Raw genomic sequence first — 57671 nt, forward strand, 5'->3', positions numbered from 1 at the left:
ATCGCCGATGGTACCTGGCCCTCGGGTCCGGGAGAGTAGGTCGCCGCTGGATTCACGCCCCCTTGGTCGAACAAACGACCGAGGGGGCTTTTTTATTTTGTCCTAAATGAACTTTCTGAAAAACATCTTTGTTTTAGCAATTTCTAGCGACTAATAACCAATAACCACTAACTAAAATTGCTATTCTTTGTCGCATGAATCCTAGAATATCCTTTGTATTGCAGATGTCGCCATCGACCTCGTATGAAAACCTTGAGGCGGTCGCGCGTAACTTGCTCGAAGGATTGAATGTTCTTCTGAACTCGGAACAGGTAAAGTGCTCCATTTTCTTGGATGGGCCTGTGATCGAGGCGCTTTACAATGTGGCAAAGCCCTTGATGTTCGGCAAAATCCAGAATGCGATTCGCAATGGGGTTCTTGAATTTTTAGGCGGTGGCTATTACGATCCGATGCTGCCGCTTTTCCCGGAAGATTTGCAGATGATGCAGCTGGAACTGCATCGCAACTACTTGAAGAAGGTTCTTGACGCAGAACCGCAGGGGTATTTCAACTCCTCGCTGGTGTGGGAGCCGGGCATGGCCGATGTGCTGGAGCGTTCTCGTTTTGACTATGCGCTGGTGACGGAATCTGCTGTGCAAGATGCACTTGGTCGATCGACGCCCGTTTCGGGATGGTTTACGCTTGAAGATCGCGGTGCGCTTATCCGCATTGTCCCTGTGTCCGAGACGCTTTCGAAAGCGATTGCCGAAGATAATCTTTCTTGGCGCTCTGTCGCAGAACAGTATTGCCGCGATGGTAAGTCTGCCATTGCGCTTTTAGATATTCCTTCTGAACCGGCTGAGATTATTGATTTCTTTGGACGCTTTGTAGATTTTGTCGAGACAAATGAGGTTCAGACTAGAACCGTCGGTTTTGCGGTTGACCAGCTTGAAACTTGCGGTACGATTAGCTTCCTTGTTTCGGCGGGGCGCAAAATTGGTTTGCCTTCGACTGCACGGACTTGCCGCGAACTATTGATTCGTCGTCCAGAAATCAATATGCACCACAAGACTTTCCTGAATTTGTACAGGAGAGCCCGCTGTGTGCTTTCGGGCAAGAAGTGGCTTGAATTTTGCCATGCGCTTTTGCCGGCAATGGCCCCCCTTTATTTTAGGGACATGTTCAATCGCTCGGGCATGCGTTCCATGATGGTCCGTAAGCGCTCGAACAAGCTTTTGATTGCGGCATCGCAGATTCTCGACGACCTGACTGGTTTCTCGGGGCTTCGCGTGGATGTGTGCGACTTTTTGCTACGTGGCAAAAAAGTTCTCTTTTGCGAAAATCCAGAATCGTCTTACTTGCTTGATTGCGGCATCGGCGGAGCGCTCCGGGCTTGGAATTATAAAGGGGCAAAGATTAACTTAGTGAATTCCTGGCGTGACGACGGCGAACCTTCGTTTGCGTTTTTGGATTGCCTCCTCCCGAATATGGACTTTACACCGGTCAAGCTGGAGCAGATGCTCTATGACCGCAAGCACTTGCTTGCCGACCTGTATGACTACCGCATTCTCCGTTCGGAATCCGGCACGGAGATTATGCTTGACGAGGAACAGGGCTTTGTAAATGAAGAACGCAAGGCTTTGTTCAAAATCAAAAAGGTCTTTACGTTCCAGGGCGACGCTGCCAAGTTTACGGTCTCGTATGCTATCGATAACCTTGCATACGTGAACACGAAGGGATATTTCGGGACGATTCTTGAGCTTGGACTTCTGTCTCGGGGTGATGTTAACAAAGTCTGGATTGATGGCAAGAATGTCAAGTGGAACATGGTCGAGCCGCTTTTGTACCCGGATGGACGGTTGCTGGAAATTCGCGACGAAAAGGGCGGCTGTGTTTTCCGCATGGGCTTTGACCGACCGACATCTATTTTTGTAGGCTCCATCTTTGGGGCGACATCGTCGGCTGCGCCGCAGGCTTTTCAAGGTATTCGCGTGTTCCCGTTCTGGAACGCTCCGTTCAAGGTGCTTGACCGCAAATCGTTCAAGATTTCAGTGTCAGTGACCAAGAGGTAAATTGTGCGGGCTGACTTGATTGACATCCAGGTAGAAGATCGCGGCGAAGAAGTTGAAATTTCGCTGTTTGGCATTCTTGGCGAATACCAGCTTTCGGCTGTTCGTGAAAAGCTAGAAATGCTAGTGCGTGGGCCGGGCGTGTTCTTTTTTGTGAATCTCCAGAATGTGCGTTTTACGACCGAAGCTTATCGCAGCCTGTTCCTTGAAATTCTGAACTTGATCAAGCAGCAGAAGGCAACTCTCATCTTGCTGTTCGAGAGTGAAGAGCTGAAAGCTTATTTTGAACGGTACCGCAACATTTTTGAAATTTACAGGAACCGTGAGGATTACCGTAAGTCGGGGATTTCCAAGCAAGTTCACTTGGTGGGTTTCCACTATGAAAAAAGGTCCATTAGCCTATCTCCTGGCTTTGCGATTTCTGTGGCGCTTTTCCTGATTGGCTGGGCTGTTACGTTGTTTGTCATCGTCGTTGGGCAAGGGCGTGAGATTTCTGATAAGCAGGCGCAGATAACGGCGCTTGAAAGCCAGAAAGCCCGTTACATCCGCGAAATAGACCGACTGGAATCGGCGATTGGCCCGATGCGTAAGCTTGGTGTTGTTCAGGATACGACTTTGCTCAGTTCTTTTGGCGCGATTCAGGACTGGGTCTCGTATCTAGAATATTTGGAGAAAGATCGGCGTGAAAAGTAGCGTTCGTCTCTCTTCGATGAGCGTTAGCGTTCTGTTTATCATTGGCTTTGCAGTTTTATTCTTTTTTGCGAGCGAATGGTATTCAAACCGTGTTAAGCTTGAAAAGATGGCTTATCAGGAGCGCGTCCTTCACAATGACCTAGAACACTTGGAGGTCGTGGGCAAGTGGACGCTTGATTACGTGAAAATCGAAAAGGCGCTCACGTACATGCTTGGTGACCGCCTGTCCGAAGTGAGCTTTCGCATTTTGGCGGAGCACTTGTGGAAGATTTCGCAGTCGTATTCGCTCGATCCTTTGATCATCCTTGCTGTCGTGGCGCAAGAAAGCCGCGGCAACCCGTATGCGCGTGGACGTTTCCAGACTGGTAAATTCTCGGGCGCACTAGGACTCATGCAGATAAAGCTAGAAACGGCTAAGTCTATAGGTCGTAGATTTGGACTTGTTATCGAAAGCGAGGCTGACTTGTTGCGCCCTGAAGTAAATGTGGTTGTGGGGTCGGCGTACTTGATTCGCCTTATCGGAAAGTATGGCAATTGGAGGGATGCCCTGGTCGCGTATAATCTCGGTCATACGGCCGTTGACAAGCTTCTGGAAAAGAATCTTCCGCTTCCGACTTTTTATTATGAGGGCGTTGTTGCGAAATACAAGGATCTGGTAAAGCACTGCTCCTTTTAAATAGCCTTTTGGGAATCAAAAGATAAATCTGAGGCTGTAGGGGCTTAAATCTTTTTTCTAAATTCTAGGCGTGATAAGGAATGTCTTTTTTATACTGGCGTTGGCGGGGGTTGCCTTAGCGGGCGATGTCCGTTATGATTGCCTGCGCTTTGTTGAACAGGGGCTTGCGAAAGATCCGCAGGTAGCCGAGACGAAGTTCGGCTTGGAAAGCAAGACCGATAAAATGCGTTCGCTCAAGGCCGAAGCTATTTTGCCGACTTTGAATGTCTCAATGATGGTCGGGCCTGCGCCCGGTCTAAAGGAGACCGTAGATAACTGGGGCGATACTGTAGATACGTATGATTTTTCTCGAATGGGGCCTTTTTGGGCTGTTCAGGCAAAATTTATCCAGCCGTTAAATTTAGGTCAATACCAGACGGGTAAAAAGGCGCTGGAAGCGGATTTGCAGCAAAAGACGTTCGAGATCGAAAATAAAGTTCTCAAGAAAGAAGTCGAACTCCAGACTTACTATTACAATTACCTTCTTGCGCTTGAAATGAAGCGCGTTGCAGGCGATGCCCAGAAACAGGTTGACAAGGCGTACGATCAGCTCGAAGAAGCTTTAGATGAGGATGAACCGACGGTCTCGCAGACGGACCTGTTGAATCTCAAGGCTAAAATGCATACCGTCAAGGAAGGCGTGATTGAAGCGGACCTTGGGATGAAGCGTGTCATGCTCATGATTCGGTTTGTGCTTGGCTTGTCGGAAGAGGATCCGTTTGTGACGGAAGATTCTGTGCTTGCAATGAGAAAAGAACCGTTGCCGACGGAAGAACAGGTTCGCGAACTCACGATCAAGCATAATCCTGAGCTGAAGCAGCTGGATGCTGGACTAAGGGCCAGAAAGCTACAGATGGATTTGGCGGAAGCAAGGCTTGCTCCGGAATTCTTTGTCATGGGCGAGTTCGAGTATGTCAAGAGCTGGGCCGGAAACCGCAATGTATTGCAGAAAAGCGCTTTTGCCCAGGATGCCGTTAACAAAATTTCAGGGCTTATTGGTATTGGCCTGAGATACCGTTTGAATTTCTGGAAAACATGGGAAGAATTCCGCCAGGCGAGAACAGACTATCGCGGTCTTCGCTTGAAAGAAAGCTATGCTACGGATGGGCTTGTTTCGAAGGCTATAGAACAGTATTACCAGGTTGTTGCCGCCAAGGGAAAGCTCGATGCCTTGCGTGAAAGCTTACGTGCAACGGAAGCGCTTTTGAAAGATGCCGCCATGAAATACGACCTTGATAAATCCCAGACGGGTGCTCTTGTATCGGCCTATACGCAGAACATAACCATGCAAAAAGATTATTATTTCGCAGTTTGCCGATATAATGTCGAATTTGCCGGATTAGTGGCAAAGATGGGTTTGTCAATTCGGGAGTATAATTCGTATTTTAATAAGTAAATGAGGAGTATCAAGATGTTTAAGAAAATACTTATTGCCATTGCTTGCGCGTCTCTTTTAGCTTTTGCTGCGGACGATCCGGTTTCTGTTGTAAAAAGCAAGGACGCAGAATTGCAGAACATCATCAAGAAGTCTAAACGTACCGCGAAAGAAACGGAACGCGTTAAGAGCTTGTTGAATGATTCCTTTGACTTTGCCCTCTTGGCCAAGAAGTCCTTGGCTGCAAGCGACTGGAAGGCCCAGGACGAAGCATCCCAGCAGAAGTTCGTGACGGAATTCCAGCGCATGGTCCGCAACTCCAGTGCAAACCGCCTTGAACTTTATCGCGCCGATTCCACGATTTACGAACCGGCCAAGATGAAGGGAACGGACGATGCTCGCGTTGTGGCTCACTTGTGGAACAAGGGCAAGGAATCGGTGCTCGAATACAAGATGACACTTGTGAATGGCAAGTGGAAGGCTTGGGACTTGGTCATCGACGACCTTTCTACGGCCCGCAACTACAAGGAACAGTTCAGCAAGATTCTGAAAGACAAGAGCTTTGCCGAATTGATCGACATTATCAGCAAGAAGGCTGACGAAGCCGAAAAGTAATGGGCTTTTTTTCCTGGCTTTTTTGTGCAATTCTCGTTGTAGCGCTTGTGCTACTGCTTTTCCCGTTTTCGTTTCGGATTGATTTCGAGGCCGGGGAGCGCGGTGTGCGGGCGCTTTTCTTTTTTTTCAAGAAGAAAATTTACGAGTACGAGAAGAAGTGGAAGGAAGAAGTCGGCAGTAAGGAGCTGGCGGTTGAAGGAGACGACAAATGCGTAGATCGAGAGTCGCGACCAAGCTCGCTTGGGCATGACCGAGATCAGCATTTGGGACAAGAGCGAAGCGATTGTCCAAAGACGAGAGACGAGAAACTAGATGCGCCGCCGACTGAAGCGGTTGCGAAAAAGCCTACTGAAACACCTAAGACGGAACCGATGGATGCTCCGGCAGGGACTGAATTAGGAATTAAAAATCCTCAGGATTCGTCATTGCGAGCCGAAGACACCCCCGAAAAGCGAGAGTCGCGACCAAGCGAGCTTGGGCATGACCGAGCCCAAGGGGGTGGGGCTGTGACCCATCCAGTAAAGTCTAGCGCAAGCAGCGAGAGTGCGCATCCTGTGGAAGTAAAATCTTCGCCTGTAGTTGAAGTTTCTTCTGATGCAAAAGCTGCGGAATCCGAGAAGCCCGATGATGAAAAAAACGCCGAAGATAAAAAGCCGAAAAAGGAAAAGCGCAAGCTTTCGGACCGTGAATTTTGGACCATCATTTTGACGCCGGATCTTGATGCTAGGGCGTTCAAGTACATTCTGAAAATTTTGAAGTCGGCGCTTACGCTCTTCCGTGTGCGCTTTAGCGATTGCTTTGTCGAGGGCATCCGCACGGATTACCAGACCATGGGCTATATTGCTGCGGTGAACGGATTCTTGAAGGCGTACCCGTACGTTGGCGATTGGGACTTGAGAATGGACTGGTGTAACGAAAAGGAACTCCGCGCAGTTGGCTCGGTTCGCTTGAACATTACGTTGCTCCGCATTTTCTGCTTTACTTTGGAAACGCTTGTGCTGGCTGGAATTTTGGCGTTTAGCTTTTGGCGCCGTCGTGCACATGTGATTAAAACAAATGAACTCCCGCAACTCGGATTTATCCGCAGGCGGATTCTTGAATTTATTTTGGAGGACTGATGGCTGTTTTGACTTTGGAACGATTGCTTGCTTCGATGGGCTTTGGCAGCCGCAAGGATGCGCGTGGGTTAGTGCGCATGGGCCTTGTGGAACTGGATGGCAAGGTTCTCGATGACCCGTTCATGGAATTCAAGACGCGTCCGGAATTCATCACGGTGAATGGCGAAGAAACGCCAACGGTCGAAAAATTGTACGTGATGCTTTACAAGCCGACGGATGTGGAATGCAGCCACAACGCCCGTGACCACAAGCCTGTGTATGATTTATTGCCAGAACGCTTCACGGCAATGGGCATCCAGTCCGTCGGGCGTTTGGATGCGGATTCTTCGGGACTCTTGCTGCTTTCGAATCAAGGTGACTTTATCCACAAGGTCGAAAGCCCGAAGAAGGGACTCTGGAAAAAGTATCGCGTGACGCTTGCACGCCCGTTTACAGATGCACAGAAGGCGGAACTCTTGGCGGGTGTGATGCTCAAGGACGAAAGACGTCCGGTGCTGGCTCGCGAGATTGAAGTGAACGGAGATGCCGTGGACATCTCGATTGGCGAGGGACTGTACCACCAGGTTCGCCGCATGTTCGCTGCGGTCGGCAATCACGTCGAGACGCTTGAACGCATTGCGATTGGACCGGTTGTTCTGGATCGCACATTGGGTGAGGGCGGTTGGCGATTCCTCACCGAAGAAGAAGTCGCTGCACTGTCGTAATAAAGGAGATGCCCGCTCAGTGGCGGGCATGACAAAGAAAAAGAAAAGCCGGCGTTCAAGCCGGCTCTTTCGTATCAGGCGTTTGCGTTGCCTGAGCTAATAGGTTCAAAGTTCATTTAGATGGAATCGTCGTCGCTACCGACGTGTACGATTTCGTCTTCGGTTTCAAGTTCCGGCTGTACAGAGGCTTCGCCGAGGATGCCTTCGAGCGAATTGATCTTGTCCTTAATGTCGTTGCTGAACTTGAATGTCGGGACCAGGCGTTCGTCGATGAGGACTGTTTCGCCAGTGCGGGGGTTGCGTGCCGGGCGAGCCTTGCGGGGCTTGCAGGCGAACGTGCCGAAACCGCGAATTTCAATAGTATTGCCTTCGATAAGCTTCTCGCCGAGGAGGTCGAGGAACTGTTCGACAACAATTTTAATATCATTGCGCACAAATCCTGTGGATTTGGCGATTTCCTGAATAAGAGATTGTTTAGTTATATTAGCCACACACTAAATATAAGTTTAACATAGACTTAGAGTGATGGTTGAAGCGAAATTAAATATCTTTTTCGGGTTCACATTGCGGAATATTTGTGAATAGTTGTGACTTAAATGTTGAAGATTGATAATTTGCCTAAAAAGGTCCGTTTTAATCTCCGAAACAAGGAGATTTTCCCCAATACGATTCTCAGTCCGATGGATGGAGTGACCGATGCTCCGTTTCGGCGGCTTTGCAGGGTGCTTTCGGGCGACCGCATGGGACTTTTGGTTTCTGAGTTTGTTCCGACGGATGGCGATGCCGTGTTCAACCCGGATGGACATAAGCAGCTGAAGTTTTTTCCGGAAGAGCGCCCGTTTGGTGTGCAGATTTTTGGGCGTTTCCCGGACCGTATGGCGGCAGCAGCTGGCAAGATTGCCGAGCGTTATCACCCGGAATTCATCGAAGTGAATGCGGGGTGTCCGGCGCCGAAGGTGGCGGGCAAGGGGAGCGGTTCTGGACTTTTGCGGGACTTGCCGCGTTTGCAAGAGATTCTGCACGATGTGAAGGCGGTTTTGGACGCAAAGACGCCGGAGATTCCGCTCACGCTTAAGTGCCGTATTGGCTGGGACGACGATAGCATTAACGTGATGGAAACGCTCAAGATCGCCGAGGGCGAGGGCGTTGAAATGCTCACGGTTCACGGTCGTACGCGTTTGCAGGGGTATAACGGCCTTGCAAACTGGGACTGGATTGGCAAAGTAGCCGCTGCGGCGAAGATTCCTGTGATTGGAAATGGCGATGTGAATAGCGTCGAATGCGCACGCGAACGCATCAACACTTACGGCGTTTCGGGCGTGAGCATTGGGCGCGGGGCGATGCATAACCCGTGGATTTTCGGGCAAATTGCAGATGCATGGGAAGGTCGCGAAAAGCATGTGATAACCGCGCAAGAAGCACTTGATGTGTTCCCGCTCTATTACAAGTTTAAGATTGAGGATGGGGCGACGGAAATGAATGCGATGGGCCGTATGAAACAGCTCGCCGCGAGACTGTGCAAAGGTTTTTGTTTAGAAGAGAGACGAGAGACGAGAGACGAGAGAGAAAACCGTTCCGTCATCCTGAACGGAGTGAAGGATCCAGTGCGTTTTGACGGTGTTCAAGAGAGCGATAATGTCGCGATGTCGGTGCGGCAGGCGCTTTTGACGTGCCAATCGGCTGCGGAAATGCTCGATCAGGTTGAAAAGCTCAAGGACGGGATTGCCCGTGAAATGGTCTTTGAGCCGGAACGCCTCGTGAACCTCAACGGCGCCAAAGAAACTGAACTCAAGTTCGGTGATCAATTCAAAGGAAGATAATAGCTCAGGTACGAGAGGGTGGTGCCCGCTCGGTGGCGGGCATGACAAAGTACGGCTTAACAAGTACTCAAAAAAAATCTCAAAAATTTGCGTTAGTCTATTGACTTTGAGTCAAAAATTGAGTACATTTGGAGTATGGACAAGTTTATTGACATATTCCAGTTTACTCATTTCCGCAAGTACTTGGATGAATACCAGGCGGCACGAATGCAGACGGACCCTGAATTTACCAGGGCTGGTGCCTGCGCTTTGCTTGGCCTCCCAAAGACTCGCAGTTACTACAACGATATCGTCAAAGGAAAAAAGCTTACCGGGCGCATGATTCCCAAGTTTGTGGAAGTTCTTGGACTCAACAAGAAAGAGGCCAGATACTTTGAAACGATGGTGAATTTCGATCAGGCGAAAACGACGACGGAACGCAATGCGTTTTTTGATGAACTCATCAAGCAGCATCCGGATCCGCACCACATCTTGAACGAAGATGCCTACGAGTATTACAACCACTGGTATAATAGTGTGTTGTTTACGGCGTTGGATGTGATGGATGTTTCGGATGATCTTGAACCGATCCAGAAGCGCATTTTCCCGAAGGTCTCCGTGGGAACTTTGAAACGTTCGCTTGAATTGCTGGAACGCATTGGCTTTGTGCGCAAGAACGAAGACGGCTTTTGGAAAAGCTCTCGCGATTCGGTGAGTAGCGGTGCCTACAACAATAGCGACTTGGTGCGCCAATACCAGTTGCAGTGCTTTGAGCTTTCGAAGCAGGCGCTGCTTGCCGATGACGATAATCCGTCGGACATGGGTACGTTCACGTTCAGCGTTTCGGACGATGCGTATAAAGAAATTGCCTTGGAAATTCAGAACTTGAAAGCTAAGGTGCGCAAGATTATTACGCAAGATAAAAAAGAAGCGACTGGGGTTCACCAGTTGAATATTCACTTGTTCACAAATTTAAAAAAATAAATCGAGGAGGAATAGTTATGATTTCTGATAAAGTTGCAAAGTTGGGCGTTGCTATGGCGATGCTTGGTCTTGTTGTACTTACGTCCTGTAGTGAAAATGATAACGGTATGGCTTCGTCATATAGCGAAACGCAGACGGGCAAGCCTGTGATTCGCTCAGGAATGCCCATTGCTGAATTGGATACGACTTATCTCCGCAAAGTTGTTAACGAAGGTCATGGTTGTGGTTCTCTAGCCAAGAGCGCTGTTAATGTGGAATCGGAAGGTGTTGCTGAAGTTGATAGTGCTGAGACTGAGGTTGTCCAATATTTCCGCATTTCCTGTTCGGCTCATGATGATATCTATCTCTATATAAAGACAAGAGGTCAGATCGTTGATTCAGAAGGCCAGCCTGTAGTGGGGGCGGTTATTTATGAAAATTATTGTTCTTTTGATGATGAGCGTTGCCAGCATGTTACCGATAAGGATGGCTATTTCTACATAGATAGTGTGCATTTCCTTACGTATTTGCAAATGGATGATCCTAAGGGTAAATATCTTCCTGATTATGAATTGATCCAGTTGCGGGCACTTTCTGCGGACTTTAGTCTAGGTGCGAATGTATTTATGGAATTTTCGAAAGCCACGGTTGCAGTCGTTGATGATGATCCTGTGGCCGATTTGGGAAAAATTGTTGTGGAACCAGTGTACACGGCAAAATTTTATTTGGATTCTCTTTTTGCGACTGAAGTGGATAGTACTTTGGAATATGATGAACGCGATAATGAAAGATGGAATGAAACAATGACGAAAAATATTGGGAAAGATGGTGATGGTATTTGCGTCGCCCTGAATGAAGTTGTTGTTCCCTCAGGTGTTCGGTTTGTTCCATCTTTATTCTATCCTTGCTATAAGGTGACGGAAGAAGACTATAAGAATGGGTATGTCATCTTTTTTGGTCTGCCTGAAGGCAATTATAGAATTGACATCAATGGATTTGGAAATAGGCATGTTCCTGATTTTATAATTACTGGAGATGGAAGTGTTAAATAAATCACGCTTTTTTTTGCAATTGTTAAAAAAATATTCTATATACAGAATGTGAAAACATTCGTTTCTGCCCATAAGCTCGTCCAGATTATTATTCTGATTGTCATCGGCATTGTTGTCAACCGACTGCTTGCCGATTTAGCCATCTATTTCAAATTGCCGCTGTACCTGGATAGCGTGGGTACGATTGTCGTGGCTGTGATTGGTGGGTTTAGCCCGGGCGCGATTGTCGGGTTCTTGACGAACTTCATTGGCGGTTTTGTCGATTCTTCGACGTATTATTACGGCACGATCAATGTGATGATTGCCGTGTGCGCGGGAATTGCGGCAAGGCGTGGGGCATTCCACCATGTTTCCCGTTTGCCGATGCTGCTTGGGATGCTGATGATTTTGAGCATCCCCTGCTCGGTGCTTTCGTATTTCCTTTTTGACTTCAAGATTGCCGAGAATGTGGTGACGCCGATTGCGACGGCTTTGCACGAGGGCGGGCTTCCAGTTTTGTTGTCGCAGATTTTGGCGGATTTCTGTACGGAAATCCCGGACAAGTCGATTTCGATTCTTGTGGCTTATGTGCTGATTCACTTGACGCCGCGTTGGTTTGTCAAGGCGTTTGATTCTGTTTCGGGCCGCTCGCACGAAGACCGTTACCGTTCCAAAAACGAAATCCATACGCTCAAGGCGCAGGTGACGGCGCTCTTGTTTGTGTCGAGCTTTGCGCTTGCGGTGGTGGCTACGGCGGTCGCTTACAAGACGTATTCCGAAGCTGAAATCCATGAGACGACGCTTTTGGCGGAGTCTGTGAACCGTCTTGTTTCGGACGCTATCCAGAATGCGGATTCGACGACGCTTCACGAGTACATTCATGAACTCAAGGGAAAGCACCCGCGCATTTTGACGATTACGCCTGGCATGCACGAGACGGGCAAGTGGGATGTCTCGATTGTCTGTACCGAAGCTCCGAATCCGGTCTGTACCAAGTTCAGTCTTGCGGCAATTCGAATTAGCGTGGTGCTGTTTTGCACGAAGATTTTCTCGACGCTGTTTGGACTTTTGCTTGCGATTGTGTTTACGGCCATCTTGATTGCAAACCGCAGGGTGGTTTACCCGATTCACGAAATGACGCTTGAAATGGACCATTTTGCCTACGATAGCAGCGAAGGGCGTCGGACGTCGATTGACCAGATCAAGGGCCTTGAAGTGGTTACGGGCAATGAAATTGAGAATCTGCATTCGGCGATTATCAAGGCGGTCGAAGAAATTGATTTGTACATCAACAAGTCCGAGTACCAGGCGGCCTCGATTGCGGCTCTCCAGACGAACATCATTACAGTGCTTGGCGACATGGTGGAAAATCGCGACGAGACGACGGGTGGCCATGTGCGCCGTACGGCGGCTTATGCCGAGCTGATTGCGCGACAGTTGCAGCGCGATGGCAAGGAACCTGAAATTGACGATGCGTTTGTTTCGACGATCGCTGTGGCGGCTCCGCTCCATGACATCGGCAAAATCAACATTTCTGATGTGATTTTGAATAAGCCGGGCAAGCTGACGGACGAAGAATTTGCAGAAATGAAGAAGCACACGGTTTATGGCCGCGATATGCTCGTGCGTGCATCGAAGAACTTGGGCGAGACGGCTTACCTCAAGATGGCGAAGGAAATTGCCTACAGCCACCACGAATGGTGGGATGGCTCGCGAGGCTATCCGGAGCGCTTGAAGGGGAAGGATATTCCGCTTTCGGCTCGCATTATGGCGGTCGCGGATGTGTATGACGCGCTCGTTTCGGAACGCCCGTACAAGAAGGCGTTCTCGGTGGATGAGGCTTTCCGCATCATTACCGAGGATAGCGGTACGCATTTTGACCCGGAAGTGGTCGATGCTTTCGTGAAAAACCGCGAAACCGTCGAACAGATCATGAAAACCAAGTTCGAAGATTGATTTGTTACAATAATTGTAAAGGTTGATTGCGTCATTCTGAGGGCATTGCCCGAAGAAACGAGTGCAAGGCGAATAAAGCAGGGCTGCTTGCAGGCCTATTTTTGAGCCGAAGCCTCGGACGGAGTTGCCGTCAATCCAGTAATATCTAGTTGTAAAAAATGACTGGATCCTTCACTGTCGTTCAGGATGACGAAGAATCTTTCATTAACCGCTTTTTTGATGTCCTTTTAATCTTGCGGGAGGACTCTAAATTTTCTAAATTGCCCCGCGGAAATTTCAAAACAGGACATTGAGAATGAACTACAATCCTCTCGCTCAAGCTTTGAATGCAGAACTCTCCGCTAACGGTTGCTGCGTTCTTGACATGCTCTCTGAACAGGGCAAGGCCATTTTCTTCCCGCGCAAGGGTATTCTTGGCCAGGGTGCCGAAGCCAAGGGCTCCGACATCAATGCGACTATCGGTACAGCTCTCGAAGATGACGGCTCTCCGCTCGTTCTGGATTGCGTTCTCAAGTCTCTGAACCTCCCGAAGCAGGCTTTCCTCTATGCACCGAGTTTTGGTAATCCGGACCTCCGCAAGGAATGGAAGGCCCAGGTCGTGAAGAAGAACCCGACGCTTGCATCCAAGAACTTCAGCAACCCGGTCGTGACGGCCGCTTTGACGCACGCTATCAGCTGCGCCGGTTACATGTTCCTTGACAAGGGTGACGAAGTCATTATCCCGGACCTCTACTGGGACAACTACGAACTCGTGTTCGAAAACGCCCGTGGCGCAAAGATCAAGACTTTCAACACCTTCAAGAACGGTGGTTTTGATACGGAAGCCTTGAAGGCCGCCCTCGCCGAAAGCAAGAGCAACAAGAAAGTCGTTCTCCTCAACTTCCCGAACAACCCGACTGGTTACACCGCTACCGAAAAGGAAGCTGTCGAAATCGCAAAGATCCTCACGGAATGCGCCGCTGCCGGTAACAAGGTTGTTGCTCTCCTCGACGATGCTTACTTTGGACTCGTCTATGAAGATGGCGTGACGAAGGAATCCCTCTTCGTGAAGCTCGTGGATGCTCACGAAAACCTCCTCGCCGTGAAGCTCGATGGCCCGACCAAGGAAGACTATGTTTGGGGCTTCCGCGTTGGCTTTATGTCCTTCGGTTTCAAGGGCGCCACTGAAGCTCAGCTCAAGGCTCTCGAAGACAAGGCTGCCGGTACGGTTCGTGGCAACATCTCTAATGCACCGTCTATTAGCCAGAAGATTTTGCTCGCTGCTTACCAGAGCGCCGAATACGCTCAGCAGAAGGCTGAAAAGTATGCAACGCTCAAGAAGCGTTACGACATTATCAAGCAGGTGTTCGCCGCTCATCCGGAATATAACGACGCCTTTGAACAGATGCCGTGCAACAGCGGTTACTTTATGTGCATCAAGCCGAAGGGCGTTGACGCCGAAGAACTCCGCCAGAAGCTCATCAAGGATTACAGCACGGGCACGATCATGCTCTCCGGCCTTATCCGCATTGCATTCAGCGCTGTCCCGACCGAAAAGCTCGGCAAGCTCTTTGAAAATATCTATAATTGCATCATGAAGATGAAGTAGGCATGGGCAATGAGCTATGAGGTCGTGCCTTCGGCACTTTGGGCTAAAGTATGGCACCCATAGGGTGCGATTATAAAACCCGAAGCAACGGAGTTGCGCCTCAAAGCGAGCCTTGCGAGCGACCTCACAACCCCATACCTCATACCCCTTGGAGATTCCATGTCCAATAACGCGACCTTAAACTACAACGGAAAAAGCTTTGAACTCCCCGTCGTTGATGGCACTGAAGGCGAGCACGGTCTCGATATTAGCGCACTCCGCAAGAGTTCAGGCCTTGTCACGCTGGATTACGGTTACTTGAACACCGGTAGCACCAAAAGCTCTATCACGTTCGTCGATGGCGAACATGGTGTGCTGCGCTACCGAGGATACTCCATTGAAGATCTTGCAGAAAAGGCGACTTTCCCGGAAACCGCTTGGCTCCTGATTTACGGTGAACTCCCGAACCAGGAACAGTTGAGCCATTTCCGTACGCTCTTGACGGAAAACGCCTTGTTGCACGAGAACTTGCTGCACTTCTTCCGTGAAATGCCGCCGGGAGCCCACCCGATGGGTATCCTCTCGTCCGTGGTGAATGCCGTGGGTCTTTTCACGCCGCGTTTCTACGACGACGAAAACATCGCAAGTGCATTTGAACTCACGACCGCTGGTCTCATTTCCAAGATCCGCACGATTGCCGCATTTGCCTACAAGGCAAGTATCGGTGAACCGTTCGTGTACCCGGAAGCGGAACGTAGCTACTGCAGCAACTTCCTCAACATGATGTTCAGCAGTAAGGCTCGCCCGTACCACCCGGATCCGATCATGGAAAAGGCGCTCAACACGCTTCTCATTGTCCATGCGGACCACGAACAAAACTGCTCCACTTCGACCGTTCGTATGGTGGGCAGCTCTCAGGCTAACCTTTACGCTAGCATTTGCGCCGGCATTTGTGCTTTGTGGGGACCGCTCCACGGTGGTGCAAACCAGGCTGTGCTTGAAACGCTCCTCCGCATCCAGCAGAGCGGCATGACGATTGAACAGGTAATGGCAAAGGCTAAGGACAAGAACGATCCGTTCCGTCTTTCTGGCTTTGGTCACCGTGTTTACAAGAGCTATGACCCGCGCGCCAAGGTGCTTAAGAAGCTCATGTACCAGGTCTTTGAACGCGAACATGTGCACGATCCGCTTTTGGATGTGGCTATCAAGCTCGAAGAAGCCGCCCTCAAGGACGATTACTTCGTTGAACGTAAGCTGTACCCGAATGTGGACTTCTACTCTGGCATTCTCTACCGCGCAATGGGCATCCCGACGAACATGCTTACGGTGATGTTCGCGATTGGCCGCTTGCCGGGCTGGATTGCCCACTGGAAGGAAATGCACGACGATCCGCAGAGCAAGATCAACCGTCCGCGCCAGATTTACATTGGCAAGAACGAACGCCCGTGGATTGATAGAGATAAACGATAATTTGAAAAAAAGCTCTCGGGATTGACCGAGAGCTTTTTGCTATTTAAATCACTTTGGGACGGCCGGTACGCATGTTCATTAATGTATCGACAATCTCGTTCCAGTGTTCGAGTGTGACTTTGCCGATGGCGGGGTCGTACATTATGCCCAGATTCTTTTCGATTTCATTGCGGCAGTAATTGAGCGACATGGCGTCACGGTAAATTCGCTTGCTCGTCATGGCGTCTATCGAGTCTGCAATGGCTACTATGCGGGCGCCTATCGGGATGCTTTCGCCCTTGAGACCTTCCGGGTAGCCGCGACCGTCATAGCGTTCATGGTGGTGTAAGACGATCTGCACCAGTTCTTGTGTATAGTTTGATTGCAGTAGAATCTTTGCGCCAATGACCGGATGCTGCTTGATGATTTCGAACTCTTCGTCGGTGAGCTTTTCAGGCTTTTCAAGGATGTAGTCGCTGATTCCCATTTTACCAATATCGTGCAATTGCGCCGCATGCGTAATCAACGATATGGAACTTTCCGAAAGCCCTAAGGAACGGGCGATCAGTTCCGAGAACGCCTTCACTCGTTCGGAGTGGTCTGCCGTAAAGGGATCCTTTGCTTCCACGATTGAAATCAGGCAAGAAACTAGATCCCTGAGGCTCTGATTGTCGCTGTTTTTTACGGGCTTGTGGTAACGCACTTTGTCGCGGTACATGTTCAAGTCGGCTTCCATTTTCCAGTCACTAATGGACTTGCGCGTTCCGGAATCGTTATGCAGGCGACTTTTGCCGACCGCTATCGACAAATGGTACAGCGCCTTTTTGTTGTATTCCTTGATATTGTTCTGTAAAGCGGAATACAGGTGGAAATGCAAGTCCAGCGGAGCATGTGTGATTACTGCAAATTCATCGCCTCCGATTCTAAAACAGTTACCGCTCGCGCCGTATGCTTTTTTGATGGCGTTGGCCGCAGCTTTGATCAGTTCGTCGCCTGCTTGGTGGCCAAAAGTGTCATTTGCGTATTTGAGACCGTTCACGTCCATCAAGAACATGGTCCATAAGTTCTTTTGGGTGTTTTCCTGGCTAATCGTTGATAAAAGCGAATCGAATGCGAGTCTGTTTTCAAGACCTGTCAAGCTGTCTGTCGTAGCGACATCTTGCAGGTGCTCGTTCATTATGCGTAACCTGCTGTTTATCTGTTCCAGTTCAAACGAGGTCTCGCGAATGAACGTGGCCATGCGGGCGGCAAGTGGCAAACGTGTGGTTCTTTTTGTGGAAATGATTTCGCTTTTGGCGTGTTCTCGTTTCGTGATCGGGCCTTCGCGCATCGATGCTATGACGAGCGTGATGTTATGCTGGTTCAAATGCCCTTTTTCGCGCAAAAATTCTCCATGCGAGAAAAATCCTGTGTTAGAGGCGATTCCCTTAAACGATGCTAGTTCAAAAGTTGGATCGTGTTGCGACCAGAAAGCCTTTCTTGCGGCGCAGGAAAATATGTGTAGGACTTCAGGGGCGAAATGTTCTGCGTTTTCGCTTTCTGCCTTGATTTTTTCAATGATCAACTGCGGCTCGCCATACGACAGGCGGACAATCGAGCCTTCGTCAATATCCGAAGACATGGTGAGCGATCCGTCCGGATTGCTTGCTCCTGCGGAACGCACGATAGAAATTCCGTTATGTTCATAGAGCATCGGGAACTCAAGCGCATTGTAGATGAAGTTCTTGTCGTTTTGGATGTTCAGGTACTTGTTGTACACTTCGTAGGCGGGGATGCCGCTCAACTCGTAGAGGACGTTTCCTTGGGAACGGGTGACGTGGAAGTTGCGGCCGATAGGCTTCCAACCGCTGATCTTGCGAGATTCAACATGAAAATCCTTACCGCCGTAGAACACGACTAAAAGGCCTGTCTTGCTATATCCACCTACTGAGGAAAATATACAGGAATTGGGGCTTGTGATGTCGGGGGAGCAGACGATGCCTCCAAAAATCTGGATGTCCGGAGCCAAGGCGTCAAGACCTTCACAGAGAAGCGTCGTCGAAAACGGCGGTATGCAGTGGTAGATTTCGATGGCTTTTACCCAGGGGGTTCGCAGTGTCTCTTCTGCAATTTCGTGGGCGATGTCGCTAATTGATTTTTTGGAAAAGTCGTACTGATAAATTTGGAATTTTGTAGTCGGTCTTTCGATTATGATGGCGGATATTGAAATTTCACTGGCTTTTTCGCAATCTACTATGTTTCCGCTAGTGGAGCCTCCAAACCATGGCGCATTTGGGAAAACGCGTTCCAGGATATTCCAGATGGGTTTCAGTTTTTCGGGATTCTGCTCTTCGGAATGAATCTGGAAAAATACGGTTGGTGAACCGTTTTCTTTGCTCCAGTTGCTAAACTGGGCTAGCTCCCTTTCAAAAGAGACAGCGTCGTTAAACGCGAAAATCCTATTTTTCATTTCGCTTTTCCCCTTCTTGTTACGCCTATGTGTAAACTGTCTTTAATAATATATCATTATCTAGACAGAATGTGACTGGGAAAAATTGAAATATGTGGATTTTGGGGGTTAGTTCTTATTTGACATTCGCTCGTACACCCACATTTGTGCTTCTAACGCTCCGATTGATTCCGCTGTTTTAGCGATGATGTCAATTATGTGGGCTGCGTTTAAATCGATATGTGCTGAAAGAATTGTATCTATTAGGTTGTCGATGGATGTAACTCCGACATACATTCCTTTATCGGCGTATTTTTTACGGGCGTTGTCAAAGTAAGTTGGAGGTTGAGATGCGAATGACGATTGTCGCCCGGCAACAAACATTAGACTCTTTGCATGTGCCTTGTAAGCGGTTTCTGCGGCATGGTCAACATCGGAGGATGAAAACGGTTTGTCTTTCAATTCTGTTGCTATAAAAGGCAAATCATTTCGGAATACGTCAAGATCGCTAAATTGTCTTTTGGATGATCCCGATTGGTTTACGGGATGGGCTGAAATTTTGTATTCGTCATCCGAATATTGCAAATGGTATAGAGCTGTCGTTACAATGACAAGAGCGGCTCCGCCAAATCCCTTATCCAGTAATTCGCTCATGAATTCACGAACGCGGAAAACGCTCATGTTTCTAGAATTTTCTTGAATTAAAGATTGCTGTATGTCGCGAGCTGCTTTTGCATCAAGCAACATTGAAACGATGTAATCGATACATTTGCGAGCTTCAAGGCTATCTTGAACTTTGGGTAAATTGTCACATAGTTGTTCTAGCGCTTTTGTTGGATCTCCACCAGCGGCGGCGTTAGATTTGTCCAATCGTAAAAAGCGTCCTGGTTTATTTACTAAAGGATCGCTATTTGCTCCGTCTAGTACATTTCCCAAAATATTTTTCTGAAAAGGATAAACAACTTTTGATGCTAGAGATCTAGCGTCATATGCGCCAATTGATGTATCGCCAGCTTGTAAAGACAAAATGTCAATTTGGGGATCAATGGCCTTGGCAAGCAAAGCGGTAAACATAATATAACGGTATGTCAAACAGTTCTTACCGTTCATTACGAAATCAATAGTATCCTTGATGGGACAATTTACTATAGGCATGTTTGAACATGCTTTATATGATTCGTGAAGTAATTTTGTCGCTACAGATTTATCTATGTCAATGGCCATTAGCGTTCTCCCCAATACGCATCATACACGGATTTTGCTACAGCTTCTGCAAAACGGCATGGGACCGCGTTTCCTATCTGTTTGTATTGCTTGGTTTTTCGGCCACTGAATTTATAGCCGATGGGGAATGTTTGTATTGCCGCACATTCTTTTATTGTTAATCTGCGGATCGTAGCCGGGATTTTGATTTTCGAGGGTTCTGCTTTTCCGTTGATTAAATCTGTATGGTATTGCTTGAACCAGTTGGGAATACTTGCGTTATGTAATGCGATTTCATCAACAATAGGTGTCTTGTTCCCGCCCATAGATGCTGGAAGTGTTGGGGCTATGTCGTCCAGGTCAATTGGGCGACCCGCACCATTGACTAACATTCCTGCGTAAGGAGAACGTCGCATAACAGGATTTTTTGCAAGAGATACATTTGCCGTACATGTTTGTGGATTATCTTTTTCTCCAAATATTCCAGCGGATAAGATAACTTCACGAGCTGTTTGTGGTTTTGCTTTGTATGCGGTTAATTTTTTATAGAACTGATCTACGGCCCCGACATCTTTCCGGACGCCGATAAAGATAACTCGATCTCGTTTTTCTGGAACACCGTATTCTGAAGTATGGTGAACTCTAAATGATACCTCGTAACCGAGATTTTCCCCTTTCTTTACAATACCTTTACGAACATTTTCCCATTTGTCTAGCAAGCCAAGTGCGGCTACGTTTTCCATAACGAATACTTTAGGGCGCGTTTTCCCTACGGCTTCCATAAATAGCCAGACCATTTGGGATCGTTCGTCGTTAGGATCCATTTTACCTGCGACAGAAAAACCTTGACAAGGGGGACCGCCGAAAAGAACATCAATATCTTTGAATTTGTCTAAATCAGTAATGTGGTCTTTAATATCCCCTTCCACCATTACATGAGATTTTGAAGGACGGTTAAGCCGCCATGCTTCTGCTGCGTCATGGTCAAATTCGTTTGCAAAAACGGAGTTGAATCCGGCTAATTCAAAGCCGACATCTAAGCCTCCTGCTCCCGAAAACAAGCTGATTGCGGTCAATTCTTTGTCAATCTTTTGACTTTTTTTCATACCTTTTCAAATATAAAAAATAGAAATGTCAGTGAGTGTCATTTCTATTTTTTGTTCAGATTCTCAATAAATAGGTCTCTTGCTATTGATGCTTTGGAGCGGGTGCTTGAAGCCGGGCGTTGCGGGCTGGCGCCTGAAGCCCGCTCGAAGGGGTAGCGTAAGACTTGGCGAGTGATGTGTTTGTGTTGTTTTAGAGGGAGGTGCCCGCTCGGTGGCGGGCATGACATGTTTAGAGCCAAGGCTGGAGCGAGGGGGAGTCGTCCCCCGTCTTATACCGAGACTTGACTGGATCCTGCTCCTTCGAACCTAAGAATTGTAAGGTAATAAATTACCAACAATTCTATATCGTCGCTGGCTCCTCAGGATGACGGGTGGCTAATGACCATTGACCGATGACTAAAAACTAGCGGTCATTTTTTCACTTTTTTTTGTACAAGGGATGCCAAAAGGGCGTTTATAATTGTATTTTTCAAGCGGTACCGAATGATACCTTTAAATATGCACATTTGCAAAAAAGGTTAATACTATGCAAGTTGATTTGAAAAATGTCGATTGGAAGACGCTCCCCTTCGGTTATTACGATACCGATTACAATGTCCGCTGCTACTACCGCAATGGTGAATGGGGCAAGATTGAAGTATCTTCTTCCAAGGACATCAGCATCCATATGGCCGCTACTTGCTTGCATTACGGCCAGGAAGGTTTTGAAGGCCTCAAGGCTTACACGGGCAAGGATGGTAAGGTCCGTATTTTCCGCGTCGAAGAAAATGCTAAGCGTATGCAGAATACGGCCAACCGCATTTTGATGGCTGTTCCGCCGGTTGAACTTTTCCGCGAAATGGTCCACACTGTGGTGAAATTGAACAAGCGCTTTGTTCCGCCTTATGGTTATGGCGCAACGCTCTACATCCGTCCGCTCCTGATTGGTATGAGTCCGGAAGTGGGTGTGAAGCCTGCTGATGAATATTTGCTTATGATGTTTGTGACTCCGGTGGGTCCGTACTTCAAGGACGGGTTCAAGCCGGTGGATATGATGATCAGCCGCAACTACGACCGCGCTGCTCCGCAGGGTACGGGTACGGTGAAGGTCGGCGGTAACTACGCTGCAAGCCTTCAGTCCCTTGCTGAAGCCAAGAAGCTCGGTTACTCCAGCACGATTTATCTCGATGCAAAGGAAAAGAAGTATATCGACGAATGCGGTCCGGCAAACTTCTTCGGCATCAAGGGCAAGACCTACGTGACCCCGAAGTCCGAATCCATCTTGCCGTCTATTACGAACAAGAGCTTGCAGCAGTTGGCTGAATACCTCGGCTACACTGTGGAACGTCGCCAGGTTCCGTTTGAAGAACTTGCTGAATTCAGCGAAACGGCTGAATGCGGTACGGCTGCCGTGATCACCCCGATCAAGAAGATTGTGGATCCGGTCGCAGGCAAGGAATTCACTTACGGTGACGGCAAGAATCCGGGTCCGGTCTGCACGGAACTTTTCAACAAGTACACGGCTATCCAGTTCGGTGAAGCTGAAGATCCGTTCGGCTGGACTGAAGTTGTTGATCTTTAATTGATCGAATCTTTTCGAGAATCCCGTGGCGTGTGCTGCGGGATTTTTTTTGTACATTATAGATCCATTTTTAAAGGAGAAAATTATGCGTTTTTTCAAATCGACGAACGTCTTGCTTCTGTTGCTTTCGGTACTGTTGTTGGTGTCTACTGCAAATGCCGGTAAGAAAGGCCTTGGAACTCTTATCGGTGCTGGCGTTGGTGCTGTTACGGGTGCTGTTGCCGAAAAGAAAATTAAAGAAGCTATGGAAAAGGACACCTATACCGGAGATGGCTTTGTTCTTACGGAACAGGGGATTCTCTTAAAGCTCGATGAGGGTGACGTTTTCTTGAATATAAAGAAAATGACTGATTTGGAAATTCTGAAAGAAGTCATTAAAACGACAAACCGCGTTGACGTGACCAAAAAGGCGGAATGGGGCGATCTTCAAGGTCGTGTTCCTGTTTGTGCAGATGATTCGTCTTGCGCAACGATTATAGTTGATGTTGCTAAGGAAAAGATTCTTTCTGTTCGCTTGGCATTTAGCGATGATCCTTCTGATACGTTTGATTTGATTGCCTATCAAGCAACAGAACCGGGAGTTGGAGCTTATGTTTGGAATTTTATCATAAACAACCCTATTCTTGTTGGCATTATCTTGTTTGGCCTGATTGGCTTTATTTGGGATCATAGACCAAGTAAAAAGAAGAAAGCGGCTGAACAAAACGAAGCTGTTGCAGAAGCCTCTGCTGAGGTGGAAAATAAGGATAATAACGAACAGGTTTAAAATCGCTTTTTAGAATAACAAAAAGCCCGAGTTTATCTCGGGCTTTTTGCTTAGATGCGCAGGTGCGTGACAAGTGTGTGGATTGCCGCGCTGCGCTCGCAATGACGATTCTAATGACTATTGACCAATAGCTGTCGACTATTTGAACGTGAGGAACTTGTAGAGCATTTTCGCGGAGAGAACGGGCGTTTGCAAGAAGGCGCGCTTTTTGCAGCCGTGCTTTGCGAAGTTCTGGAGGACCTTGTAGAGTTCTGTCTGTTCTTCCTTGTTGACGTTCAGGAGGAATCTGCGGAACTTGTATTCAAAGTCGTGCATGCGACCAAAGTAATCGTAGCAGCGCTTTTCGTACGTCTTGAGGAATTCCTTGCTCAAGTTGCCGCATTCGAGGCCCTCGTGGACGGTCTGGGCACAGAACCGTCCGGCGCGCATGGCGGCCGCGATGCCGCCACCTGTAAGCGGGTTCGTGTGATGGGCGGCGTCGCCAACGAGGGCAAAGCGGTCGAGTGTGTAATCCTTGAGAACGCTCGAAACGGGGATCGCACCTCCGACAACATGATTGATTTTTGCACCCGGGAAGAGCTTGTACAGCCATTCCATCGTGATGTCCAAGACGTTTGATCCGTGATTGCTCGAAATCAAAAATCCGGCGCCGAAGTTCGTGACGTTGGATTTGACTTTCGGGAAACTCCAGATGTAACCGTCGTTGATAAAGTCGTGGCCTTGCCAGAATGTGAGGTAGTCCGGCTTGGTGAGGATGCCTTGCACTTGGATATCGACGCCGGTGCAGGTGAATCCGGGCTTTTGGAGGCAATCGAGTCCGACTTGGCGCCCGATGCGGCTTTCGACGCCGTCTGCGGCAATGACCATCTTGGCGCGGACTTCTTCAGTCGAATCGCCGGCGCCATCGCCGAGCTTCACGCGCACGAGGCGGGTTCCGCTTTCGACATCTCCGACAAATTCTGCACGGGCGCGAGTGACGAGTTCAACGCCGTCGTTTGCGGCGAGGTGGGCGAGCCACGGGTCGAACTTTTCGCGGTTGAGCATGATGCCCGTGCCTTTCTGCGAAAGGTCGATGTTCACGCCGTTCGGGCCGTAAATATAAAGTCCGTTGATAATTGTTTCGATGCAATCTTCGTCAATCGGGCCGTAAGTCTGCAAGTCCGAAAGCTTGGTACTTGCTTCGCCGCAGCGCACAGGGTAACCAATCTTCTCGCGTTTTTCGAGAAGGAGAACCTTGTGGCCTGCACGGGAAAGATTTCTGGCGGCAACGCTTCCGCCGGGACCTGCGCCAATGACGACGACATCGTATTCGTTATTACAGAACATCGTTCAACTCCTGAATTTTGAGGGCGCCTGCGGGGCATGCTTTTGCGCAGAGACCGCACTTGATGCATTTTTCCTGATCAATTTGCAAATCTAGACCGTACATGTCTAGCGCCATCTTGGGGCAAACGCCGACGCAGCCGGCGCATTCCAGGCAAACACCTCTATCGTGAACGAGAACTTTCATAAGCGAGAATATATAAAAATAGTTATTAGTTATTAGTTACTAGTTGCTAGAAAAAATCGTATTTCGTTAGAAAAGGAGATGCCCCGCCGGAGCGGGGCATGACATCTTTCGTCTGTAGCCACATCGTGGCGTTCTTTCGTCTCTCGTCTGCTATTACTTCTGCATTATGTAGAATGCGGAGAGCCAGGCGTGGAGGCGTTCCCAGCCCTCGTCATCTGCTTGCGCGATGGAGTTCGGGCCGAGCGAGAAAACGGTCAAGTCTTCGAGCTTGTGTTTTCCGACGGTGAATCCTGGAAAGTTGATGAAGGCATTTTGCATGTTGCTATCTTCGACAATCTTTCCGTCTACGGCGATGACGAGGTGGTTCAGCTTGACAAACATCGCAATATGGTGGCGCTTGCCGTCTAGAACCTTATGGCAGGACGAATCCTTGATAACAAAAAAGCCATTTTTGTACGTCGTGTCGGTAGAGTATCTCTTGTAGAAGTTGGCGCAGAGCTCTTCGTAATCATCACCGGTTCTCATACGGTAGATGACATCGTTCTTTTCTTGGGACTTGAGGAAAATGGAGTCGATGTTTTCGATCGTGCTTCCATCTTTTTGAATCCAGAAACTGATGCCAAAACTGTTGCTGTAACCGTTGATGTTGTCGTTGTAGCCGTTTTCGGAGACGCTCAAGTCCGCTTCTGTCTCGGCGTAAGCCTTGGCAACTTGCATCGGGGGGAGGCTTGAATCGCTGGATGCAACTGTGAACTTGTATGTGCCGACATCGAAATTCGGGATGACGGTCAGGTAACCGTCATCGTTGCCAGAAACCTTGTAGAGCGCAAGCGTGTCGCCGTCCTTGTTCAAGAGAACCGGGTTCTTGAGGTCTGTGCTGAGCGAAACCGGAACGATCACAGAATCGAGAGTCTTTTTGCCATTGAGCTTTTTAGCTGCGGTCAGGGCTTCTTCCGGCACGGTGACTGTGACTATAGTCGAAGAGACTTCGAGCTTTTCGCCGGGAACAAAGTCCCACTTGACGTTTCGCGTCGAGGTGTCGCAACCGGCGCCTCGGATGAGGATGATGTTCGTGAATTCTGCAGGCGGAATTTCATCGAGCTTGACGATTCCCGACTTGAGGTCGCTTTCGCTGACTGCGGTGCAGTTGAGCGTACCTGTGATGCAGAGCGTGTCGCCTTTGTCGAGGTCATACGTGTTGAGATCGAGTTCAAGGCTTGCATTCTCTTCGAGCTTTGCTTCGGGGACGTTGAGCGTCTGCAGGTCGGTCTTGGAGTCTTCGACGGTGAGCGTGATGTAGGCGGACTGCGTGTGTTCCGTGTTGCTGATCTGCAAGGCGTAGTCGCCAGCGGGGATGCTGTCAATCGTGTACTTGCCGTCTTCGTCTGTCGTGTCGGTCTTGATGGGGGCCATGCGGGCGGCAATGTGCGTTGCCGAAATCAGGTCCACCCTTGCGCTTGTAGCGGGCGTTCCGTTTTCGTTGATGATGATGCCTGCGATGGTCGTGCCGGATTCAGTTTCTGTGAGTACGCCGGCGTGGTTTTCGTCGGAGCAAGCCGAGAAAATCGATGCGAGGGCAAAAACCCCTGCTATATTAATAATCTTAAAGTTCATCATGCTTTAACCTCCGGATCGAGGTTAGAGAACAGGTGCAAGTTCATCTGGTAAACACCGCTTGCTTTTTCGTTATCTTCGCTGATGATGCGTCTTGCCTTGGCCTTGAATTCCTGGAGTTCGGATTCAAGTTTCTTGTAGGCGTTGTTCGAGATGCTGAAGGTGAGCGTGCTCATGACGGTCGGCATCTTGGGGCGCGTGATGAGCGCCTGCTTCGAAAGCTCAAAACATTGCAACTGGTACTGCTTGATGAGTTCTGCGTTGTTGTATGGACCACTGGAAATGGATTCCTTGGTCGGCTTCCAAAAACCCGCTTCGTTCTTGCGGGCGAGTCCCAGCTTTTCCAAAAGGGATAGCGAGTCCTTGAGCTTCCCTAGTGGAATTTTCGGGAAGATTCTCTTTTGTACGGGGGTCAAGTCGTCTGTAACGTCCATAGCATCAAGAATAGCAAACATAGCGCTATGGTACCAGTGGTTATAGTATTCGTAGGTGTTCGAATCGAGGATATGCTGCGGATTGGGGTGCAGGTGCAAAAGTTCTTCCATGGCTGCGCTGCGGGCGGTTTCGGTTTTTGCCTGGTCGAGCTTCACCATGGTCTCGAAGTACTTTGCGGCTTTCTTGTTGAGGCCGAGGACTTCGATGAACTTGGCTGTCATGCGGGGGCTGACCTTTTTCCCTCTGAGAACATCGGCAAAGTAGCTGCGCGTCTTGGGGAGGCCGAGCATATTGCAGATTCCGGTACGGGTGAATTCCGGGTCGGACTGGACTCTGGCCGCCTGGTATTCTTCCAAGTACTTGCGGAAGTGCGTAAACTGGTAAATGTCGATATAGTTTTCCACGAGTCTAATATAATATTTATGAGAACTAAGGTGAGAACATTTTTTGAGAAATAGCATTAAAATGTGATGTATGTCTGCTTGATAGTTTCTTACTTTTTTGTTACGATAAAGCCGGGCGTTGCGGGCTGGCGTCTGAAGCCCGCTCAAAGGGGGAGCAAAAGACGAGGCTTTTGCGAGGGGGACGCTTCCCCCAACTACCCACCAACTACTATCTACTGCCTACTTGTAAATTCGCTACGCTCATTTACCAAATACTAGGCTCGGAAATGTCGGTGCGAGCACCGCCGCTTCTCTCGCCTTACGTATTTGTCCTACTTCCAGCTTCCTGCTGTCTACCTCCTATTGCTTACTTCCTACCGCCTACTTCTTACTTTTTTATTGCATTTTAAAAATGGGCGTGTCCGGTGCGAAAAAACAGCTTTTTCCTAAAGCTTCAACCGCTTACTTCTTACTTCCTACTTCCTACTTTCTACTATTAAATTTCTATCTTTAGGCGCGAATTTTATGAGGTAACTCCTATGGGTAATGAGGCAGAAAAGCCGAATATCATTACGTCCTCGCTTGATTTTTTGGTCAACTGGGGGCGTTCTAATTCACTGTGGCCGTTCCCTTACGGTACGGCTTGTTGTGCAATCGAATTCATGAGTACGGAAGTGGGTCGTTATGACCTTTCACGTATCGGTTCTGAATACGTGCGTTTTACGCCGCGTCAGTCCGATGTGCTGCTTGTTGCAGGTACGATCACTTACAAGCAGGCTCCGATCTTAAAGCGCATCTATGAGCAGATGGCTGAACCTCGCTGGGTCATTGCCATGGGTGCATGCGCAAGCTCTGGCGGTTTCTATGACTGCTACTGCACGGTCCCTGGTATCGACCACATTATCCCGGTGGATGTGTATATCGGTGGTTGCCCTCCGCGTCCGGAAGCTTTCTTCGATGCCATGTTTGACTTGCAGAAGAAAGTCAAGGATGAATCCTTCATGAAACAGCGCGCCGAAAGCATCAAGGACCAGCTTGAAATGATCAAGGCAAAGACTGCCGAAGCAAAGCGCGACATTGCCGCTTGCGCCCACGAAAAAATCGTGGACATCAAGGACTTCATGAAAGAAAAGCAAGAAAATCTTGTAAAGAAAGCCCAGTTCTGGAAGGAGTAGAAGAATGACTGTTGAAGAAATCTTCGCCGCCCTTGAAGGAAAGTTTGACGTCAAGCGCGAACCGCTCGACAAGTGGGGTATCACGGCAGTCGTTGCTGCTCCCTATCTGCATAACGTAGTCCAGTTCCTCAAGGAAGAAGCCGGCATCAAGTTCGATATGCTCGTGGACATTGCCGGTATCGACTACTTGACTTACCCGAATCACGAAGGCCCTCGCTTTGCGGTCTCTTATGCTTTCAAGAGCATGAAGAATCCGGGTGCCCGCATCCGTCTTAAGGTGCTGGTGTCCGAAGAAAGCCTCAAGGTCCCGACGATTAGCGACCTCTATGCCAATGCCAACTGGTACGAACGCGAAGTCTATGACCAGTTCGGTGTGATTTTCGAAGGTCATCCGGACCTCCGCCGCCTGTTGAACCACGTTGAATTTGTTGGCCATCCGCTCCGCAAGGATTACCCGGCCCAGAAGCGCCAGTGGCTCTCGACAAACGACTACCTGCTTCCGGAACTCGAAAAGCGTCTCGAAGAACTTGGCTACAAGGTCATCCAGCGCTCTAAGGAAGTGGAAACGAACGACAATGAATTTTTGGAAGGGAGTATCAAGGCATGATCGTATTAGATCCGAATGGCGAAAAGCTGAATTTGATGCCCTTGAACGTTGGGCCTAGCCACCCGGCAACTCACGGTTGCTTGCGATTCTTGACCGCTATGGATGGTGAAACCATCGTGGCATCCGTCGAAGAAATCGGCTACCTGCACCGCGGGTTCGAAAAAATGGTCGAACGCGGCACTTGGCAGCAAGTTGTCCCGTACACGGACCGCTTGAACTACTGCTCTGCTATCATGAACAACATTGCGTTCTGCCGTGCAGTCGAAAACATGTTCGGTGTTGAAATCCCGGAACGTTCCAAGGTCCTCCGCGTGATCGTGAACGAACTTTCCCGTATCAATGACCACTTTGTGTGCGTCGCTGCTGCGTTCCAGGACTTGGGCGGTACGACTCCGTTCATGTACGCCTTCAACCCGCGTGAAGAAATCATGTGCATCTGGGAAAAGCTCACAGGTGCACGCCTTACGAACAGCTTTGCTCGCATTGGCGGTCTCTACCGCGATAGCTACGAAGGTTTTGAACAGGACGTTCTCGCAGCCCTCAATTCTACCGAAAAGGCTTTGAAGGACTTGCACGCCTGCTTGGACAGAAACCGCATCTTCCTCGACCGTACGGTGGGCATCGGCAAGATTTCTGCCGAAAAGGCCATTAGCTACGGCTGGACCGGTCCGTGCCTCCGCGCATCCGGTGTTGCTTCTGACCTCCGCAAGGACGAACCGTATTACGATTACGAAACCTACGACTGGGAAGTCGTGGTCGGCACTCAGGGCGACTGCAACGACCGTCTGCAGGTTCGTTTGGCTGAAATTGAAGAATCCGTGAAGATTGTGCGCCAGGCTTTGAAGCGCCTCGCTCCGGGTCCGGTCGATATCGTCGATCCGCGTATCCGCGTACCGGCTCACAAGCTCGCTTACCAGGATATGGAAGGCCTTATCGGTCGCTTCAAGAGCGTTTACGAAGGCATCCGCGTTCCGGAAGGCGAATACTACTGCGGGAGCGAATGCGCTAACGGTGAACTTGGCTTCACGATTATTTCTGACGGCTCTGGCCATCCGTACCGCATCAAGGTGCGTCCGCCTTGCCTTACGCAGTTTGCTGCATTCCATGAACTCGTCGAAGGCGGTCTCTTGGCTGACTCCATGGCCGTGCTTTCGGGTCTCAACATTATTGCTGGAGAACTTGACCGATGAGAGAACATATTACTGGCGCTGTCCAATTTGTCTCGAACAATCATTTGAAGTTCGACCGTCCGGCGCAGCCGATTGATGCTTTGCCGGATCCGGGCCAGAAGTTTGGCTATGTGAACAAGCCTGTGCCGCAGCCGCCTACGGCTGAAGTGCTCGCCAAGCTCAATACGCCTGAAATCAAGGAACGCTGCGCTGATTTGCTCAGCCGCTATCCGGTCGGTCAGGCAGCACTTCTCGAAGTGCTTTGGCTCGTGCAGGGCGTGTTTGGCTGGGTGCCGCGTGAAGGTATCCGCTGGGCTGCTAATGTCTGCGGTTGCGCTCCGGCTCATGCTCTTGGCGTTGCTACGTTCTACACGATGTACAACCACGCTCCGAAGGGCAAGTTCCTCTTGCAGTTCTGCCGTAACATCAGCTGCACGATCAAGGGCGCTCCGAGCCTTATCGCTTATGTGGAACATGCTTTGAACATCAAGACGGGCGAAACGACTCCGGATGGTCTCTTTACGATCCTCCAGGTGGAATGCCTCGGTTCTTGCGGCAACGGCCCGATGATGCTCGTGAACGACGACTTCGCTACAGACGCTGATGGCGACGTGCTCACGATGAAGCCGGGTACAAAGCTTACGACCGACAGCATCGACCGCATCCTCAAGTGGTGCTATGCTCATGAAAATAACATCCCGAAGCACGATGTGCTCGGCGGTACGGTGAAGGGCCACTGCGGTCATCCGGGCGCTCCGGGTGCTATTGCAAAGCCGCAGGTAGCTGACTACGCTCCTCCTTCTCCGGTTTTGAATGTCAAGTCCGAAGCTGACGAAACGGGTGCTACCCTCACTTGGAAGGGCGCTCCGGAATTCACGAAGATTGTCGTCGAAAAGAAGAATGGCAATGACTGGGTCGCTGTGGGCGAGCCGGGCGTGAAGGACAAGGCTTTTGTGGACCCGAACGGAAAGGTCGGCGACGAATACCGTATGATTGCGACCTCCGGTGAACGTGTTGCTAAACCCTCGGCTGTTGCTGTGACCAAGCAGAAGCCCGCACCGGAACAAAAGGCGGTTTAATTATGGCTGAATGTGTAAAAGTTTGTACGCAGAATTTTGGCAAGGGCGCCCAGGACATCGAAGTCTATAAGAAGCTGGGTGGCTACTCCAACATTTCTGAACGCTTGTTCAACATGAGCCAGTTTGAGCTCATCGATTACGTGCAACGTTCTAACCTCCGCGGACGCGGTGGTGCAGGCTTCCCGACTGGCATGAAGTGGAGCTTTGTGCCGCGTGGTACGGGCAAGCCGGTTTACATTGTCGTAAACGCTGACGAAGGCGAAGGCGGTACCTTTAAGGACCACTTCCTCATGCTCGAAGATCCGCACCGCTTGATCGAAGGCCTTATCATTGCCGCTTGGGCTCTTGGCTCTCGCGCAGCCTACATCTACTGCCGTGGCGAATTCCTCCCGTGCATCGAAGCCTTGAACAAGGCTTTGAACCAGGCTTACGCTGCTGGCTACCTCGGCGAAAACATTTGCGGCACGAAGTTCAGCTTTGATATCTTTGTGCATCGCGGTGCTGGCGCCTACATTTGCGGTGAAGAAACTGCTCTTATTAACTCTCTTGAAGGCCAGAAGGGCCAGCCGCGCTTGAAGCCGCCGTTCCCGGCTGTTTGCGGTGCCTGGAAGTCCCCGACTTGCGTGAACAACGTCGAAACCATCATGTCGCTTCCGTGGATTTTGAGCCACGACCCGAGCGACTACGCCAAGATGGGTACGCCGCGCGCCGGTGGTACGAAGGTGTTCTGCATTTCCGGTGACGTGAAGAACCCGGGCGTGTACGAAGCTCCTCTCGGCACTCCGATGATGACTATGATTAACGATTACGCCGGTGGCGTTGTGGGTGGCAAGCTCAAGGCTGTGCTCCCGGGCGGTTCCTCTTGCGCTCCCTTGACTGCAGAAGAAGCTGCAGTCGCCACGATGGACTACGAATGCCTCGCCTCGATGAAGACGATGTTCGGTTCTGGCGCTATGATCGTGATTAACGATACGCACAACATGGCAGACCTCTTGAATTGCCTCGGCAACTTCTACAGCCATGAATCTTGCGGCCAGTGCACGCCGTGCCGTGAAGGTACAGGTCTCTTGCACCGCATCTTGAACCAGATGGTGGCCGGCAACGGTCATGATGGCGATGTGGAACTCATGCAGAGCCTTTCTAGCGGATTTGGTGGCGTGACTATTTGCCCGCTCTCCATTTCTTTGGGTGGCCCGGTCTCGAGCTACACTGCAAAGTTCCGTGCGGACTTTGACGAATATATCGCTAAGAACCCCGAACACGCAAAACCGCGTATTCAAGAAACAAGTCGTCCTGGAATTTTCTGGTAATAATATGAGTAACTACTACAATATGCCGAAACTCCCGACCGAAGCAAGCCCGAAGGTGGAAATCTTCGTGGATGACAAGGCCGTGATGGTTCCTGGCGATACCAACCTCCTCGAAGCCCTGAAGGCTGTCGGGATTGAAACTCCTCACGTATGTTATCATCCGTATTTGCCGGTGTCGGGTAACTGCCGTCAGTGCCTGGTAGAGCAGGAAGGCCCGCGTGGTCGTATGCTCGTGATTTCGTGCTATACTCCTGTGACTCCGGGTATGAAGATTTATACCCCGGCATCCAGCGCCCGCGTGAAGAACGCCCGCAAGGCCACACAGGAATTCATGCTGGTGAACCACCCGCTCGATTGCCCGATTTGCGACAAGGCCGGTGAATGCACCTTGCAGGAAAACTACATGGAAGCAGGCCAGAACGAAGGCCGCCTCCGTCCGGAATACGGCAAGAATTACCACGGCAATCCGGAACATCAGTTCATTGATGCGAAGGGTCAGCTCCGTGGCGGTAAGCATGTGGACATCGGTCCGCGCATTTTGCTCGACGAAGAACGTTGCGTGCAGTGCGACCGTTGCGTACGCTTTATGCGTAGCATCGCGAAGGACGAACAGCTCCAGCTTGCTGGCCGTGCCGACCATACTTACATTACTACCTTCCCGGGCGAAAAGCTCGACCACGAATACGACCTCTGTGTCACGGACGTATGCCCGACGGGCGCCATGACGGCAAAGTACTTCCGCTTCCAGAAGCGCGTTTGGCTCCTTGCCCACACGCCGACGATTTCGATGGACGACTCCCTCGGTGCAAACATCTGGCTTGATCATGCTGATGGCCGCATCTATCGCGTGATGCCGCGTTGCAACCCGGAAGTGAACCGCAGCTGGCTCTCCAATACGAGCCGTCTCGCTTTCCAGCAGTTCGACAAGAACCGCTTGCCGGCAATCGACGCTTCTGCACTCCAGCTGGTTGGCGGTAAGGTCGCCCTCGTTGCTGGTGGCGCTTGCACGAACGAAGACCTCGCCGCTCTCAAGATGCTTAAGGAAGCTCTCGGTGACCGCGCTGAACTCTTCGGTGGTTCCCTCCTCAAGGTGAACGCTCCGGACGGTATCGCCAAGAGCGGTGACCCGGTGGCAAACCGCGCAGGCATGCAGCTCATGGGCTTTGCAGACGTTGCAGAACTCATCAAGCGCGCAGGCGAATTCAGCAACCTCATCACGGTGAACGCAGACCTCTACGGCGAAGACGCTGCTGCTAAGGCTCTCGACAAGATTTCGAACCGCATCGCCCTTTCTGCCTTTGATGACGCTACCGCCAAGAAGGCCAAGGTCGCTTTCGGTATCCGTCACTGGAGCGAAGTCCAGGGCACGATGGTCAACAGCCTGAACATCTTGCAGAAGCTCTCTGCTGCTCCGACTTGCCCGGATGAAAAGCTTGCCCCGGCTTACGAAGTGATTTCCGCACTTGCCGGTAACAAGTTCAATTCGGCTTGCGAAGCTTTCAAGAAGGCTCGTGAATACGTGCCGGCCTTTGCCGACATTACCTATGATGCCATCAAGAGCACAGGAAAGCTCCTGGGAGGTAACGCATAATGGATATTATCGAATCCAAAACCTGGATTGAATGGGCAATCACGATTGCGAAGTTCGCATTCTGCTTCGTGCCTGTCCTTTACATCCTTCTTTTAATCCCGATGGAACGTCGTGGCGCTGGCTTTATGCAAGACCGTCAGGGCCCGAACCGCTCCTATATCAAGATCCCGTACTTCGGCAAGATCCGTTTGCTCGGTTACGTGCAGAACATGTGCGACGGTACGAAGCTCTTCTTCAAGGAAATGTTCGCTCCGGCTGGCGTGAACAAGCTTCTGTACTACGTGGCTCCGGCCATCCCGTTCGCCATCGTGTTCCTCTCCCCGTGCGTGATCCCGTGGTTTGGACCGATGATCTTTGACTGGGGTGGCGAAACGGTGCGCATTGCAGGTTCCATCATCGATTCCGATGTGGGCGTGCTCTTGCTCTTCGGTTTCTCCTCGATCTCGGCTTACGGTGCCATGCTCGCTGGTTGGGCTTCCAAGTCCAAGTACAGCTTCTTGGGCGCTCTCCGTACGAGCTCCATGACCATCAGCTACGAAGTCTGCCTCGGACTTTCGCTCATGGGCATTTTGCTCCTCGCCGGTTCTTTCAACCTCACGGACATTGTGCAGTGGCAGGAAAATCACGTGTGGGGCATCGTTGCCCAGCCGGTCGCATTCTTCTGCTTCCTCATTGCAAGCATTGCTGAAACGGGCCGTGCTCCGTTCGACGTCGCTGAAGGTGAACCTGAACTCGTCGCCGGTTACCATACGGAATATGGCGCTATGCAGTTCGGTCTCTTCTACATGGGCGAATACTCGCACATCTGCATCAACAGCTTCCTCATTGCAACACTGTTCCTCGGCGGTTATGCAGTTCCGTTCGTGACGACCGAAACGATGCAGGAACACATGGGTGGCTCCCTTGCCATTCTCTGTGGCGTGCTCGCCTTTATCGCTCTCGCTTTCCTCCACATGATTTACCGCTATTCCAGAAAGCTCAAGGCTACAAACCTTACGCACCGCTTTGAAGTCCTTAAGGAATACAAGCTTTACAAGATTGTGGCTTGGGTCGCTGCCGCTGCATTTATTGCTCTCGGTGTTGCCGCCTGGTTCTTCTACAATCCTGAAAACTTCGTGGTGAATGGCCTCGCTGTCGGTAGCTTTGCAACCGCAGTCGGTACGGCGCTCATCCACTTGCTCGTTCTTGTGGCAAAGAGCCTCATCTTCTGCTGGGTCTGGATTTGGGTCCGCTGGACGCTCCCGCGCTTCCGCTATGACCACGTGATGCACCTCGGCTGGAAGATTATCTTGAATATCGCCCTCATCAACCTCGTGGTGACTGCGGTCATTGCAAAACTTTTAGGGGGTAACTAATGCGCGTTATTAAGCAAAAACCGATGACCGTCATTGAACGCCTTTACATTTTCGAGGCGATTCGCGGTCTGTGGACAACCCTTAAGCATGCGGCTCGTGGCTTGTTCCGCTATGAAGAACTTCCGACGATTTCTTATCCGGAAGGTCAGCCCGAAATCCGCAATACCTACCGTGCCAAGCACCGCTTGATGCTTCGCCCGGATGGTACGCCTCGCTGTGTCGCCTGCGGCATGTGCGCTGCGGCTTGCCCTGCCCACTGCATCTTCATCGAAGCAACGCAGAGCGATGACCCGCGTATCGAAAAGCGCGTGATGCGCTTTGACATCGACCACTTGACTTGCGTGTTCTGCGGCCTTTGCGCAGAAGCTTGCCCGGTCGATGCCCTCCGCATGGATACGAAGCAAATCATTTTCGAACACCGTTCCCGCGAAGACTTCGTGGCACACCTTTACGATCTCACCAACTGGGATCCGAAGGATTACCCGAATGACGAACAGAGCCAGATGGCTCCGGGCGGTACAAAGAATGCCGAGGCCCGCAAGGTCTGGGGCATGGAGGTAAAATAATGCTCGCTTTGATTTATTTCATTGTCCTCGCAATTATCGCAGTCGGCAGTGCCGTTTGCGTGCTCCTCTCTAGGCATCCGCTCTATGGCGCCCTTTCGTTGGTCGTCTCGATGGTGTCTCTTGCCGGTATTTACGGCCTTCTCGGAAGCCCGTTCCTCGGCGTGGTCCAGATTATGGTCTATGCCGGAGCCATCATGATGCTCCTGACGTTTGTCATCATGGTCTTGAACGGCGCTCGCGATTCCCATACGCCGATGTTCGACAAGGTTTCGCTCTTTGTGATTCCTGCCGTCATCGTGCTTGCCGGTCTCGTGGGCTTTGCACTTGTCCGCTCTCCGATTGCATTCGATGCAGCGACGATTTGCGGTTCTGTGGCAATCACTTCCAAGACTCTCTTTGATGTAGCTCAGAGCGGCCCTGGTTACTTCGTGCTTTTCGAAGTCCTCGGTGTGCTTCTGCTTTCTGCCATGGGTGCCGCAGTGCTTCTCGCCAAGAAGCGCCTTGGTTCTGTGGAATCCGAAAAAACGGAGGATAAACACTAATGGAACTCCAAGCTATATATGTTCAGATCTTGGCCCTGGTCATTTTCGCCATCGGCCTCATGGTCGCGGTCTCTCGCCGCAATGTGTTCTTTGTGCTGATGGGCGTTGAACTTGCCCTGAACGCCGTGAACCTCTCCTTCGTGGGCTTTGCAAAGACGCTCCCTGCGGAGGCAAGCATTGTGGGCCAGGTGGTTCCGCTGTTTTCCATCGCAGTCGCTGCCGCTGAAGCTTGCGTCGGCCTTGCCATGGTCATTCTCATTTTCCGCAACCGTGAAAGCGTTGACGCCGACACGTATTCTAACATGAAGGGGTAATAAGCAATGATTTCTCTTGGTTTGATACCTCTCTTCCCGCTGTTGGGATGCATTATTCTCGGTGCTATCGCCGTCATTTCTTCGGACAGCAAGAAGGGCCCTGCTGAAGGTTTCGTTGGAGCACTCGCAGTCCTCTTCCCGGCGCTCTCCTTTGCTGGTGTTGCCCTCCTTTCGCTCAACATGCCGGAAGGTGGCGTACGTGAAACGCTCTGCAACTGGATCGACATTCCGATGTTCCGCGTGGATATCGGATTCCTGTTCGATGGTCTTTCCCGCATCATGCTCCTGTTCGTGACGGGCATCGGCTCCCTCATCGCTCTCTACTCGATCGGTTACATGCACGGCGACCGCGGCTTTGCCCGTTACTTCGCCTACATCAACCTCTTCTTGTTCAGCATGATCGTGCTCGTGCTCTCGGACAACTTGCTCCTCACGTTCCTCGGTTGGGAAGGCGTGGGCCTCTGCTCCTACCTCCTCATCGGTTTCTGGAACAAGGACCTGAACAACTGCAAGGCTGCTAACAAGGCCTTCATCGTGAACCGCGTGGGCGATATCGGCTTCTTGCTCGGTATGCTCTGCCTCGTGACGATCGGTGGCTCTGCTATCCTCAACTACGATGTGCTCTCGAACTTCATCAGCATGGTCATCAGCGGTAATCACGTTGAATTGGTCATCCCGGTTCTCTCTATTGCTGGAATCCTCTTCTTCATCGGTTGCACGGGTAAGTCTGCTCAGATTCCGCTCCTTACCTGGCTCCCGGATGCTATGGCGGGTCCGACTCCGGTTTCTGCCTTGATCCATGCCGCAACGATGGTGACCTCCGGTGTCTATTTGCTCGCCCGTCTCGGCAGCATGTTTGCCCTCCTCCCGGTTGTGCTCGACATTATCGTGGTGGTCGGTATGCTCACTGCTTTCTGGGCTGCTGTTGCTGGCCTTTTCCAGAACGACATCAAGAAGGTGCTTGCTTACTCTACCATTAGCCAGCTCGGTTACATGTTCATGGCTTCTGGTGTTTGCGCCTTTGATGCTTCTATCTTCCACGTGTTTACGCACGCCTTCTTCAAGGCGGCTCTCTTCCTTGGCGCTGGTGCCGTGATTCACGCTCTCTCGGGCGAACAGGACATGCGCAAGATGGGTGGCCTTTTGAAGAAGACTCCGGTGACTGCCTGCGTGATGATCTTTGCGTTCCTCGCGATTGTCGGCTTCCCGGGCTTCTCCGGTTTCTGGTCCAAGGACTTGATTCTTGAACGCCTGTTCATGAACTGCTCGATGTTCATTCCGGGCTTCACCATCTTTGGTGCCGAAGTGCCTAACATTCCGCTGAACGGTGTTGTTTACGGTGTTGGCCTTGCAACGGCTGTGATTACGGCTGTCTACATGGGTCGCCTCATTATCCTTACGTTCTTCGGTAGCTACCGTGGATCCAAGGAAAGTGAAGAACACATCCACGAAGCTCCGGCTGTCATGCTTATCCCGATGGTGATTCTCGCTTTCGGTGCCGTGTTTGCCGGTTACCTCTGGGCCGATTCCATCGGCATCAAGTTCTTTGCCGAAACGCTCGCTCCGGTCGTTGGCGCCGCCCAGGCTTACAACACCCCGGCAGTCCTGGCCCACGTGAACCCGGTTGTCTTTGCCGCTCTCGGTACGGTGGCGGCTCTTCTCGGTATGTTCATCGCTTACAAGATTTACGCCAATGCCCGTATCCCGGCTGCCAAGGGTAGCTCCGCTCCTGAAGGTGGCAAGGCTACGTGGACATTCCTGTTCGATTACATCCACAAGTACGTGGGTATCATCCCGGTTAACGTGCTTGCATGGATCTGCGATGTCGTTGTCGACAAGATTCTTGCTGCTGCCCAGTGGACGATTGGTGCAATCGCAACGATTCTCGGTGACGGTGCCGCCTCGTTCCAGGTGCGCAAGGTCCGCGTCCAGATCGCCCTTAGCATTGTGGGCTTGGTCGCGCTTGTGGCTATTGTTCTTTTGACTGGAGGTTCTCTCTAATGCTGTTACATCTCCTTGTCCTCGCCCCGTTCGTTGCCGCCATCCTCATGGTGATGACGTCCAAGGAAGACTCCAAGTCTTCTTCCCGCCTTGCCATTCTGATGGGCATTGGCTTTACCGCCATGTCTGTCGCCTTGATTGCAGGCGGTAGCGTTTCGACGGAAGCTATTGAATGGTTCCAGATTCCTGGTTGCAAGGGACCTGTCTACTACTACCTGACGAGTCACGGACTGGCCTCCTGGATGGTGTTCCTCTCCAGCGGTCTTTCTCTCGTGTCCTTGATTTCTGCTCGTGGAATCACTTGCAGAAGCTATCGCAACTTCGCTATTGGCATCTTCTCCTTGATGGGCGCCATGAACGGCACCTTCCTTGCTGCTGATGCTGTGCTCTTCTTCTTCTTCTTCGAAGCCATGGTGATTCCGGCTGCGGTTCTCATCGCTGGTTTCGGTGGCAAGGACAGAATGAAGGCTGCGATGACGTTTGCAATCTACACGCTGGTCGGTTCTGCTCCGATGATGGTCGCTCTCTGGTACATCTTGACGGTTGCCGATAACTCGACGCTCATCTCGCTTGCTATTGCTGTCCAGGGCCTCCCGGAAGCAACCCAGAACGTGCTTCTCGTGTGCTTCCTCCTCGCATTCCTCGTGAAGACTCCGATTTTCCCGTTCCACGGCTGGCAGGCGATCACTTACGCCGAAGCTCCGGCTCCGCTCTCTGCAATCCTCACGGGTGCAATGAGTAAGGCTGGCGTGTTTGGCTTTATCGTCTGGATCCTCCCGATTTTCCCGCTTTCGATGAGCGCTGTTTCCTGCATGATGTGGCTTGGCCTCTTCACGGCTGTTTATGGCGCTCTCATGGCTCTCCGCGCAACGGATGGCAAGAAGCTCCTCGCTTTCAGCTCCATGGGCCATTTGGGCCTCGCTGTGGCTGGCGTGTTCAGCCTCTCCGAAGCAATGCTCCCGGCTGTGCTTGTGTTGCTCGTCGCTCACGGCATTTCGGCTGGCGCTCAGTTCTACCTCATGGGTATTGCAGAACGCATGGTGGGTACGCGCGAACTTGATAAGCTTGGCGGTCTTTCTTCCAAGAATCCGGTGTTCAGTACGCTCTTCGGCTTTGCTGGCGTGATGGCTCTTGCGGTTCCTGGTACGGCTGGCTTCGTCGGTGAATTCTCCGTGCTCCTCACTCTGTGGGACATGGGGCCGCTCCCGGCTCTCGTGGCTGGTTTCACCTTGATCCTCTCCGCTGCATACATGCTCCGCTTCATCCAGAAGGTCATCTTCGGGAAGGCTGCCCGTGAATACGAAGAAGGCCGTCGCACGATGCCGCTCGAAGGCGTAAGCATCGCTGTGATGCTCTTGCTCCTCCTCGTGTTCGGTTTCCACCCGGCTTACGTGACGGATTCCCTCAACGAAGCTGACGTGAACGAAGACCCGGCTGCAGCCCAGGTGCTGAACAGTGCCGCTCTCAATAACGGCGAAGCTCCGATGACGGCCGAAGAAATCCACCAGCTGGATTCGACGCTTGCCGCTGCCGGCTTCAAGGATGACGAACGCGCTTCGATCATCGCTCAGATGAAGGGCGAAAACGCTTCCGGTGATGCAAAATCTGAAAATTCTGTGAAGGAGGCTTCCGATGCTAAGTAATCTTGTTTATCTCTTGCCGGTGATCTTCGTGGTCTTGGGCGGCATGGTGGCTCTCGCTGCTGAACCGTTCTTGCGCGACGAAAACAAGCACAAGGTTCTTCCTTGGGTGGCCGCTTTCTTTATTGCTCTTGGCGTTGTTGCTTTGTACTACGCAAAGACCGAAGCTCTCTTGAACCTTTACGCGATGGATCCGGTTCGCCGCGTGCTCTGCATGGCTATCCTCCTCTGCGGTTTCCTCGGCATTTCGGGCCTCCAGTGGACTCTTGGTCGTGAACAGTTCAAGGGCGGTGAAGCTTATGGCCTCATGATGCTTGCTACTAGCGGTGCCATGCTCATGACTCAGGCTATCGACTTTGTTGCCTTGTTCATTGCCATGGAACTCACGAGCTTCCCGATTTACGCTCTCGTGGGCATCCGCCGTAAGGACGTGAATGCAAACGAAGGCGTGTTCAAGTACTTCGTCTCTGGTGCTGTTTTCAGCGCTATCTTCCTCTACGGTGTTTCGCTGATTTACGGTGCAACGGGTTCGACGCATTTCTGCGGTCACGTGCTCGAAGGCCGCATGCCCATTTACAGTGTCGGTATGCTCTTTGTGATTGCTGGCCTCCTTTTCAAGGCTGGTGCTGCTCCGCTCCACTTCTGGGTGGCTGACGTCTATACGGGCGCCTCTGTCGCCGTGACGGGCTTTATGGCTGCAGTTGTGAAGGTCGGTGCTCTTGCTGCTCTCGGCTCTGTCTGGGTTGGCGTTCTCGTGACACGCTCCGGTGCCGAAGCTGTTTGGAACCTCGCCGAAAAGGTGACTGTCGCAAATCCGTCCAAGTCGCTTTTCTACGTGGTCTTGGTCGTGGCTCTCCTCTCCATGGTGATTGGTGCATTTAGCGGCCTTGCTCAGAAGTCTGTGCGTCGCATCTTGGCTTTCTCTGCCGTGATGAACGCAGGCTTTATTGTGATTGGCCTCTTGGTCCCGAATTACCTCGGCAAGGGCGAAATCCAGATGGGCCCGATGTTCTACTTCCTCATCACTTACGCCATTGCCTCTGCGGGCGCCTTGACGGGCATTGCCTACATGTCGGGCAAGGATGATTGCAAGGAAAATCTCGAAGACCTCCAGGGTGCAGGCCGTCGCCGTCCGTTTGTGGCTCTTGGCGTTGCCGTGTGCCTTGCTTCTCTCGCTGGCCTTCCGCCGGTTGCTGGTTTCCTCGCCAAGTTCACGCTGTTCACCGAAGCCTTCAATGCTGACCTCGGCTGGCTTGCCGCTGTTGGCTTTGGCCTCTCCTTGGTGGCTGCAGTTTACTACCTCCGCATTGCCTACGTGCTCTTTGCCCCGGCAAAGGACGACAAGTGCTGCGGTGGTGACCATATCTGCTGCAAGGCAAACTACGCATACGTTTACTTGCTCCGCTTTGCTGTTGCCGTGTCCGCTATCGCTCTCCTCGTGATTAGCGTCCGCCCGGCTCTTGCTTTGATCGGCTAGTAAATCACCATTACCAAATTGAAAAACGTCCCGGCTGAAAAAGTCGGGATTTTTTTTTGTGGCTTTATTTGGTACACCGATTAGTGGACCACCGAATGGTGAACTATTTGGTACACTAAGTGGTGAACTTTTAAAAAATTATATATATTATAGCTAGAGGTTTACTATGGCTGATGCTTTTATATATGGAGCCTCCGTAGAGGGAGATAACTTTACGGATCGTGAAGAGGAAACAAAAAGGCTTAAGGCTAATTTTGAGCATGGCGTTAATACCTTGCTTATTTCGAACCGACGGATTGGCAAGACGTCCTTGGTTCGTCATGTCAAAAATTTGGTCAATAAGAAAAAGGTATCTGTTGTTTACCTCGATATTTTTGATTGTCGTAGTGAATACGACTTCTATAATAAACTTGCGGCTGCAGTACTTCAGCAGACTTCGTCTAAACTGGATTTGTTCTTGCAAAATGTCAAGACTTTTCTTGGACGTGTATCTCCAAGAATTACCCTTAGTCCAGACCCTACAGCGGATTTTTCCGTTTCGTTAGGGATTACGCCAAAGGAATATGCACCCGAACAGATTTTGCAATTGGCTGAAATTATTGCAAAAAAACAAGAAAAGCATATTGTTGTTTGCATAGATGAATTCCAACAAATAGGTGAATTTCCTGAGTCTGTGACTGTTCAAAAAAGACTTCGTAGCGTGTGGCAGTTGCAGCAAAATGTTTCTTACTGCTTATTTGGTAGCAAAAAACATTTAATGACCAACATCTTTCAGAATAAAAGCATGCCTTTTTTTCAGTTTGGTGATGCTATCTATCTTGGCGTTATTCCAGTAAAGAAATGGGTGCCGTTTATTTGTAAAAAGTTTAAACAGCAAGGGCTTGTCATTAATGAAGAATTAGCGGCTCGTATATGTAATGAAGTTGAAGGATATTCCTCTTATGTACAGCAACTGGCGTGGCTTGTGATGCTAAAAACAGAAAAGGAAGTAACTTCTAAAATTGTAGATATCGCTGTTACGGAGCTTATTTCTCAAAACGCGGCTTTGTTTATGCAGCAGACTGAGGGATTGACAAGCTATCAAATGAATATGCTTCGAGCTCTTGCAAGCGGAGTCCATAAGGAATTTACATCAAAGAATGTTATGGATGAATTTCGCTTGGGAACAAAATCAAACATTACTAAAGTAAAGAAAATTCTCATTGATCGAGATTTGATTGAAATGCGGGAATCTGGATTATTTATAAGCGATCCTGTATTTCAAATGTGGTTTAAAAGGTTCTGCTTGTGATTTCTTTTTGAATTTTTGGCTTGCAAAATTTTTTCAAACAGCATTCCCGTCCAATCCAATGCTTGGCTTTTTTGGAGCGGCATTACTATCTATTGCTCTTTGGTTAATTATAGTATTAGTTAGGAAAATTTCAAATATGGTTTAAATGGTTTTGCTTGTATTTTTCTACTTTTCCAAGCGTAGATAAAAAAAGGAATTATTATGGACAAAATTTATCGTTCTGGTATTGGTTTTGACGTTCACAAGCTGGTGGAAGGCCGCAAGTGCATTATCGGCGGCGTGGACATCCCGTACGAAAAGGGCTTGCTCGGCCACAGCGATGCTGACGTGCTTTTGCATGCGATTAGCGATGCTTTGCTCGGCGCTGCAGGCCTCGGCGACATCGGCACGTACTTCCCGGATACGGACCCGGCATTCAAGGGCGCTGACAGCTTGGAACTTTTGCGCAAGGTCGGCGAAGAAGTTAAGAAGGCTGGCTACGAAATCATCAACATCGATAGCATTGTGATGTGCGAACGCCCGAAGGTGAACCCGCACAAGGAACAAATGAAGGCAAACATTGCCCGTGTGCTCGGCCTCGACGTAAAGCAGATTGGCATCAAGGGCACGACGACCGAAAAACTCGGCTTTACTGGCCGCGGCGAAGGTATCGCAAGCCAGGCCGTTGCGATGGTTGCAACGAAGGCTCAGTAGTAGTCCGCTGGTGTCAAACTAAATTTCCTACTAAAAATGTAAGCTTCCCCCCTTTGACGAATCAGAGGGGGATTTCTATTTTTTACATAGTTCTAAAAAACAGAAACAACTACGTCTCGAATCCGGACTAGCTGAAAGGCAGCGACGATGACCCCGGTAAGAGGCGCTTTTATAGGATTGACCTATGACTCTTATGATTCTCAAGATGATCGGTTGCCTCGCTCTCCTTATGTTTGGCATGAAGACGATGAGTGAAGGCTTGCAGAAACTTACTGGTGGACACCTCCGTACTGTTCTTGGAACTATGACCAAGCATAGGCTTGGTGGACTTCTTACGGGTACTGCCGTTACTGCTGCTGTGCAGTCTTCGACTGCGACTACCGTCATGACTGTTAGTTTTGTGAACGCTGGCTTGCTTACTCTTAGGCAGGCCATTCCTGTTATTATGGGCGCAAATATCGGTACGACGGCAACGGCGTGGCTCATGTCCATCTTCGGATTCCAGTTCAACATGAGCAGCGTGGTGTGGCCCTTCTTTGCGCTTGGCATTGTGCTTACTTACGTCCGCAAGAATAGTGTCAAGAGCTTTGGCGAATTTGTGTTCGGCTTCTCGTTTATGTTCCTCGGGCTTACGACACTCCGTGAAAACGCTGTGGCGATGGACCTCTCGCATAACCAGACGATTATTGATTTCTTTGCCTCGACGGGCGGCTACGGCATCTGGAGCACGCTTTTGTTCTTGCTTTTGGGCGGCATCCTTACGATGTGTGTGCAGTCTTCGGCGGCCATCATGGCGATTACGCTTATCCTCTGCTCTAGCGGCGTGCTCCCGATTTACCAGGGCATTGCGCTTGTGATGGGCGAAAACATCGGTACGACGGTCACTTCGAACTTGGCTGCACTTTCGGCAAGTACGCAGGCTAGGCGCGCGGCTTTGGCGCACATGCTCTTCAACATTTTCGGTGTGGTGTGGGTGCTGATTTTGTTCCACCCGTTTGTGAACATGGTTTGCCATTTTGTTGGCTTTGACCCGAATTTTGTGCCTCAGACACAAGAAGAAATCGCTCAGGCAGGCATTCGCGTGACATACGCACTTTCCGGATTCCATACCGCATTCAACCTTTGCAACGTGCTGCTCCTCATCTGGTTCATTAAGCCGATGGAGACGCTCATCTGCAAGATCATCAAGGAAAAGGAAGATGGCGAAGACTTCCGCATCAAGTTTATCAGCGGTGGCCTCATGAGTACGGCAGAACTTTCTCTCTTTGAAGCTCGCAAGGAAATCAACGTCTTTGCAGAACGCACTCTCAAGATGTTCCGATTCTTGCCGGACCTCCTCAAGATGAAAAATGAAGAGGACTTTGTAAAGCTGTTTGCCCGCATCGAAAAGTACGAAGGTATCAGCGACAGGTTTGAAATTGAAATTGGTGAATACTTGAACAAGGTCAGCGGCGGTCGCTTGAGTATCGAAAGTAAGACGATGTTGCAATGCATGCAGAAGGAGATATCTGAAATCGAAAGTATCGGCGATGCTTGCTACAACATGGCTCGCGCCATCAACCGCAAGTTCCATCTTGAGGAAGATTTTACCGAGGAACAGTACAGCCGCATAGAAAACATGATGAAACTTTGCGACCAGGCGCTAGTGCAGATGGTGGATGTTATCGAGGACAAGCCGCATACGAAGGCTTCGAATACGATGACGCTTGAATTTGAAATCAACGATTACCGCAAGATGCTCAAGGACTTGAATATCGAAGATATCAATGCGCAGCGCTACAGCTACCAGATTGGCGTGCATTACATGGATGTGGTGAACGACTGCGAAAAGCTGGGGGACTACGTGGTGAACGTCGTCGAAGCGCACGTGAATCACAGATTGCTCGGAAAGTAATCGGAATGGAGCCGCAGGGAATGCGGCTCTTTCAATATTTTTATATTTGTAATTTAGTAGGTGACCTTGGCCTTTTTAGGGGCGAAAAAAGGAGGGCTATATGAAAAAAATCATGGCGTTGGCTTTTGCCTTGTTCTTTGCGGTAGCAAATGCCGCTGAAACTTACGTAGCTTCGGAAAAGATCACGCAACAGGTTCTGTCAGGGGAACTTTCCCAGACCGTGTATGCTGGCGATGAAATTAAGCCGGTTACGATTCTATATGAAAATACTGGCCTTGGCGAAGATGCTGTACCAGAATATTCATCGACGAACTTTTTGGAAAATTTTGGATTGTCGAAAAGGTGGGTGGGCTCTAGATGTGAAATTGCGGGAGAGATGAGAGATGATATTCCCGCTGGTAAGTACAATGCATTTATCGTCGTCCAGGACAATGAAGGCAAGTTCGCTGAGACTGAGTTCGAGTTCACTGTGCTGGAAAAAGAAGAAACGTTGTCTTTAAAATGGAATAAAAGTAGCGGTGACGTGAATCAGGAAGTCACTGCGGGTAAGTCTATTACACCTATCGTTTTCGATTACGAGGGATTAACAAGTTATAGCGTGAGTGGACTCCCGTCTGGACTTGTAAAGAATATTGATGAAAAAAAACATAAAATCATGATTGTCGGCTCTGTAAATAGCGATGTAATGTCTGGTGATTATGAATACAAAGTCACTGTTAAGAACGACCAAGGCGATGAAAAGAGCATGTCGGGAACGATTGTTGTGAAAAGTGGCAAGGCTCGCACATCAATAAAACTTCTTAGTGAAAAAGCAAGACAGGAAGTCCTGGCGGGCAATGAGATTGAGCCTGTCGTGTTCGAGTTTGCAAATGTTCATGTCGATGAAAGTTTATCTTCATTTAAGTTCGAAGGATCGTTAAAAGGATCGTTTGCGTATAGTGTAGAAGGAAATAAGCTCACGTGCAGTGGAACTGTCGATGAGAATTTGAAGGGTGGATTATACACGATAAGAATTATTGCAATTGGTGAAAATAACAATGATACCGCTTTTGCAAACGTTGATGTGATTCATAAGTCTGTAGAGACGAAGGTATATGTCATTGAAAATGAAACGCAGTCGCTGACTGCCGGCGATTCTATCAAGCCGATTGTTTTCAAGGTAGAACATGGCTCTAATTGTGAGCTTACGAATTTTCCGGGTGGTTACGGGCTTAAAAAAGATGGTAATACGGTGACTATTACAGGGTTGGTTGAAGAAAATGCTAAGGGCCCGTATGAAGTTGTGCTTACAGTCACTGGTGCCGACAACAATGCGAGTGCAAAGGCGACGATTAATGTAGCAGCTGGGGTTATGTCGTTCGATGTTATTGAAGGTAGCGATAATCAAACGGTTGTTGCTGGCCAAGAGATTGTTCCGATAGTTTATCAGTACAACCATGTGCAAAACATTGATGGTAAGGGTATCCCCCAAAATTTGAAGGTGGAACAAGATAAAGAAAAGAAGCAAGTTAAGATTTATGGTGCTGTGGATTCTAAATCGGCAACCCATGAATATACTTATTCGTTTGAATTGACGGATTATTATGGAGAAACAAAGACAGTAACGGGCAAGATTAATGTTGTGCGTGAATTGAGCAGCTCTAGCGTTGCGGCATCTTCGAGCTCAGAGGCGACATCTTCAAGTTCCGCGAAGTCTTCGTCTAGCTCTGCAAAGCAGTCCAGCTCTAGCGAAAAGGCCGAATCCTCTTCGAGCGAAAAGACTACTAAGATTGTGACTGTGGCGATGAACAGCGTGAAGTTTGGCTATGCAAACAATGCGCTGACGGTTGCGGTGCCCACATCTTCGATGGTGCATGTGCAAGTGTTCGACTTGACCGGTCATCTGGTCGAAACGTTTGCGGAATCTGTGAATGGCACAAAGAGCATTAGTCTCGCTCATTTGAACCGTGGCAATTACCTTGTACGAGTCGAAAGCGATAGCCAAATGCGTACGGCAAAGATTGCTGTGAAGTAAAAAAAGCTTGAGTATGTGTAAAAAGGCTCCGCAGTAGCGGAGTCTTTTTACATGCGAGACTTGGACTGGATTCTTCGCGGCTATTCGCCACTCAGAATGACGTAGAAGCCGAGAGTAGCGAGAATGCTTGCATTCTCATTACCGAGGCGCCCCAGTCAAGCCTTGAAAAGGAATGACGTAGAAGCCGAGAGTAGCGAGAATGCTTGCATAATAGTCGAAGTTAGAAGCGAGTATAGCAAGGCCGCAGACCCCGAAGCCGTATATAAATACGGCGAGTGGGTCGAGAACGTCGCTAGACGACGCTTCTAACGAGACTATGCTCTTGCGGCGAGTTCCTCGGGCGACCTCATGAGAATATCCCAGTCGCCACGCTTGATGATTTTGTAGGCATAGCCCTGTTCCGTGAGGAACAGCTGGCGGTTCATGGCGAATTCCTGTTCCTTGGAGTCCTGCGTCACGATGCTGTAGAAGTGGGCGGCGCCGCCGTCGCTCTTCGGGCGCAACACGCGGCCGAGGCGCTGGGCTTCTTCCTGGCGGCTTCCGAACGTACCCGAAATCTGGATAAGCACGTTGGCGTCCGGCAAGTCGATAGCGAAGTTACCGACCTTAGAGACCATGAGGTTCTTCTGTGCGCCCGAACGGAATGCACCGTAAAGCTTTTCGCGTTCCTTGTTCGGAGTCTTGCCCGTAATCAGCGGAATCTGGAGGTCTTCGGAGAGCGCTTCGAGCTGGTCGATGTACTGGCCGATGATGAGTACGCGGTCGTCCGGCTTGCTGAAGTACTTGAGCAGGCGTTCGACGATGTCTGTCTTTTCGGGGTTCGTGCTCGCAAGCGTAATTTTGTCGCGCACCGGAGCAAGAGCGTACTTCATCTTGAGTTCCGGATCCATCGGGATGCGGATTTCGTTACAGTCGGCAGTTGCAATCCAGCCCTGGGCTTCCAAGATGCGCCACGGGATATCGAACTTCTTGGGGCCAATCAAGCTGAACACTTCGGTTTCCTTGTGGTCTTCACGGACGAGCGTTGCCGTAAGGCCCAGGCGGCGGGTGGCCTGCATTTCGGTACTCAGGCGGAACACCGGAGCCGGGAGCAAGTGCACTTCGTCGTAAATCATGAGGCCCCACTTTTCCTGGCTGAAAAGCGGGAAGTTTGCAAGTTCCTTCTTGACCTCTTCTTCGGTCATTTCCGGTTCCTTGCCTTCCTTGTTTTCGTCGCCCTTCTTGGCGCGCTTGCGTTGCGTCAAGATCTGGTAGGTGGCAACCGTCACCGGGCCGATTTCTTTCACTTCGCCAGAGTATTCCTTGACCTGGTCGAGCGTGAGATTCGTCTTGTCGCAGATTTCGCGGATCCACTGGCGGGATGACGAGATGTTCGGTGTCAAAATCAACGTCTTAGTTTGTACTAAGGCCATTGTGGCAAGGCCAATCACAGTCTTACCGGAACCGCAAGGTAGAACGATCACGCCGGAACCGCCCTTTTCGCTACCGCTGGCGTAGAACACCTGTGCGGCATCCTTCTGGTAATCGCGGAGCTTGAACGGTTTGCCTGAAACGGTTGTTTCGCGGAGCTGGATGGGGAGCGGGTCGCCAACGGTGTAACCGGCCAAGTCTTCGACCGGGAAACCTGCGTTGGTGAGGACCATCTTCAGGTGGCCGCGGCGTTCGGGGTCAACAACAACATGCGTATCGTCGATGTATTCGATGATGAACGGTTCCACGTCCTTCAACTTGCAAATTTCGAGGAACATTAATTTGTCATCAGATTCCATCGTCAAGCGTCCGTCTTCTTTTTTGAGACGAAGCAAGCCGTAACGAGCCATGTAGTCTTCGATTTCCGTGACGACCGTCGGCGGAATGGGGTAGCGGCTCTGGCTCTCGAGTCTTTCGAGGACTTCGGGTGCGCGGAGGCCTGTTGCGGCAGCGTTCCACAAGCTCAAATGAGAAATCTTGTAAGTGTGCAGGTGCTCTGGGCTTTTGACAAGCTCTGTAAAAGGAGCGATTGCATCACGTGCGGTAGTGTAATTAGGATTATCGACCTCGACCATAATTTCGAGGTTACTTTGTACAATAATTGCGCCATTCGGATTCATAGAGTGCCAAATTTAGTTATTTAGGGCGGGTTTCGCAAGTCGTACGTTTTTGCTGAAAATCTTACAAAAAAACTCCCCGGACTTGTATCCGAGGAGTCTTTCGAGCCGCCCAGCAGATTTGAACTGCCGACCTGCTGATTACGAATCAGCTGCTCTACCAGCTGAGCTAGAGCGGCGAGCGAAGACAAAGATAGTAAAACAATGATTTCTTGTCAAGATTTACTGACAACCTTTATTTTTTTTTCTATGATTGGTTTACGAGAAAATTTTAAACATGGAAGCTTAACATATGGCTAACGAATCTAATAACAATAATTCTGAACTTAAAGCATTCTTTATCCAGCACGGTACGAAGATCGTTGTGGCGTTCGTCGTTCTCTTTGCTGTTATCGCTGGCATCGTCCAGTATAAGGAAGCTCGCAAGGTTGCCGCTGCCGAACAGAGCGAACTCATCGGTATGGGCCTTACTTACCTCTATGCAGGTGAAAAGGATAGCGCCCTTGTTGAATTCGAAAGCAAGATCGCTTCTGGCAAGCTCGAAGGCCTTGCCCTTGCAAAGGCTTCGCTCCTCGCTGGTAACATCAAGTTCGAAAAGAAGGACTTTGATGGCGCTGCACTTCTCTTCCAGACGTCTTTGGACAATGCCGGTTCTGTGGCTCTCGTGCGTTCCGCTGCCATGCATGGTCTTGCCGCTGTGAAGATGGAAAAGGGTGACTTCTCCGCTGCTGCAAACTTCCTCGAAAAGTACATTGCTGAATTCGGTAAGCGTTCTGGCGACAAGGAAGACCGCTACCAGAAGGACGAACCGGCTGACGAGGTCCCGATGGTTGCAGATGCCATGTGGAAGCTCACGCTCGTGTACCAGCAGCTCGGTGCAAGCGACAAGGCTAAGACTACTGCAGAACGTCTTCTCCAGATTTATGGCGACAACCGCGCCTTTGCTGACAAGGCCCGCAAGTTCCTCGCCGCTCTCTAATCGCTCATTTTTCCAGAATTTAAGTCCGTCTCCTTATTGGGGACGGATTTTTTTTATGGAGGTGTTTGTAGAAAATTTCTTTTAGTTAAGGCGAGAATTATTCTTTAATAAGAGAAAAAAAGAAATCGTTTAGAGAATAAAGCGTCGGCCAAGGTATTGTCTTCGCAGTAGCGTGCAAAACGAGAGTCGCGGGCGACTGCTTGCAGGCGCACATGACCGAGTGAAGCCGCTGACGCCGTAGGCGTCAACTCCGAGCTGGGGCCCCGCCCGCATGAAGTTCTTCTTAAAAATCTATTTACAATCAATGACTTTTTAAAAAAGTATATTGATTTTATACACAACCTAAAATGGGAGGGTGAGCCATGAAAAAACTTTTCTTGGTAATCTTAATGGCTTTGCCATTTTCTTTAACCGCATGCGGAGATTCCGTGGATAAGATCACGAACGATATGGTGCGTGATGCCATTAAGTGCGAAACGAAGGAATATGACAAGGCTAAATGCGACCAGCTTACAATTGTGTACAAGGAACGCAAGGGCAAGTTCACTGCGGAAGAGCAAAAAGAAGTTGAAAAAAGAGTCTTCACGAAGTTCTTTGAAGAGATGGCTCTTGTGAAAGACAAGGCCAAAAAGAAGAAATAGTCTAGCGGCTTAAAGGGCTAATGCCCAGCCGGTTATAAACAAGGCGTAGTAGGCGACAATCCAGAAAATGTCTGCTGCGACAGTTGGCGCTCCCCAGCGGAGCGTCTTCTTTTTTGGGATGAATCCGCAAAGGATGCCTGCGATAAAGCCGTACAGGTGGCCGAGGATGTCGGCGTTTTCGCCGAGACCGAGGAACACGGCGAGCGAGGCCGCGCCGCAGAGCGGCGCAAAGCGACGGAGCAGGCCGTGCGTTTCGCGCGGCATGAGACGGAACTCGATGACGGCGAGGCAACCGATGGTTGCAAATACGAAGCCGGAAAAGCCGAGCGAACGGAAGCTTGTCTGCACTGTGAGCGCAACGAAGAAGTTGGCAACAGCGCTTGCGACTGCTAGGAACGGTACAAGCTTTGCAAGCGGAATGCGGTAGTGCAAAAGGCTCAGCGCCAAGAATCCCGAGACGAGGTTGCTGGCGAGGTGTCGGCTGTCGGCGTGGAGCGTCATGGCGGTAATCGTGCGCCACCATTCTCCACGCAGAATCTTGGAGGCGTCGGCAATGCCTGCGTTGTGCATCTGGATTGCGATGTCGGAGAAGTCCAACAGCGTACAGGCTATGGGAACGGCTAGCACCCAGAGCGGGTGTAGCGTGAACTTTAGCGGGAGCGGCGGGTTTTCGTCACGGGGCGGATTTTCACGATGGTAAAGGCGAATTTGAAATTGCGCCACGCGGCGCTTTTCGGGTTCTACAAAAATCTGGAACGGGCCTTCTTCGGAGTGCTCGATGCGGTGCGAGATCCCCTGCGACAAGAGCACGAGACTCTCGTCGCGGATTTGCCTAAAACCGCCTTCGCTGATGCGGACGTCGGGCGGGATTTGTTGCTGTTCTTCGGACGGCGCGGATGGCATGGCGCTTTGTTCAATTGCGGGTTGCTCTGTGCTTTGTGCCGTCGGGAATGGTGCGGACTCTTGATTTGCGGAAGCTGTATGCAATTCTTCGGCGGATGGCCGGCGGCGAATCATGGGCGACATAAAACGGGGCATGATGATTCTCCGTGTTACTGGATGCGGGCCGCAGAGGTAAGCGCAAATTTGCGGGTTGCCGTTTCGCATTCGGCGCGGACGTAGGCGAAACCGAGCGTTGCAACGGGGATGTCGGCGTGGTCGGGAGCCGCAACGAGACTTCCAATCATGACTTCTTCTTCGGGGGCGAGCTTGCCGTTTGGCTGTATGCGGCGCCCGTAAATGCGGATGTAGCGGAAACCGCCGCCAGTCTCTTTGTTGCTGCGGGCATGGAACGTGATACCGTTATCGTCGCGCTCCCACCAGAGGGCGGGACCGTCTGTGATGTAACAGTTGTCAGCGGCGAAAGCTGCGTTTATGTCGGCAAGGGTGAGCGGGAATTCTTGTTTTGCGTTACTTCCGACTTGGATTGATCCCAAATGCTGATCTCGGTCATATCCATGCAAGCATGGATGCGACTCTCGATCTTCGCATTTGTCCGACTTCCGACTTCCTACTTTAATTACCGTGCGGACATTTCCGAATGTATGCGCGCGGGTGTGCTTGAGCGAGATGAGCGGCAGGTTTACGGCGGTCATGCTGTTCAAGTCGCCGTGGGCATCGTTTCCGCCGATGGGGAGTAGATAATTGCCTTTGCTTAATTCATTTATCCAAAATTCCCGGCCGAGCTTGAAACCTTCGTCGCGGATGCCGTTCCAGAATTGCAGCCCGCGAATCGAGTGCTTGTTTTTCAGTTGCAGATCTTCGGGCTTCCAGTAACCGCGGCGGAATACGAACTTTTCCAGGAGTCCCATTTGCTGGAACGGGTGTGCGGCAAAGCAGTGCGCTTCGGTCATGTTCAAAATTTGCTTGATGCTGCGCGTCGGTCTGTTTTCGAGCCAGTAGCGGCCGCAGTCGCCGAGTCCCGGGAGGTAACCTTCGGGGGCGAGGACAGTCATGTGCACGTTTTCGCCTTTGCTGTTCCCGGCAGATACTTCTTCGCCGGCGAGCATGAGCGGCATGTCGCCTCCGTTTTCGTCTTTCTTTGGAAGTGCCGCAATCTCTTCGCGAAGCTTTTGGAATCTAGGCACTGGCGAGTCGGCTTCTTTGGTGTAGTCCTCTTGTGTGAATGCAAAATCGTAAGCGTGGTCAGTGCAGTTCACAAAGTCGAGTCCGACAGCCTTGGCGGCAAGCTGCAACACTTCGGGCGTGGCGCCGTATTCCACATGGTCAGCGGAGTAGTGCGTGTGGCAGTGCATTTCGCCTGCGGCGTATCCGGGGGCGATAGGCGGCATCTCGTTCAAGATCTTGAAACGGAGCGGGACGGGTTTAAGTCTCGGCAGGTTCCAGCGCTCAAAAGTCTGTGTCTTGCCGTTGCGTTCTACGGTCAGCTTGCAGTGCGCTTCATATGCACCTGCCGGGATTTTTCCGAGCGCAATCGGAATGAATTTCATCTGCTCGCGGACCTCAATATTCAAGTCTTTGCAAATGACGATGTCCGGCTGTGGCACGTCTTGTGTTTGCTGCGCATCTTGTACCCGCGCTTTTAAAACGATTTCCGCATTTTTAATCGTTGTCGGGAAACGGTCGGCATCGCGCACGACAATCCAGAGGTAGGGTTCTACCCTTGGCACGAACTGGAATGGCGCATCGAAAATGATTTCGGGCCACGGCTTGTAAAGGAGCGACCAGGGTAGCTTGAACTTAAAATGCGTTTCGGCATAACGCAATTTTTCCCCCGGCCAAAAACTCATCAGTCACCTTTTGATTTTACGTTTGCTGGATCCGCGCTCTTTTGAGGCGCGTCTTGAGGTGCGGGCGCATTTTCTGGCGCACTCGAAGCTGCATTTTCCAGCTGTTTTGCCGGCGCACTCGAAGCTGGCGCAGTTCCGATGGAGTCTTTTACGGAAGTTTTCGGCGAATCTGCAATTCCTGCGGAATCCTGAGCTGCGCCCGTATCGATTTTCGCGGAGTCTTGTGTAGCAGATAAAGAGCCTTGTGCAGCAGAAGAATCTTGCACGGCGGATGAATCTTGGACTACGCCCGTATCAGTCTTTGCACTGTCCTGAACATCGACCTTCACAGAATCTTTTTTCGTATCGTCGATAAATTTGACTTTAGGCTTCTTGCCTTCGCCGTCGTCATCGTCGTCGTCATCGTCCTTGGGCTTTGGCTTATTCCAGAGTCCAAATGTTCCTCTGATTTGCAATTGTATCCCACCCAGGTTCCAATTTGCTTTTTCGTCAGGACCGTTCGGAACGATCTGGGAGAATTTTTTGTTCGACTTTACAGAAATGGAACTGAACCCGATATCCCCATATAGCTTGAAGTCTTTCCAGCTTGCAAAGAGATAGCCCACGCTTACGCCAAAACCGGCTCCGAAAAGCGATCTTTCTGCGGCGAGGTAACCCCAGGTTGTATAAATTTCGGTTCCCGGCAGCATCCAGTACCAGCGTACGGAAACGCTGAAAAGTCCGCCGTCGCTGAGCGTGATGAAATTTTTGGGGAGCGCAAAGCGGTATTCGAGGAAAAACGGAATGCCTTGCAGCGTGTACTCGTAACTGTGCGTGTGGCTTTTGCGGTCGGTCAGGACGACGGATTCATTGTCGTAAATAAAACCGATGCCGGCGCTGATGAAGTGGTCTTCTTTAGGCTGCCACTGGATCCCTGCGGTAATCGGGAAGCAGAAATTGACTTTCTGGAAATCCTGCTTGGCGACATTCAGCGATTCGGCACTGCTGACGGCTGTTTCCTTGAAACCTTTGTAGATGGTGTCGATGGCGTTCTGGAAATATTCGCGCTCGCTAAAGCTTATGAATGAAATAGACGGCTGCACAAATACGGACAGAATGGAATTGTCATGATCCAGCTTGTCTTCACTTGCGGCAAAGGCCGTTGCCGAGAACAGCAACGCCATGGAGAGCGAAATTATATTTCTGGATTTGAACATTTTCCGATTGCCTAGTTAGCCAGGTTCTTTTCTTCTTTCTGGAGACGTTTCTTTTCGGATTCTTTTTTCAGGCGCTTTTCGTAAGATTCTTCTGCTTTGGCAATCTTTTCTTCCGCCTTTTTCACGCGCTTCTGAACGTCTGCGTTGTCGCTAGATTCTTCTTTAGCAATGGCGAGATACTGCCTTGCCGATTCGAACTGGTCCAGGTCGGTGTAGGCGTCCGAAATGAGGAAGAGCGTTTCTTGACGGCGCTTGGCGTTAGGATATGTTTCCAAAAATTCCTTGAAGTAAATCACGGCGGCCTGCGGTTTTTCCATGCGCAAATAGAGGCGGCCTGTCTGGAATTCCTTTTCGGCAACGCGGTCTACGAGGAGGTTGTAGTAGTAGTTGACGGAGTCGCGGAGCGGGGTACTCGGGTGGTTTGCGAGATAGCGTTCGAAGTCCTTCATGGCGGTTGTCGTGTTCGATTCGTCACGGTCAATCTTGTAATCCATGTTGAAGGACGAAACCGCTTTGCGGTATTCAGCCGTTTCTGCAAACGGAGAACCCGGGAAGTTTACGATGAAGCTTCCGTATTCGCCGCGAGCTTCAATCCACTGCTCCAGGTTGAAGTGGCTTTCGGCGAGCAGGAACTGAGCCTGTTCCATGTAGCCCGACCCTGCACAGGTAGAAAGAATTCCTTCGAGCTTTTCGATGGAACGTCCATACTTTTTGGCTTTGTAGAGTTCCTCGGCCTCGTTATAGCGCTTTTGGCACCAGTCCGTGTGGGTCATTTTAGATGTGGAGGTTGTTGAACAACCCATCATAGTTGCCATATAAAGGAAAAGAGGAACGAACAGGGTACTCTTGAAAACTTTTTTCATTTTTTTTCTTTGGTTAATTCTAACTTTCACGCTGTAAAGTAGAAAAAAACGACTCTAGAGAAAAATGATTTTAGTTCGCTATGTCTTGAAAGAGCTGATAGGTCCTTTTTTGGCTTCGCTCTTTGGCATTACTTTTTTGTTTGTAGTTGACTTTTTGGTCAAAATCTTGGACAATGTGTTGTCCAAGGGCTTGCCGACATCTACGGTTCTTGAAATTTTTGCGCTGAACTTGGCGTGGATGCTTTCGCTTTCGATTCCGATGGCAGTCCTTGTTGCAAGTCTCATGACTTTTGGCCGTATGTCTGGCGATCAGGAAATCACTGCGGTCAAGGCGGCGGGCGTATCTCCGTTGTCGCTCATGCGTCCGGTCCTGCTTGTTGCGCTTTTGCTTTCTGTATTGATGGTCGTGTTCAATAACTGGGTGCTTCCTGAAGCAAATCACAGGTCCGTGGAACTGATGAATGCCGTTTCTCGCAAGAAACCGCACGTGTTTATCGATGCCGGGCGCCTTATTACGCAGTTCCCGGGAGTGCAGCTCTGGGTGAACCGCATTGATCCTGTTTCGGGAACGCTGTATGGAATCCAGATTTTTGAAATGGAAAAGAAGGGCGCTCCGCGCATTGTCTATGCCGATAGTGCTTCCATGGACTATGTGGACAATGGCGCTACGCTAATGCTTCGTCTCCGCAGTGGAGAGACGCATCTCGTCGATCCTGATGATGCGGATAAGTATTTCCGCATCCGGTTCTTCTCGCAGGATTTGGCGATGCAGAACGTCGATGACCGCCTTGAACGCCGTAGCAGGAGTTACAGGAGTGACCGTGAAATGCCGGTCGAAATGATGTGGGATGTGGTGAAGGATGCTCGTGAAAAGTATGACACCGCAGCGGTCCAGGCTAAGACCCGCCGCCTGCCGACGCTTCTTCGCATTCGCGATTTCGTAAGCGGCGATAGCATTGTTCCTGTTGATGCAAAAAGTGTTCCGATGCTGGATTCTGTGCAGTTTATGCAGGGACTTCGTAAAGTCCGCATTCAGGAAACGTCTTCGCTCCGCGCGACGGAACGTGCCTGGAACCGGATGGATGGCGAACTCAAGCGTGAAGCGCAGTACATGGTTGAAATCCATAAAAAGTTCAGTACCGCGTTTGCATGCTTCATATTCGTCTTGATTGGCGCTCCTCTTGGAATCATGGCGCGCAAGGGCGGCATTGGCACTGGTATCCTCTATAGCCTTGCGTTTTTTGTCATTTACTGGATTTGCCTTATCGGTGGCGAAAACCTTGCTGATCGTCTTGTGGTCTCTCCTGAACTTGCCATGTGGATTTCCAATATCATCATTGGCGTATTCGGCATTTTCCTCACGCGGGCGATGGTTCGTGACCGCTTCACGGGCAATTC

At 50.3% G+C, this 57671-nt stretch carries 48 protein-coding genes and 1 tRNA gene (1 of these 49 running past the window's edge); 35 read left to right on the forward strand and 14 right to left on the reverse strand.

The annotated features are described in order from the left end of the window. Positions 1–194: 194 nt before the first annotated feature. From B7990_RS00005 to B7990_RS00040, 7 genes are all read left to right on the forward strand, one after another. On the forward strand, positions 195–2051 hold the full coding sequence (locus B7990_RS00005) for a glycoside hydrolase (protein WP_088639044.1): 1857 nt from the start codon (positions 195–197) through the stop codon (positions 2049–2051). Positions 2052–2054: 3 nt separating this feature from the next. Beyond that, on the forward strand, positions 2055–2741 hold the full coding sequence (locus tag B7990_RS00010) for a hypothetical protein (RefSeq protein ID WP_088639045.1): 687 nt from the start codon (positions 2055–2057) through the stop codon (positions 2739–2741). After that, positions 2731–3417, forward strand: a complete 687-nt coding sequence (locus tag B7990_RS00015; protein ID WP_088639046.1) for a lytic transglycosylase domain-containing protein — start codon at positions 2731–2733, stop codon at positions 3415–3417. The genes B7990_RS00010 and B7990_RS00015 overlap by 11 nt, the downstream gene beginning before the upstream one ends. 70 nt (positions 3418–3487) lie before the next feature. After that, a complete protein-coding gene (locus B7990_RS00020; protein ID WP_088639047.1) occupies positions 3488–4852 on the forward strand; it encodes a TolC family protein in 1365 nt (454 codons plus the stop codon). A 15-nt stretch (positions 4853–4867) separates the two neighbouring features. Beyond that, a complete protein-coding gene (locus B7990_RS00025; protein WP_088639048.1) occupies positions 4868–5446 on the forward strand; it encodes a phospholipid-binding protein MlaC in 579 nt (192 codons plus the stop codon). Further along, positions 5446–6564 (forward strand): hypothetical protein, encoded by a 1119-nt coding sequence (locus B7990_RS15030; RefSeq protein ID WP_254917242.1) that lies wholly within the window; start codon positions 5446–5448, stop codon positions 6562–6564. The genes B7990_RS00025 and B7990_RS15030 overlap by 1 nt, the downstream gene beginning before the upstream one ends. Beyond that, positions 6564–7268 carry a pseudouridine synthase gene (locus B7990_RS00040; protein WP_088639049.1) on the forward strand — a complete coding sequence of 235 codons (705 nt, stop codon included), beginning with the start codon at positions 6564–6566 and terminating at the stop codon, positions 7266–7268. The genes B7990_RS15030 and B7990_RS00040 overlap by 1 nt, the downstream gene beginning before the upstream one ends. A gap of 116 nt (positions 7269–7384) precedes the next feature. On the opposite strand, the gene B7990_RS00045 is transcribed toward B7990_RS00040, so the two are convergent. Beyond that, complete coding sequence (locus B7990_RS00045) at positions 7385–7759, reverse strand: HU family DNA-binding protein (protein WP_088639050.1); 375 nt, start codon at positions 7757–7759, stop codon at positions 7385–7387. 105 nt (positions 7760–7864) lie between these two features. Between B7990_RS00045 and B7990_RS00050 the strand changes: the two genes are divergently transcribed. The 6 genes from B7990_RS00050 (at position 7865) to B7990_RS00075 (ending at position 16054) form a co-directional block, all read left to right on the forward strand. Continuing rightward, positions 7865–9088, forward strand: a complete 1224-nt coding sequence (locus tag B7990_RS00050; protein ID WP_088639051.1) for a tRNA-dihydrouridine synthase — start codon at positions 7865–7867, stop codon at positions 9086–9088. Between the two features lie 135 nt (positions 9089–9223). After that, the gene (locus B7990_RS00055) at positions 9224–10051 is read left to right on the forward strand and encodes a TIGR02147 family protein (protein ID WP_088639052.1); all 828 of its coding nucleotides are present in this window, start codon (positions 9224–9226) and stop codon (positions 10049–10051) included. Between the two features lie 17 nt (positions 10052–10068). Continuing rightward, entirely contained in the window at positions 10069–11082 is a 1014-nt protein-coding gene (locus tag B7990_RS00060; RefSeq protein ID WP_088639053.1) for a hypothetical protein, read from the forward strand. Between the two features lie 48 nt (positions 11083–11130). Next, the gene (locus B7990_RS00065) at positions 11131–13017 is read left to right on the forward strand and encodes an HD-GYP domain-containing protein (RefSeq protein WP_088639054.1); all 1887 of its coding nucleotides are present in this window, start codon (positions 11131–11133) and stop codon (positions 13015–13017) included. A 295-nt stretch (positions 13018–13312) separates the two neighbouring features. After that, positions 13313–14605 carry an aminotransferase class I/II-fold pyridoxal phosphate-dependent enzyme gene (locus B7990_RS00070; RefSeq protein WP_088639055.1) on the forward strand — a complete coding sequence of 431 codons (1293 nt, stop codon included), beginning with the start codon at positions 13313–13315 and terminating at the stop codon, positions 14603–14605. A gap of 159 nt (positions 14606–14764) precedes the next feature. Continuing rightward, on the forward strand, positions 14765–16054 hold the full coding sequence (locus tag B7990_RS00075; RefSeq protein ID WP_088639056.1) for a citrate synthase: 1290 nt from the start codon (positions 14765–14767) through the stop codon (positions 16052–16054). A gap of 43 nt (positions 16055–16097) precedes the next feature. On the opposite strand, the gene B7990_RS00080 is transcribed toward B7990_RS00075, so the two are convergent. From B7990_RS00080 to B7990_RS00090, 3 genes are all read right to left on the reverse strand, one after another. Continuing rightward, positions 16098–18482, reverse strand: a complete 2385-nt coding sequence (locus B7990_RS00080; protein ID WP_088639057.1) for an HD domain-containing phosphohydrolase — start codon at positions 18480–18482, stop codon at positions 16098–16100. A 108-nt stretch (positions 18483–18590) separates the two neighbouring features. Beyond that, positions 18591–19685, reverse strand: coding sequence for a restriction endonuclease, SacI family (locus B7990_RS00085; RefSeq protein WP_088639058.1), 1095 nt, complete (start codon positions 19683–19685; stop codon positions 18591–18593). Continuing rightward, on the reverse strand, positions 19685–20770 hold the full coding sequence (locus B7990_RS00090; RefSeq protein WP_206673984.1) for a DNA cytosine methyltransferase: 1086 nt from the start codon (positions 20768–20770) through the stop codon (positions 19685–19687). The genes B7990_RS00085 and B7990_RS00090 overlap by 1 nt, the downstream gene beginning before the upstream one ends. Before the next feature lie 496 nt (positions 20771–21266). Here B7990_RS00090 and B7990_RS00095 point away from each other — a divergent pair, with 496 nt between their 5' ends. Continuing rightward, positions 21267–22331: a branched-chain amino acid aminotransferase gene (locus B7990_RS00095; RefSeq protein WP_254917330.1), complete on the forward strand. Its 1065-nt coding sequence runs from the start codon at positions 21267–21269 to the stop codon at positions 22329–22331. Positions 22332–22416: 85 nt separating this feature from the next. Next, positions 22417–23097, forward strand: a complete 681-nt coding sequence (locus B7990_RS00100) for a hypothetical protein (RefSeq protein ID WP_088639060.1) — start codon at positions 22417–22419, stop codon at positions 23095–23097. Positions 23098–23235: 138 nt separating this feature from the next. Here B7990_RS00100 and B7990_RS00105 read toward each other — a convergent pair whose 3' ends face one another. From B7990_RS00105 to B7990_RS00120, 4 genes are all read right to left on the reverse strand, one after another. Continuing rightward, complete coding sequence (locus B7990_RS00105; RefSeq protein WP_088639061.1) at positions 23236–24423, reverse strand: NAD(P)/FAD-dependent oxidoreductase; 1188 nt, start codon at positions 24421–24423, stop codon at positions 23236–23238. After that, entirely contained in the window at positions 24413–24607 is a 195-nt protein-coding gene (locus tag B7990_RS00110) for a 4Fe-4S binding protein (RefSeq protein ID WP_088639062.1), read from the reverse strand. Before B7990_RS00110 ends, B7990_RS00105 begins: the two co-directional genes overlap by 11 nt. 153 nt (positions 24608–24760) lie before the next feature. After that, complete coding sequence (locus B7990_RS00115; RefSeq protein ID WP_088639063.1) at positions 24761–26224, reverse strand: carboxypeptidase-like regulatory domain-containing protein; 1464 nt, start codon at positions 26222–26224, stop codon at positions 24761–24763. Then, the gene (locus B7990_RS00120; RefSeq protein WP_088639064.1) at positions 26221–27060 is read right to left on the reverse strand and encodes a TIGR02147 family protein; all 840 of its coding nucleotides are present in this window, start codon (positions 27058–27060) and stop codon (positions 26221–26223) included. Before B7990_RS00120 ends, B7990_RS00115 begins: the two co-directional genes overlap by 4 nt. Positions 27061–27578: 518 nt before the next feature. Here B7990_RS00120 and B7990_RS00125 point away from each other — a divergent pair. The 17 genes from B7990_RS00125 (at position 27579) to B7990_RS00205 (ending at position 47757) form a co-directional block, all read left to right on the forward strand. After that, a complete protein-coding gene (locus B7990_RS00125) occupies positions 27579–28214 on the forward strand; it encodes an NADH-quinone oxidoreductase subunit B (RefSeq protein WP_088639065.1) in 636 nt (211 codons plus the stop codon). A gap of 4 nt (positions 28215–28218) precedes the next feature. Next, a complete protein-coding gene (locus B7990_RS00130) occupies positions 28219–28821 on the forward strand; it encodes an NADH-quinone oxidoreductase subunit C (RefSeq protein ID WP_088639066.1) in 603 nt (200 codons plus the stop codon). Then, positions 28818–30011, forward strand: coding sequence for an NADH-quinone oxidoreductase subunit D (locus B7990_RS00135; protein WP_014546776.1), 1194 nt, complete (start codon positions 28818–28820; stop codon positions 30009–30011). Before B7990_RS00130 ends, B7990_RS00135 begins: the two co-directional genes overlap by 4 nt. Further along, on the forward strand, positions 30008–31069 hold the full coding sequence (locus B7990_RS00140) for an NAD(P)H-dependent oxidoreductase subunit E (RefSeq protein ID WP_088639067.1): 1062 nt from the start codon (positions 30008–30010) through the stop codon (positions 31067–31069). Before B7990_RS00135 ends, B7990_RS00140 begins: the two co-directional genes overlap by 4 nt. 2 nt (positions 31070–31071) lie before the next feature. Continuing rightward, complete coding sequence (gene nuoF, locus B7990_RS00145) at positions 31072–32379, forward strand: NADH-quinone oxidoreductase subunit NuoF (protein ID WP_073423386.1); 1308 nt, start codon at positions 31072–31074, stop codon at positions 32377–32379. Between the two features lie 4 nt (positions 32380–32383). Beyond that, on the forward strand, positions 32384–33970 hold the full coding sequence (locus B7990_RS00150) for a 2Fe-2S iron-sulfur cluster-binding protein (RefSeq protein ID WP_088639068.1): 1587 nt from the start codon (positions 32384–32386) through the stop codon (positions 33968–33970). Then, on the forward strand, positions 33970–35325 hold the full coding sequence (locus B7990_RS00155) for a complex I subunit 1 family protein (RefSeq protein ID WP_088639069.1): 1356 nt from the start codon (positions 33970–33972) through the stop codon (positions 35323–35325). Before B7990_RS00150 ends, B7990_RS00155 begins: the two co-directional genes overlap by 1 nt. After that, on the forward strand, positions 35325–35891 hold the full coding sequence (locus B7990_RS00160; RefSeq protein ID WP_015732213.1) for an NADH-quinone oxidoreductase subunit I: 567 nt from the start codon (positions 35325–35327) through the stop codon (positions 35889–35891). Before B7990_RS00155 ends, B7990_RS00160 begins: the two co-directional genes overlap by 1 nt. Then, a complete protein-coding gene (locus B7990_RS00165) occupies positions 35891–36433 on the forward strand; it encodes an NADH-quinone oxidoreductase subunit J (RefSeq protein WP_088639070.1) in 543 nt (180 codons plus the stop codon). Before B7990_RS00160 ends, B7990_RS00165 begins: the two co-directional genes overlap by 1 nt. Next, positions 36433–36747 (forward strand): NADH-quinone oxidoreductase subunit NuoK, encoded by a 315-nt coding sequence (gene nuoK / locus B7990_RS00170; protein WP_085490964.1) that lies wholly within the window; start codon positions 36433–36435, stop codon positions 36745–36747. Before B7990_RS00165 ends, nuoK begins: the two co-directional genes overlap by 1 nt. 6 nt (positions 36748–36753) lie before the next feature. Then, positions 36754–38748 carry an NADH-quinone oxidoreductase subunit L gene (nuoL, locus tag B7990_RS00175; protein ID WP_088639071.1) on the forward strand — a complete coding sequence of 665 codons (1995 nt, stop codon included), beginning with the start codon at positions 36754–36756 and terminating at the stop codon, positions 38746–38748. Continuing rightward, the gene (locus tag B7990_RS00180) at positions 38748–40391 is read left to right on the forward strand and encodes a NuoM family protein (RefSeq protein ID WP_088639072.1); all 1644 of its coding nucleotides are present in this window, start codon (positions 38748–38750) and stop codon (positions 40389–40391) included. Before nuoL ends, B7990_RS00180 begins: the two co-directional genes overlap by 1 nt. After that, on the forward strand, positions 40381–41865 hold the full coding sequence (locus B7990_RS00185; RefSeq protein WP_088639073.1) for an NADH-quinone oxidoreductase subunit N: 1485 nt from the start codon (positions 40381–40383) through the stop codon (positions 41863–41865). The genes B7990_RS00180 and B7990_RS00185 overlap by 11 nt, the downstream gene beginning before the upstream one ends. Positions 41866–42031: 166 nt before the next feature. Then, positions 42032–43156, forward strand: a complete 1125-nt coding sequence (locus tag B7990_RS00190; protein WP_088639074.1) for an ATP-binding protein — start codon at positions 42032–42034, stop codon at positions 43154–43156. A 201-nt stretch (positions 43157–43357) separates the two neighbouring features. After that, positions 43358–43849: a 2-C-methyl-D-erythritol 2,4-cyclodiphosphate synthase gene (gene ispF / locus B7990_RS00195; RefSeq protein ID WP_088630764.1), complete on the forward strand. Its 492-nt coding sequence runs from the start codon at positions 43358–43360 to the stop codon at positions 43847–43849. Positions 43850–44033: 184 nt separating this feature from the next. Further along, positions 44034–45743, forward strand: a complete 1710-nt coding sequence (locus tag B7990_RS00200; RefSeq protein WP_088639075.1) for a Na/Pi cotransporter family protein — start codon at positions 44034–44036, stop codon at positions 45741–45743. Between the two features lie 100 nt (positions 45744–45843). Next, complete coding sequence (locus B7990_RS00205) at positions 45844–47757, forward strand: T9SS type A sorting domain-containing protein (RefSeq protein ID WP_088639076.1); 1914 nt, start codon at positions 45844–45846, stop codon at positions 47755–47757. Between the two features lie 314 nt (positions 47758–48071). On the opposite strand, the gene B7990_RS00215 is transcribed toward B7990_RS00205, so the two are convergent. Both B7990_RS00215 and B7990_RS00220 read right to left on the reverse strand, forming a co-directional pair. Next, entirely contained in the window at positions 48072–49847 is a 1776-nt protein-coding gene (locus B7990_RS00215; protein WP_088639078.1) for a DNA repair helicase XPB, read from the reverse strand. Between the two features lie 103 nt (positions 49848–49950). Then, positions 49951–50023: transfer RNA gene (locus tag B7990_RS00220), tRNA-Thr, on the reverse strand. A 113-nt stretch (positions 50024–50136) separates the two neighbouring features. On the opposite strand from B7990_RS00220, the gene B7990_RS00225 reads away from it, so the two are divergent. Together B7990_RS00225 and B7990_RS00230 are read left to right on the forward strand one after the other, a co-directional pair. Continuing rightward, the gene (locus B7990_RS00225) at positions 50137–50823 is read left to right on the forward strand and encodes a tol-pal system YbgF family protein (RefSeq protein WP_088639079.1); all 687 of its coding nucleotides are present in this window, start codon (positions 50137–50139) and stop codon (positions 50821–50823) included. Between the two features lie 362 nt (positions 50824–51185). Then, a complete protein-coding gene (locus B7990_RS00230) occupies positions 51186–51464 on the forward strand; it encodes a hypothetical protein (protein ID WP_088639080.1) in 279 nt (92 codons plus the stop codon). 9 nt (positions 51465–51473) lie between these two features. Here the strand turns inward: B7990_RS00230 and B7990_RS00235 are convergent, their stop codons facing one another. Genes B7990_RS00235 through B7990_RS00250 form a run of 4 tightly spaced genes read right to left on the reverse strand, consistent with a single transcriptional unit; the run spans position 51474 to position 56273 of the window. Next, positions 51474–52502 (reverse strand): rhomboid family intramembrane serine protease, encoded by a 1029-nt coding sequence (locus B7990_RS00235; RefSeq protein WP_088639081.1) that lies wholly within the window; start codon positions 52500–52502, stop codon positions 51474–51476. Between the two features lie 14 nt (positions 52503–52516). Beyond that, on the reverse strand, positions 52517–54214 hold the full coding sequence (locus tag B7990_RS00240; RefSeq protein ID WP_088639082.1) for a PHP domain-containing protein: 1698 nt from the start codon (positions 54212–54214) through the stop codon (positions 52517–52519). After that, positions 54214–55410 carry a hypothetical protein gene (locus B7990_RS00245; protein WP_088639083.1) on the reverse strand — a complete coding sequence of 399 codons (1197 nt, stop codon included), beginning with the start codon at positions 55408–55410 and terminating at the stop codon, positions 54214–54216. Before B7990_RS00245 ends, B7990_RS00240 begins: the two co-directional genes overlap by 1 nt. An 11-nt stretch (positions 55411–55421) precedes the next feature. After that, a complete protein-coding gene (locus B7990_RS00250; RefSeq protein ID WP_088639084.1) occupies positions 55422–56273 on the reverse strand; it encodes an outer membrane protein assembly factor BamD in 852 nt (283 codons plus the stop codon). A 64-nt stretch (positions 56274–56337) separates the two neighbouring features. Here B7990_RS00250 and B7990_RS00255 point away from each other — a divergent pair, with 64 nt between their 5' ends. After that, a protein-coding gene (locus B7990_RS00255) for an LptF/LptG family permease (protein ID WP_254917243.1) crosses the window boundary here: on the forward strand, positions 56338–57671 show its 5' portion. It continues 106 nt past the right edge of the window; the window shows 1334 of its 1440 coding nt (coding positions 1–1334); the start codon lies at positions 56338–56340; the stop codon falls past the right edge of the window.

Source organism: Fibrobacter sp. UWB4, assembly GCF_002210345.1.
In the GTDB taxonomy this organism is placed as follows: Bacteria; Fibrobacterota; Fibrobacteria; order Fibrobacterales; family Fibrobacteraceae; genus Fibrobacter.

What these genes read in the sequence shown, in the direction of transcription:
- B7990_RS00135 (WP_014546776.1), top strand. Translation starts at nt 28,818, where the DNA reads ATGATCGTATTAGATCCGAATGGCGAAAAGCTGAATTTGATGCCCTTG.
- B7990_RS00070 (WP_088639055.1), top strand. Translation starts at nt 13,313, where the DNA reads ATGAACTACAATCCTCTCGCTCAAGCTTTGAATGCAGAACTCTCCGCT.
- B7990_RS00090 (WP_206673984.1), bottom strand. Translation starts at nt 20,770, where the DNA reads ATGAAAAAAAGTCAAAAGATTGACAAAGAATTGACCGCAATCAGCTTG.
- B7990_RS00140 (WP_088639067.1), top strand. Translation starts at nt 30,008, where the DNA reads ATGAGAGAACATATTACTGGCGCTGTCCAATTTGTCTCGAACAATCAT.
- nuoF (WP_073423386.1), top strand. Translation starts at nt 31,072, where the DNA reads ATGGCTGAATGTGTAAAAGTTTGTACGCAGAATTTTGGCAAGGGCGCC.
- B7990_RS00155 (WP_088639069.1), top strand. Translation starts at nt 33,970, where the DNA reads ATGGATATTATCGAATCCAAAACCTGGATTGAATGGGCAATCACGATT.
- B7990_RS00230 (WP_088639080.1), top strand. Translation starts at nt 51,186, where the DNA reads ATGAAAAAACTTTTCTTGGTAATCTTAATGGCTTTGCCATTTTCTTTA.
- nuoK (WP_085490964.1), top strand. Translation starts at nt 36,433, where the DNA reads ATGGAACTCCAAGCTATATATGTTCAGATCTTGGCCCTGGTCATTTTC.
- B7990_RS00165 (WP_088639070.1), top strand. Translation starts at nt 35,891, where the DNA reads ATGCTCGCTTTGATTTATTTCATTGTCCTCGCAATTATCGCAGTCGGC.
- B7990_RS00115 (WP_088639063.1), bottom strand. Translation starts at nt 26,224, where the DNA reads ATGATGAACTTTAAGATTATTAATATAGCAGGGGTTTTTGCCCTCGCA.
- B7990_RS00040 (WP_088639049.1), top strand. Translation starts at nt 6,564, where the DNA reads ATGGCTGTTTTGACTTTGGAACGATTGCTTGCTTCGATGGGCTTTGGC.
- B7990_RS00125 (WP_088639065.1), top strand. Translation starts at nt 27,579, where the DNA reads ATGGGTAATGAGGCAGAAAAGCCGAATATCATTACGTCCTCGCTTGAT.
- B7990_RS00080 (WP_088639057.1), bottom strand. Translation starts at nt 18,482, where the DNA reads ATGAAAAATAGGATTTTCGCGTTTAACGACGCTGTCTCTTTTGAAAGG.
- B7990_RS00185 (WP_088639073.1), top strand. Translation starts at nt 40,381, where the DNA reads ATGCTAAGTAATCTTGTTTATCTCTTGCCGGTGATCTTCGTGGTCTTG.
- ispF (WP_088630764.1), top strand. Translation starts at nt 43,358, where the DNA reads ATGGACAAAATTTATCGTTCTGGTATTGGTTTTGACGTTCACAAGCTG.
- B7990_RS00225 (WP_088639079.1), top strand. Translation starts at nt 50,137, where the DNA reads ATGGCTAACGAATCTAATAACAATAATTCTGAACTTAAAGCATTCTTT.
- B7990_RS00130 (WP_088639066.1), top strand. Translation starts at nt 28,219, where the DNA reads ATGACTGTTGAAGAAATCTTCGCCGCCCTTGAAGGAAAGTTTGACGTC.
- B7990_RS00160 (WP_015732213.1), top strand. Translation starts at nt 35,325, where the DNA reads ATGCGCGTTATTAAGCAAAAACCGATGACCGTCATTGAACGCCTTTAC.
- B7990_RS00050 (WP_088639051.1), top strand. Translation starts at nt 7,865, where the DNA reads ATGTTGAAGATTGATAATTTGCCTAAAAAGGTCCGTTTTAATCTCCGA.
- B7990_RS00190 (WP_088639074.1), top strand. Translation starts at nt 42,032, where the DNA reads ATGGCTGATGCTTTTATATATGGAGCCTCCGTAGAGGGAGATAACTTT.
- B7990_RS00105 (WP_088639061.1), bottom strand. Translation starts at nt 24,423, where the DNA reads ATGTTCTGTAATAACGAATACGATGTCGTCGTCATTGGCGCAGGTCCC.
- nuoL (WP_088639071.1), top strand. Translation starts at nt 36,754, where the DNA reads ATGATTTCTCTTGGTTTGATACCTCTCTTCCCGCTGTTGGGATGCATT.
- B7990_RS00215 (WP_088639078.1), bottom strand. Translation starts at nt 49,847, where the DNA reads ATGAATCCGAATGGCGCAATTATTGTACAAAGTAACCTCGAAATTATG.
- B7990_RS00100 (WP_088639060.1), top strand. Translation starts at nt 22,417, where the DNA reads ATGCGTTTTTTCAAATCGACGAACGTCTTGCTTCTGTTGCTTTCGGTA.
- B7990_RS00245 (WP_088639083.1), bottom strand. Translation starts at nt 55,410, where the DNA reads ATGTTCAAATCCAGAAATATAATTTCGCTCTCCATGGCGTTGCTGTTC.
- B7990_RS00235 (WP_088639081.1), bottom strand. Translation starts at nt 52,502, where the DNA reads ATGCCCCGTTTTATGTCGCCCATGATTCGCCGCCGGCCATCCGCCGAA.
- B7990_RS00200 (WP_088639075.1), top strand. Translation starts at nt 44,034, where the DNA reads ATGACTCTTATGATTCTCAAGATGATCGGTTGCCTCGCTCTCCTTATG.
- B7990_RS00240 (WP_088639082.1), bottom strand. Translation starts at nt 54,214, where the DNA reads ATGAGTTTTTGGCCGGGGGAAAAATTGCGTTATGCCGAAACGCATTTT.
- B7990_RS15030 (WP_254917242.1), top strand. Translation starts at nt 5,446, where the DNA reads ATGGGCTTTTTTTCCTGGCTTTTTTGTGCAATTCTCGTTGTAGCGCTT.
- B7990_RS00055 (WP_088639052.1), top strand. Translation starts at nt 9,224, where the DNA reads ATGGACAAGTTTATTGACATATTCCAGTTTACTCATTTCCGCAAGTAC.
- B7990_RS00150 (WP_088639068.1), top strand. Translation starts at nt 32,384, where the DNA reads ATGAGTAACTACTACAATATGCCGAAACTCCCGACCGAAGCAAGCCCG.
- B7990_RS00110 (WP_088639062.1), bottom strand. Translation starts at nt 24,607, where the DNA reads ATGAAAGTTCTCGTTCACGATAGAGGTGTTTGCCTGGAATGCGCCGGC.
- B7990_RS00060 (WP_088639053.1), top strand. Translation starts at nt 10,069, where the DNA reads ATGATTTCTGATAAAGTTGCAAAGTTGGGCGTTGCTATGGCGATGCTT.
- B7990_RS00205 (WP_088639076.1), top strand. Translation starts at nt 45,844, where the DNA reads ATGAAAAAAATCATGGCGTTGGCTTTTGCCTTGTTCTTTGCGGTAGCA.
- B7990_RS00250 (WP_088639084.1), bottom strand. Translation starts at nt 56,273, where the DNA reads ATGAAAAAAGTTTTCAAGAGTACCCTGTTCGTTCCTCTTTTCCTTTAT.
- B7990_RS00005 (WP_088639044.1), top strand. Translation starts at nt 195, where the DNA reads ATGAATCCTAGAATATCCTTTGTATTGCAGATGTCGCCATCGACCTCG.
- B7990_RS00025 (WP_088639048.1), top strand. Translation starts at nt 4,868, where the DNA reads ATGTTTAAGAAAATACTTATTGCCATTGCTTGCGCGTCTCTTTTAGCT.
- B7990_RS00085 (WP_088639058.1), bottom strand. Translation starts at nt 19,685, where the DNA reads ATGGCCATTGACATAGATAAATCTGTAGCGACAAAATTACTTCACGAA.
- B7990_RS00075 (WP_088639056.1), top strand. Translation starts at nt 14,765, where the DNA reads ATGTCCAATAACGCGACCTTAAACTACAACGGAAAAAGCTTTGAACTC.
- B7990_RS00180 (WP_088639072.1), top strand. Translation starts at nt 38,748, where the DNA reads ATGCTGTTACATCTCCTTGTCCTCGCCCCGTTCGTTGCCGCCATCCTC.